The 50,929-nt window shown below is 47.1% G+C and carries 39 protein-coding genes and 4 pseudogenes (1 of these 43 running past the window's edge); 25 read left to right on the forward strand and 18 right to left on the reverse strand.

The window, feature by feature from the left end:
- Positions 1–1,067: the beginning of a prolyl oligopeptidase family serine peptidase gene (locus EOO49_RS12310; RefSeq protein WP_290846094.1), read on the reverse strand. The gene continues 1,366 nt to the left of window position 1, outside the view; 1,067 of the gene's 2,433 nt are visible here — the first part of the coding sequence; it begins with the start codon at positions 1,065–1,067; its stop codon lies beyond the left edge, outside the window.
- A 179-nt stretch (positions 1,068–1,246) separates the two neighbouring features.
- Between EOO49_RS12310 and EOO49_RS12315 the strand changes: the two genes are divergently transcribed.
- From EOO49_RS12315 to EOO49_RS12325, 3 genes are read left to right on the forward strand one after another with little or no spacing between them, the layout of a single operon-like run.
- Complete coding sequence (locus EOO49_RS12315; RefSeq protein WP_290846096.1) at positions 1,247–2,254, forward strand: 3-oxoacyl-ACP synthase III family protein; 1,008 nt, start codon at positions 1,247–1,249, stop codon at positions 2,252–2,254.
- Position 2,255: 1 nt separating this feature from the next.
- The gene (locus EOO49_RS12320; RefSeq protein ID WP_290846098.1) at positions 2,256–2,762 is read left to right on the forward strand and encodes a L,D-transpeptidase family protein; all 507 of its coding nucleotides are present in this window, start codon (positions 2,256–2,258) and stop codon (positions 2,760–2,762) included.
- 27 nt (positions 2,763–2,789) lie between these two features.
- On the forward strand, positions 2,790–3,410 hold the full coding sequence (locus EOO49_RS12325) for a hypothetical protein (protein WP_290846100.1): 621 nt from the start codon (positions 2,790–2,792) through the stop codon (positions 3,408–3,410).
- 1,565 nt (positions 3,411–4,975) lie between these two features.
- Here the strand turns inward: EOO49_RS12325 and EOO49_RS12330 are convergent.
- The 3 genes from EOO49_RS12330 to EOO49_RS12340 form a co-directional block, all read right to left on the reverse strand.
- A complete protein-coding gene (locus EOO49_RS12330) occupies positions 4,976–5,944 on the reverse strand; it encodes an electron transfer flavoprotein subunit alpha/FixB family protein (RefSeq protein WP_290846102.1) in 969 nt (322 codons plus the stop codon).
- Positions 5,945–6,031: 87 nt separating this feature from the next.
- Positions 6,032–6,778 (reverse strand): electron transfer flavoprotein subunit beta/FixA family protein, encoded by a 747-nt coding sequence (locus EOO49_RS12335; protein WP_290846104.1) that lies wholly within the window; start codon positions 6,776–6,778, stop codon positions 6,032–6,034.
- A 445-nt stretch (positions 6,779–7,223) separates the two neighbouring features.
- Positions 7,224–11,819, reverse strand: coding sequence for a T9SS type B sorting domain-containing protein (locus EOO49_RS12340; protein ID WP_290846106.1), 4,596 nt, complete (start codon positions 11,817–11,819; stop codon positions 7,224–7,226).
- Between the two features lie 446 nt (positions 11,820–12,265).
- Here EOO49_RS12340 and argS (EOO49_RS19310) point away from each other — a divergent pair.
- The 6 genes and pseudogenes from argS (EOO49_RS19310) to EOO49_RS12365 all read left to right on the forward strand — a co-directional run.
- A pseudogene (gene argS, locus EOO49_RS19310) lies at positions 12,266–12,910 on the forward strand (arginine--tRNA ligase); the annotation flags it as partial.
- Positions 12,911–13,039: 129 nt separating this feature from the next.
- Positions 13,040–14,209: pseudogene (gene argS, locus EOO49_RS19315) on the forward strand (arginine--tRNA ligase); the annotation flags it as partial.
- A gap of 52 nt (positions 14,210–14,261) precedes the next feature.
- Positions 14,262–15,746 (forward strand): hypothetical protein, encoded by a 1,485-nt coding sequence (locus EOO49_RS12350; protein ID WP_290846110.1) that lies wholly within the window; start codon positions 14,262–14,264, stop codon positions 15,744–15,746.
- Positions 15,736–17,160 (forward strand): GDSL-type esterase/lipase family protein, encoded by a 1,425-nt coding sequence (locus EOO49_RS12355; RefSeq protein ID WP_290846112.1) that lies wholly within the window; start codon positions 15,736–15,738, stop codon positions 17,158–17,160. The genes EOO49_RS12350 and EOO49_RS12355 overlap by 11 nt, the downstream gene beginning before the upstream one ends.
- Positions 17,157–18,653, forward strand: a complete 1,497-nt coding sequence (locus tag EOO49_RS12360) for an MBOAT family protein (protein ID WP_290846114.1) — start codon at positions 17,157–17,159, stop codon at positions 18,651–18,653. Before EOO49_RS12355 ends, EOO49_RS12360 begins: the two co-directional genes overlap by 4 nt.
- Positions 18,654–18,866: 213 nt before the next feature.
- Positions 18,867–19,334: a hypothetical protein gene (locus EOO49_RS12365; RefSeq protein ID WP_290846116.1), complete on the forward strand. Its 468-nt coding sequence runs from the start codon at positions 18,867–18,869 to the stop codon at positions 19,332–19,334.
- A 396-nt stretch (positions 19,335–19,730) separates the two neighbouring features.
- Here the strand turns inward: EOO49_RS12365 and EOO49_RS12370 are convergent, their stop codons facing one another.
- From EOO49_RS12370 to EOO49_RS12380, 3 genes are read right to left on the reverse strand one after another with little or no spacing between them, the layout of a single operon-like run.
- Positions 19,731–22,037, reverse strand: a complete 2,307-nt coding sequence (locus EOO49_RS12370) for a TonB-dependent siderophore receptor (protein ID WP_290846118.1) — start codon at positions 22,035–22,037, stop codon at positions 19,731–19,733.
- Entirely contained in the window at positions 22,030–22,953 is a 924-nt protein-coding gene (locus EOO49_RS12375; RefSeq protein ID WP_290846120.1) for a FecR family protein, read from the reverse strand. The genes EOO49_RS12370 and EOO49_RS12375 overlap by 8 nt, the downstream gene beginning before the upstream one ends.
- A gap of 2 nt (positions 22,954–22,955) precedes the next feature.
- Positions 22,956–23,474: a sigma-70 family RNA polymerase sigma factor gene (locus tag EOO49_RS12380; protein ID WP_290846122.1), complete on the reverse strand. Its 519-nt coding sequence runs from the start codon at positions 23,472–23,474 to the stop codon at positions 22,956–22,958.
- A gap of 142 nt (positions 23,475–23,616) precedes the next feature.
- Between EOO49_RS12380 and EOO49_RS12385 the strand changes: the two genes are divergently transcribed.
- Positions 23,617–24,945 carry a LamG domain-containing protein gene (locus EOO49_RS12385; RefSeq protein ID WP_290846123.1) on the forward strand — a complete coding sequence of 443 codons (1,329 nt, stop codon included), beginning with the start codon at positions 23,617–23,619 and terminating at the stop codon, positions 24,943–24,945.
- A gap of 24 nt (positions 24,946–24,969) precedes the next feature.
- Here the strand turns inward: EOO49_RS12385 and EOO49_RS12390 are convergent, their stop codons facing one another.
- Positions 24,970–25,137 (reverse strand): hypothetical protein, encoded by a 168-nt coding sequence (locus EOO49_RS12390; protein ID WP_290846125.1) that lies wholly within the window; start codon positions 25,135–25,137, stop codon positions 24,970–24,972.
- A 372-nt stretch (positions 25,138–25,509) separates the two neighbouring features.
- Here EOO49_RS12390 and EOO49_RS12395 point away from each other — a divergent pair, with 372 nt between their 5' ends.
- From EOO49_RS12395 to EOO49_RS12415, 5 genes are all read left to right on the forward strand, one after another.
- A complete protein-coding gene (locus EOO49_RS12395) occupies positions 25,510–25,707 on the forward strand; it encodes a hypothetical protein (RefSeq protein WP_290846126.1) in 198 nt (65 codons plus the stop codon).
- A 920-nt stretch (positions 25,708–26,627) separates the two neighbouring features.
- On the forward strand, positions 26,628–27,968 hold the full coding sequence (gene ffh / locus EOO49_RS12400) for a signal recognition particle protein (RefSeq protein WP_290846128.1): 1,341 nt from the start codon (positions 26,628–26,630) through the stop codon (positions 27,966–27,968).
- Positions 27,969–28,076: 108 nt separating this feature from the next.
- A complete protein-coding gene (locus EOO49_RS12405) occupies positions 28,077–28,961 on the forward strand; it encodes a tetrahydrofolate dehydrogenase/cyclohydrolase catalytic domain-containing protein (RefSeq protein WP_290846130.1) in 885 nt (294 codons plus the stop codon).
- A 113-nt stretch (positions 28,962–29,074) separates the two neighbouring features.
- Positions 29,075–29,665: an HD family hydrolase gene (locus EOO49_RS12410; RefSeq protein WP_290846132.1), complete on the forward strand. Its 591-nt coding sequence runs from the start codon at positions 29,075–29,077 to the stop codon at positions 29,663–29,665.
- Positions 29,666–30,304: 639 nt separating this feature from the next.
- The gene (locus EOO49_RS12415) at positions 30,305–31,231 is read left to right on the forward strand and encodes a magnesium transporter CorA family protein (protein ID WP_290846134.1); all 927 of its coding nucleotides are present in this window, start codon (positions 30,305–30,307) and stop codon (positions 31,229–31,231) included.
- On the opposite strand, the gene EOO49_RS12420 is transcribed toward EOO49_RS12415, so the two are convergent.
- The 3 genes and pseudogenes from EOO49_RS12420 to EOO49_RS12430 form a co-directional block, all read right to left on the reverse strand.
- Positions 31,232–31,789 (reverse strand): hypothetical protein, encoded by a 558-nt coding sequence (locus EOO49_RS12420; RefSeq protein WP_290846136.1) that lies wholly within the window; start codon positions 31,787–31,789, stop codon positions 31,232–31,234.
- A gap of 10 nt (positions 31,790–31,799) precedes the next feature.
- On the reverse strand, positions 31,800–32,252 hold the full coding sequence (locus EOO49_RS12425) for a hypothetical protein (protein WP_290846138.1): 453 nt from the start codon (positions 32,250–32,252) through the stop codon (positions 31,800–31,802).
- A 628-nt stretch (positions 32,253–32,880) separates the two neighbouring features.
- Positions 32,881–33,624: pseudogene (locus EOO49_RS12430) on the reverse strand (pseudouridine synthase); the annotation flags it as partial.
- An 81-nt stretch (positions 33,625–33,705) separates the two neighbouring features.
- Here EOO49_RS12430 and EOO49_RS12435 point away from each other — a divergent pair.
- The 4 genes from EOO49_RS12435 to EOO49_RS12450 all read left to right on the forward strand — a co-directional run bounded on the left by EOO49_RS12435 (position 33,706) and on the right by EOO49_RS12450 (position 39,671).
- Complete coding sequence (locus tag EOO49_RS12435) at positions 33,706–35,298, forward strand: S8/S53 family peptidase (protein WP_290846140.1); 1,593 nt, start codon at positions 33,706–33,708, stop codon at positions 35,296–35,298.
- 217 nt (positions 35,299–35,515) lie between these two features.
- Positions 35,516–36,385 carry a lipoyl synthase gene (lipA, locus tag EOO49_RS12440; protein WP_290846142.1) on the forward strand — a complete coding sequence of 290 codons (870 nt, stop codon included), beginning with the start codon at positions 35,516–35,518 and terminating at the stop codon, positions 36,383–36,385.
- A gap of 89 nt (positions 36,386–36,474) precedes the next feature.
- A complete protein-coding gene (gene gap, locus EOO49_RS12445; RefSeq protein WP_290846144.1) occupies positions 36,475–37,470 on the forward strand; it encodes a type I glyceraldehyde-3-phosphate dehydrogenase in 996 nt (331 codons plus the stop codon).
- 41 nt (positions 37,471–37,511) lie between these two features.
- Entirely contained in the window at positions 37,512–39,671 is a 2,160-nt protein-coding gene (locus EOO49_RS12450) for an ATP-binding protein (RefSeq protein WP_290846146.1), read from the forward strand.
- 138 nt (positions 39,672–39,809) lie between these two features.
- On the opposite strand, the gene EOO49_RS12455 is transcribed toward EOO49_RS12450, so the two are convergent.
- Positions 39,810–40,625 (reverse strand): purine-nucleoside phosphorylase, encoded by an 816-nt coding sequence (locus EOO49_RS12455; protein ID WP_290846148.1) that lies wholly within the window; start codon positions 40,623–40,625, stop codon positions 39,810–39,812.
- A complete protein-coding gene (lpxK, locus tag EOO49_RS12460; protein WP_290846150.1) occupies positions 40,597–41,616 on the reverse strand; it encodes a tetraacyldisaccharide 4'-kinase in 1,020 nt (339 codons plus the stop codon). Before lpxK ends, EOO49_RS12455 begins: the two co-directional genes overlap by 29 nt.
- 52 nt (positions 41,617–41,668) lie before the next feature.
- On the opposite strand from lpxK, the gene EOO49_RS12465 reads away from it, so the two are divergent.
- From EOO49_RS12465 to EOO49_RS12480, 4 genes are read left to right on the forward strand one after another with little or no spacing between them, the layout of a single operon-like run.
- Positions 41,669–42,235, forward strand: coding sequence for a hypothetical protein (locus tag EOO49_RS12465; RefSeq protein ID WP_290846152.1), 567 nt, complete (start codon positions 41,669–41,671; stop codon positions 42,233–42,235).
- Complete coding sequence (locus EOO49_RS12470; protein ID WP_290846154.1) at positions 42,235–43,329, forward strand: Nif3-like dinuclear metal center hexameric protein; 1,095 nt, start codon at positions 42,235–42,237, stop codon at positions 43,327–43,329. Before EOO49_RS12465 ends, EOO49_RS12470 begins: the two co-directional genes overlap by 1 nt.
- Positions 43,330–43,333: 4 nt before the next feature.
- Complete coding sequence (locus EOO49_RS12475; RefSeq protein WP_290846156.1) at positions 43,334–44,122, forward strand: hypothetical protein; 789 nt, start codon at positions 43,334–43,336, stop codon at positions 44,120–44,122.
- A gap of 56 nt (positions 44,123–44,178) precedes the next feature.
- Positions 44,179–45,021, forward strand: coding sequence for an alpha/beta hydrolase (locus EOO49_RS12480; protein ID WP_290846159.1), 843 nt, complete (start codon positions 44,179–44,181; stop codon positions 45,019–45,021).
- Between the two features lie 27 nt (positions 45,022–45,048).
- Here EOO49_RS12480 and EOO49_RS12485 read toward each other — a convergent pair whose 3' ends face one another.
- Positions 45,049–46,293 (reverse strand): MFS transporter, encoded by a 1,245-nt coding sequence (locus EOO49_RS12485; protein WP_290846161.1) that lies wholly within the window; start codon positions 46,291–46,293, stop codon positions 45,049–45,051.
- Between the two features lie 200 nt (positions 46,294–46,493).
- Between EOO49_RS12485 and EOO49_RS12490 the strand changes: the two are divergent.
- Positions 46,494–46,694 (forward strand): annotated as a pseudogene (locus EOO49_RS12490) (zinc ribbon domain-containing protein YjdM); the annotation flags it as partial.
- A 76-nt stretch (positions 46,695–46,770) separates the two neighbouring features.
- On the opposite strand, the gene EOO49_RS12495 reads toward EOO49_RS12490, so the two are convergent.
- Positions 46,771–47,595, reverse strand: a complete 825-nt coding sequence (locus EOO49_RS12495; RefSeq protein WP_290846164.1) for an energy transducer TonB — start codon at positions 47,593–47,595, stop codon at positions 46,771–46,773.
- 375 nt (positions 47,596–47,970) lie between these two features.
- Here EOO49_RS12495 and EOO49_RS12500 point away from each other — a divergent pair, with 375 nt between their 5' ends.
- On the forward strand, positions 47,971–48,717 hold the full coding sequence (locus tag EOO49_RS12500) for a hypothetical protein (protein ID WP_290846166.1): 747 nt from the start codon (positions 47,971–47,973) through the stop codon (positions 48,715–48,717).
- Between the two features lie 78 nt (positions 48,718–48,795).
- Here the strand turns inward: EOO49_RS12500 and EOO49_RS12505 are convergent, their stop codons facing one another.
- From EOO49_RS12505 to EOO49_RS12515, 3 genes are all read right to left on the reverse strand, one after another.
- Entirely contained in the window at positions 48,796–49,353 is a 558-nt protein-coding gene (locus tag EOO49_RS12505) for a sigma-70 family RNA polymerase sigma factor (protein WP_290846168.1), read from the reverse strand.
- The gene (locus EOO49_RS12510) at positions 49,344–50,447 is read right to left on the reverse strand and encodes a glycosyltransferase (RefSeq protein WP_290846170.1); all 1,104 of its coding nucleotides are present in this window, start codon (positions 50,445–50,447) and stop codon (positions 49,344–49,346) included. The genes EOO49_RS12505 and EOO49_RS12510 overlap by 10 nt, the downstream gene beginning before the upstream one ends.
- A 268-nt stretch (positions 50,448–50,715) precedes the next feature.
- The coding region (locus EOO49_RS12515) for a hypothetical protein (RefSeq protein WP_290846172.1) at positions 50,716–50,929 on the reverse strand (214 nt) is incomplete at its 5' end.

Consider the following 50,929-nt stretch of genomic DNA (forward strand, 5'->3'; position numbering starts at 1 on the left):
ACAAAAATCTCGTCCCGAAAATCAACTTTATTCGCCGGATTTCCCTGGTCCAAAGCCACGACATAATACAAACTCGCAGGTTTGTCGCTTCTCCAGCCCATATTTCGCTTGCCTTTGCGCACGGCCATAAAACCTTTGGGCATCGTTTCGGTAAGCGGAATTTCGTTCACGACCTTGATTTCGTTTCCGGACAAATCGTAAATCGTGGTTTTCATTGGGAAACGGCCAAGCGGCACGATGTACGAAAACGGTTTTTGCACTGTCGTCAGCATGAGCAAAGTTCCGTCTGGCGAAAAACTTTCATATGCGTAAATGTCTTTCGGTTTGTACAAAGTGGCCTTTCCGGAAAGGTCGACGGTGTAAAGTTCAGATGTCACGACCGTCTCGAAATTCTTCTCGTCCTGCACATTTTTGAGCATGTCCGGATACGTTCTGTTTTGGGAAACCTGACCGTCGGTTTGGGACGTGATCGGGCCTGTCGGAAGGTCTTTTTTGGAGTCGATCAACTTCGGACGGTCTTTCGGCAAGATTTTCACCAAAAGGCGTTTTCCATCTCCATACCAGGAAAACGGACTTCCCAAAGCTGCATTCACGTTGGCTTCGGTGAGTTTTGTCGCATTCGCGGATGCGATGTCGATAACCCAAAGTTCCACTCCGGTAGCGGTCGTATTCGCAAACGCGATCTTGGTTTCATCGGGCGACCAATAAATGTTGGAAATCTTCGGATTTTGCGGCAATCCCGAAATCTGGACCTCGTTTTTGTCCTTGAGCTTGCGCAATTTGAGGTTGATTACAAAAGTCGTCGTACTGCCGATATTCGTCACCGGATTGATGCGAAGCCCGGCCAGACGCAGTTCGTCCTGATTCAGATCGTCGAGCGTTTTGTAAGTGTCGCGGTACGAAAGTAGCATGTACTGCATTTTCGAATCCATTTGTACGGATGGCGCGCGCTCATAATCGGCGAGATCCAGAATTTCTTTCGGAGGTTTTTGGTAAGCAAGGTTTTCCTGAGCCGACAAAGTAACGGAAACGAGAGCCAGCAAAGCGATACAAAGGTTTTTAATCATGATGTTGTGGTTTTGGAAGCGTAAGTTACAAATTGTGTTTCGGTAAATAAGTGGCAAAAATGGGCGCGTTGTTACCGAAACGGTAAAAATTTTCGGCTTAGACGCAAAACTGTTATCTTGTACGCTGAAATTGCCGATTGTTCAAAATCGGAGATCGAATTTTATCAAAAAGACAAAATATGTACAATTCCAAAATATCAGGCCTCGGTTTTTATGTTCCCGAAAACGTGGTCACCAACGACGATCTCTCCAAAATTATGGACACGAACGACGCGTGGATCCAGGAAAGAACCGGAATCCAGCAACGCCGACACATCATAAAAGGAGAAGACACGACAACTTCTATGGGCGTGAAAGCCGCAAGAATCGCCATGGAACGCGCCAATGTTTCGCCAGAGGAAGTCGACTTCGTGGTTTTCGCGACGCTTTCCCCTGACTATTATTTTCCGGGTCCGGGCGTTTTGGTGCAAAAGGAACTAGGACTCAGGACCGTCGGCGCTCTCGACGTGAGAAACCAATGTTCGGGCTTCGTCTACGCGATTTCGGTCGCCGATCAATATATCAAAACCGGAATGTACAAGAACGTTTTGGTGATCGGTTCCGAAGTGCATTCGCTAGGTTTGGACATGACAGACCGCGGACGTGCGGTTTCAGTGATTTTCGGTGACGGAGCGGGCGCAGCGATTTTGACGCGCGAAGAAGATCTGACCAAAGGAATTTTGTCGACACATTTGCATTCCGAAGGCGAACACGCTCTTGAACTGACCGTAACAGCGCCGGGAATGGGCGGACGTTGGGTTACCGATATCTTGTCGGACAACAATCCCGAGGACGAAAGTTACCTGCCGCACATGAACGGACAATTCGTGTTCAAGAACGCGGTGGTGCGCTTTTCCGAAGTGATCATGGAAGGTTTGCAAAAGAACAATTTACAGGTTGCCGACATCAATATGCTCATTCCACATCAGGCGAATTTGCGCATTTCCCAGTTCATCCAACAGAAATTCCAGCTTTCGGACGATCAGGTTTTCAACAACATCCAAAAGTATGGAAATACGACCGCGGCCTCGGTTCCGATCGCTTTGACCGAAGCTTGGGAAGCCGGAAAAATCAACGAAGGCGATTTGGTCGTTCTGGCGGCTTTCGGATCAGGTTTCACTTGGGCAAGCGCCGTTATCCGCTGGTAAAATGATCTGGATTTTGCTGCTGATTTCCATCGGAATCGTTTCGGGCTACTACTTTTGGCCCGATGCGAAACTTCCGAAGCACGCCAGAATCGACAAGATTGTCGTCTATAAATCAGTGCGGAAAATGCAGGTTTTTGAACACGCGAAATTTTTGAAAACCTACAAAATCGCGTTGGGCAAGAATCCCGTCGGGCACAAGCAGCAAGAAGGCGACAACAAAACGCCCGAAGGTTTTTACGTTATCGAAAGCCGAAACGCGAACAGCCAATTCCACAAGAATCTAGGAATCTCGTATCCGAATGCATCCGATAAGAAATACGCGATCTCGATCGGGAAGCCCGCAGGCGGCGACATAAAAATCCACGGACTTCGCAACGGGAAAGGCAGGCGCGGCAAATTCCATCGCTGGAAAAACTGGACCGCCGGATGCATCGCGGTTACAAATCCTGAAATGGACGAACTCTTCGACCGCGTAACCGACAATTGCCAAATCGAGATCCGAGCCTAATTTTTTATCTTTCCGAAAACTCCCAAGATGGGCAAGCACACCAAACTCGGCAAGAAACAGCGGTCGCGCGAAAATGCCAAAGACAAACGGCGTGAACGATTGCTGGGTTGGCTGTTCGGCACGATTCTCGTGATAAGCTTCGCCTACCGTGCCATTTTTCAGCCGACCGTAATCAACGACGGCAACCGAATCCTGTATTTCAACGGCATTCCAATGACTTTGGGAGCGATTTTTTTGATTTATTTGTGTCTCGGATGGCTCAGGGAACTCGCACTTTCCAGAGACAAACCGCACCAAAAACTCATCGGCTACATTATCCTGGTTCCTTGCGGGATCGTTTTCTTATATCTAATGGTCGCGATGCCGTTCGACATTGTCTTTTATGAAGTGAACCGATACGTGGCCAACCAAAACAAGCCCGAAATCAGGCAGTGCCAAGTGACGTATTTCCACAAAAAAAAGGGGTCGAGAGATAGTAATTTCATTGAATTCCAGTTTGATGGAAAGATTGAATATTTTCGTACCGATCGGGAAACGGTACTGTCTTTCGCTGAGGAAAATCCTAACGAGTACTTGCTCGAGATCGAGGTTCGTACAGGGATTCTTGGAACTTTTCAAGTGGAGTCTTGGGATGTGGTGAAGAAATAATTTTTTTTTGAGCTTTTTCCGGCTGACTGGCACTAGCTTTTTTGCAAAAGCCGGTTTTTCTATGTCTTGAAACGAGCTTCCGTTGGTCGCTGTTTCAAGTCAAGAAAAATTCGGTTTTTTCTGCAAAAGGCTAGTTGCCGTCATCCGGGCTATCTTCTTTTAACCGCGAAATCTTTTTTCTTTATAATTTCCTGTGTAACCGGAAGCTTTCCTCACTTTGTCAAAAGAACGAGCTGCGCTCGTTTGGTGATTTTCGCCGGCTGCGCCGTCGCTTGCTTTGATTTTGATTCGTCGCCTGCCAGCGGGGCTTACTTTTGCCTCGCCGCAAAAGTAACAAAAAGGCTCGCGGCACGACCGATTTTGGCGACCTTTGCCGGACACTTCTGGCGTCGAAAACCCGTGCTTCGAAATATCGAAATCCTTGGGAAGCCGCATTTTCCTGAGACCTAACAAATCTCGGAGATTTGTTAGGTCTGGCCGAAGTTCGGGGAAAAAATCGGGAGTCGATTACAGATTTTCTGTAGAAAATGTTAAGGATTTTGATCCGGATGATTGTGTCGCGCAAAGTCAAAACCCTAGATTCTCAATCAACGCCAACCAATTTCGCGTCAATGATATAGCTGTTTTTTCTATGTATACAATAGGAACTTTATATCTTCTAAAATCCGTGCTTCGAAATATCGAAATCCTTGGGAAGCCGCATTTTTCTAAGACCTAACAAATCTCGGAGATTTGTTAGGTCTGGCCGAAGTTCGGGGAAAAAACTGGGATTTGATTACAGATTTTCTGTAGAAAATGTTAAGGTTTTTGATCCAAATGGTTGTTTTGCGCAAACGTAAAAACCGAGATTCTCGATCAAAGCCAACCGACTGTTTCCGTCAAAGACACACCTGTTTTTCGCTACGGAGCCGTTTTTAGCGCTGCGAAGCAAGCTAAAAAGCAAATATACACTTCAAATTAGTCCGCGGCCTAAGCACAAAACGCGGGCACCTGACGTCTTGAAATTTGGGAAAAAAGAGGCGTCAGCGGCACAGCGCATTGTTCGCCTCTTTTCCAAATTTCAAGGCTGTCAGGTCGCGTTTTTGGTTCAGCCGCAAGGCCTTTTTGCTACTTTTGCGGCCAAGCAAACCGAGGGACGAGGTTCACTGAATCCTTTAAAAAACAATAAAAATCAATGAAGTAAAAGTAGTCCCGCGGAAGGCGACGAACAACAACATCCGGCAGCGAAGCTGCCGCAAACACCAAAAAAAGCGCAGCTTTTTTATTTAGGTTTCGAAAGTGAGATAAGTTCCGGTTTCACAGAAAAAAATAAAGAAAAAAGATTTTGTGATAAAAGAAAATAGCCCGGATAACGGCAACTAGCCTTTCGCAGAAAAAACCAAATTTTTCTTAGGTTGCGACAGCGACCGCAGGAAGCTCGTTGCAGCCTCTAGAAAACTGGTTTTTGCAAAAAAGCTAGTGCCAGGTTAGCCGGAAAAAGCTCCAAAAAAGAGCGCGAAACCTCGCAAAAAAAAACGGCCCCGAAATACCTCGAGACCGCTCCAATGCCAGTTTGGGTTAGTAAACTATGCATTATTTGCTTTGAATTCCTTGATTTTTTCAGTGAGTTTCGGAACGATTTCGAAAGCGTCACCAACAACTCCGTAGTCTGCGACCTTGAAGAAAGGCGCGTCGGCGTCGGCGTTGATGACCAGTTTGACTTTCGAGGCGTTGATTCCCGCGATGTGCTGGATCGCTCCAGAAATTCCCACGGCGACATAAAGGTTTGTCGCGACAGGTTTTCCGGTTTGGCCAACGTGCTCGCTGTGAGGACGCCATCCCAAATCGGAAACGGGTTTCGAGCAAGCCGTAGCCGCGCCCAAAGCCGAAGCGAGGTCTTCGATCAAGCCCCAATTTTCAGGACCTTTCAAACCGCGTCCGCCCGAGACGACAACTTCTGCGTCGGCGATCGTGAGTTTCCCGGCCGTTTTGTCAACTGAATCTGTTTTGATATTGAAATCGGCATCGTTCAACGAAGGCGCGAAATCTTCTTCAGAAGCCGAACCCGCATTTTCGAAAATACCGTAAGAGTTCTTGGCAAGACCCAAAACTTTCACGTCCGTAGCGATTTCGGTCACTGTGAAAGCCTTGTTCGAGAAAGCGTTTCTCTTGACCTGGAAAGGCGAGGTGCTGATCGGCAACCCGACGACATTCGAGGCGTAACCCGCGTTGAGTCCGACGGCTACGAGAGGCGCCAGATACAAACTGTCGGTTGTCGAGGAAAGCAAAACCAGTTTTGTTCCTTCTTTTTGTGCTGCCTGTTTGATCACGTCGGCGTAAGCTTTTGCGTTGAAAGCGCCCAATTTTTCAGAGGTCACTTTCAGCACTTTGTCCACTCCGTATTTCGACAGTTCCGAAACGTTTGAAGCGTTCATGGTAACGGCCGTCACTGTCGTGCCAAGCGATTCCGCCACTTTTTTTCCGTACGAAGCCAGCTCGAAAGCCACTTTTTTGAATTTCCCTTCAGAAGATTCTGCGTATATTAAGATTGACATTTTTAGTCGATTGTTTGTTAAACTATTTTTTGTTTCAAACCAAATCCGGATTCCAAAAACGACTGGGATTTGGAATTTGGATTTTCCCTATATGACCTTGGCTTCGTTGTGCAAAGCGCTGACCAACTCGTCAAGATTGTTCACGGTAAACAACTTTACCGGACCTTTTGCCGCCGGTTTTTCGAACTTCACGGCTTTGGTGTTTTGGTCGGCGGCAACGGGTTCCAAAACCTGAAGCGCTTTCGTACGAGCCGTCATGATGCCGCGCATGTTCGGGATTCTCAGGTCTTTTTCTTCGACAAGACCTTTTTGTCCGCCAACGATCAGCGGGAGCGAAGTTGACAAAGTCTCTTTTCCGCCGTCGATCTCGCGCGTCGCTTTTACGTCTGTTCCGTCAACGGTCAAGCCGATGCACGAGTTCACGAAGTTCGATCCCGTCAAGGCTGCAAGCATTCCCGGAACCATTCCGCCGTTGTAATCGAGCGATTCCTTTCCGCAGATGACCAGATCGTAACCGCCATTCTTGACGACTTCGGCCAATTGTTTCGCTACGAAAAATCCGTCAGACGGATTCGCGTTCACACGGATGGCTTCGTTTGCGCCAATCGCGAGTGCTTTTCTCAAGGTCGCTTCGGTTTCGGGACCGCCAATATTGACGACCGTTACGTTGGCACCTTGTTGTTCCTGGAACCAAACGGCGCGCGTGAGCCCGAATTCGTCATTCGGGTTGATTACGAACTGAACGCCATTGGTGTCAAATTCGGTATCTCCGTTGGTAAAGTTGATTTTTGAAGTAGTATCAGGCACGTGGCTGATGCAGACTAATATTTTCATTTTTATGATGAAGTTTTAGGAATTTTCGTCGCCGAAGGTAAGGAAGTTTTTTCAAAAATGTACTATGCATGCATAATAAATTTGCGTATTATATCGATTTCGCTGTGCGATTTTGCTATTTGGAGTGTTTTGTTCTTCATGGCTTCGGATTGCGAAATCGTCAGCTTTGGATCATTACAGAAAAAACAAACCCCGGGTGCATTACGCCCGAGGTTCTGACTAAACAAAATAAATTCTTTAACTCAATTCCTAATTTATTCTGCGGACGACGTGCGCCCCAACGTTTAGTGTATCGCTGAAAAGTGGCGTTTTAGAACATTGAAATTTTAGAGATGAAATCCGAAATAAGACTAAGTGCGGATCCCATTGTTACATCGGACGCAAAAAAAAAGAGGTTCCGTGCTCAGCGAAACCTCTTGAAACCTAATATGAGAAACTATAAAAACTATCTTTTCATAGAGAAGTGGGCGCGGAATTCCTTTTCCTGTCCGCGTTCCTGATACGAAACGGTAAACCAGTAGTCTGTCGATGGCATGAGTTTTCCGTTGTACATTCCGTCCCAACCTGTGCCGTTCGGCATGATTTGCGTGATGAGTTTTCCGTATCGGTCGAAAATATTGATCTTCGATTGCAGTTGGTCGCTCAAGTCCTTGATGTTCCAGGTGTCGTTGAAACCGTCTCCGTTTGGCGTGAAAAACTTCGGATAATTCACCACCAAAGCACTTGTCTCGGCCGTGCCGCAACCATTTTTGTCGCGAACAGTCACGATGTGCGTCCCTGAGGAAACGTTCTCAAAGACGTTGCTGTCCTGCCATCCGCCCCCGTCAAGCGAATACTCGTAATTCCCGGTTCCGGCGGCGTTCACCGTAATCGACATATTGTCGCTGAAATCCGGACTTGTCTCATAAGTCACGACCGCGGGTTCAGATCCTATTACGCTCACCGTCACAGGCATCGAAACGCAACCCGTCGCATTGCTTATCGCGATCACGGTGTAATCTCCGGGAACGATCGCGGTATAAGTGCTTCCGGTTCCGACGGTTGCTCCAAGTTCGTCCATCCATTGGAAAGTGTGGCTCGATGCGCTCAATCCGCTATGGATGATATAAGGATTCAACAAAGTCTGTGTTTCCGAATCAAAACAAACGATACCGCCTTGAGGAGTCGGTTCCGGCAACACATTGATGTGGAGCGAAATCGAACGTACGTTGAAGCAGTTCGCCGTCAAATTGTTCATGACGCGGGCGTAAACCGTAGTTTGGGTCGAAGTCGTGACAGGATTTGTTCCTGCGTTCGCGTTCGATAGTGATTCGTAATAAGTCACCGCAAATTCAGTTCCCGTCTGGCTTCCCAAAACCGTTGCGTTCAGTGTGCTTAAGTCAAAGGCGAAAATTCCGTCGTTGGTTCCGTCTTCGTCGCAAGTCGTGGCGATAGCGGCCGGAACTGCGTGTGCAATTGGCTCGGGAACGATCGTCACCTCGAATGAAGTTTCGTCAGTACAACTCGGGCTGAAAGGCGCGTGTGCAAAAATGTAGATCGTCTTGGTCTGGCTGATTTGTGTTCCGGCGTTCAAATGTGTTCCGGTGCCGTTCGGTCCGGTGTAGTATTTTCCAACGGTCAAGGCCGGAAGCGTAAAACTGTCGCAGGTTGTCACATCTGCCAGATCATCCACATTGAAAATCGTTACCTGGAACGAAACTTCATCGGTACAATTTGGTGTCGTGCCCGTTTCGGCATACACATACAAAATCTGGTTTTGCGTCAGAACGTCTCCGGCGTGCAGCAACGTTCCCGTTTTTCCAGGTCCGGTGTAGTAATCGCCCAGCGTCAAAGCCGGAAGTTGGTAAGAATTGCAGGTGTTCACGTTTGGAACCGCTGCCAATTGAGGCGACTGGTTGATCGTGATCATGAAAGCGTTCTCGTCAGTACAGTTGATGCGTTCGCCCGATTCCGTGTAGATGAACAAAGTCGTCGATTGCGTGATAAGATCTCCGGCGTGAAGCGAGTCATTTTCGCCGTTGTTGGCGTGTCCGCCCGGATTTTTGTAATAGTTTCCGATGGTAAGCGCAGGCAGGACATAACTGTCGCAGGCCGTAACGGCAGCCGGATTGTCGGCCTCGATCGAATAAATCGTGATCTGGAAACTGTTTTCTGCCGTACAGAAAGGCGCGACAGTGCTTTGTTCGAAAATGTAGATTACCTGAGATGTCGTGATGACCGTTCCCGCAGGCAAAATTTGTCCTGTTCCGTTTGGTCCGGTGTAATATTTTCCAATAGACAAAGCCGTGAGTTCATAAGAATTACAGACGTCGATATTGGAGCGCGAATCGATTGCAGGCGCCGGATTGATAGTCACCGTGAAATTGCTCTGGTTGGCGCAAGTCGGATTGAGTCTTTTGAAGATGTAGATCAGTTGGCTCGTGCCGATGAAATCTCCTGCGAAAAGTGGCGTGCCCGATCCATTTGGTCCCGTAAAATATTCTCCGTTCGTGAGCGCTGGCAAGACGAATCCGCCGCAAACTGTCTGGTTCGGGAACGAATCGACGGCCGGTTGCGAAATATCGCATGTAAACGAGCGGTTAGGATCGCAATCGCTTCCGCCCGGAACGTAAATGTAAACCGTTTGTGAAGAATTGATGAGCGTTCCCGCAGGCAGGACTGTTCCTGTTCCTCCAGGTCCGGTGTAATAATTCCCGACAGCGAGTGCAGGCAAGGCATAACCATTGCACTGTGTTACGTTAGCCGGCACAGTCACTCCGATGAAAACCGTAAAACTGGCTTCGGAAGTACAGCTGAAACTCGCGTTCCCGGTTTGGTGGAAAACGTAGAAAGTCGTGGTCGCGGTAACTTGTGTTCCGGCAGGAACCGGCGCGCCTTGTCCGTTCGGTTGCGTAAAATACTGACCTGTCGTAAGCGCTGGCAAAATGTAAGATGTACAGTCGTAAACGTTCGCGAATGTCCCAACGCTTTGCGAATCGACGATAGTCACGTCGAAATCAGTATCGATGACGCAAAACGGCTCTTCTTCGGTTTGGAAGAAATAGTAAAGCGTAGTTGATTCGGTGATTTGCGTGCCGGCAGGAATTGCGCCGCCTTGGCCGCCTGGTTGGTAGTAGTAATGTCCGTAAGTTGGCGTTCCTACGACATAGCTTCCGCAATACGTTCCGTCAGAAGGCGACATCGTAAGCGGATTGAGGACCGTCACCTGGAACTGGGTTCCGTAACCACAGTTCGGCGGACCGCCAGGCTGGTTGTATATGTACATCGTCGTGGTCTGAGTAATCGTGTCGCCCGCAAACATTGGCGTTCCAAATCCGTTCGGAGCCGTGAAATAGTTTCCGTTCGTAAGTGCAGGCAAAGTATAACTGTCGCACACCAAAACGTCTTCCATCAAATCGGCAGGCGGCAAAGGATTTACCGTTACCTGAAAAGAAGCCGTGGTGTAACAAGTCGTGTCAGATACATTCTGCACCCGGATGTAAACCGTCTGGTTGTTGTACATGATCGCAAATTGCGGATAAGGACTCGCTCCGGAGTTCGCATCGGCTTGACTGGCGTGATAAGTCACGAGGTTCAGCGCAGGCGATTGTCCGTTGAGCACGCCACTTGTCAATCCCGAAAGGTTGAAATAAGCGAAATGCTGTGTCGGTGACAATTCACAAGCGACTGGATTTTGCGGAATCGTGATTGCCGGTCCATTGGTAACTGCCAATTGGAAGAACTTCACCGTAAAACAGCCGTTCGCCGGATTGTTCACGCGGACATAGACGTTGTGGTTGCCCGGACTAGAATAAGTCGTAGGCAAAGGACTTTGGTTGTTGTTGGCGTTGTCGAGCGTTGCGTGGTAAGACAAAGTCGTTCCAGCTGGCATTCCGGCCATCATCAAAGGTGTATTCAAAGCGAGGTTCCAAGTGTAGTTGGCCGCGCCTGTGTTGCATTTGTAAAGTGTCGATGGACTCGGAGCCACGAATTCCGGATAGAATTCGATCTTAACCGAATCGGTCGTAGCCTGACATGAATTTGATATAGGCGCATAAGTCACGCTGTAAGTCGCAGGCGAAGTCACGTTGAGCGACGGACCGTTTTGTCCCGGAAGGACCGCTCCGTCTTTTTTCCAGATGAAAGTGTACTGGCTGGCGTTCAATCCTGTATTCAGGACATAAGTTTGTCCAAAGCAGATCGCGGTGTGGTTGGCGACGGTCAAATCGAGGCCAAGCACTTGTTGTCCGATGTTGAAACTGTCCGATGCGATGAAAATAGCCGAATCCGATTCCGGGTCGGTACGGTCGGCGATGACCAACTTGATGTGATAAGGCGTGTTCGGAACCAAAGTCGAGCTCGCGTTCATCAAAACCGTCTGTCCGTTGAAGTTCGTCGCCGAACCCGCAGCGGCCGATCCGCCGTTGAAACTCCCGAAATACTGGGAATTCGCCGACGGACAGGACGAGTTGTACAAAAAGTCGCGGATCGTCACAACCGAGATAGGCGAAGTCGTATTGGGAACGACGGCCAGGTTGGTCGTGACACCTGTGTTCATGTTCGTCAGTAGGAAGGCGAATGCGTCAGAGAACTGGCATTGGAAATTGCCGTATTCTTCTGAAGCGAACACAAAATCAAAATTGAACTGGGGCGAAATAGGGGTAAAATCAAATTCAAGAAGTGTGGCGTTTACCGAATTCATCGAGATTCCGGCCTGTGCCAAAGTGGCTTCAAGCGCAGGATCTCCGGGCCAGTTTGCGGCGCCGTCATTCAGTAGGCTCGTATTTGGGCCAGACGCGTGAAGCACGTTTCCGGTGCTCAGGATCACGCCCGCCTGCATAGGGAAATTCGGGTTTGAGTTCTGGAAGTAGCCGATACCGTTCGTAGACCCAAAATTGGTTCCGGTACTCCAGGTGATGTTGTTGGCTTCCACGCAAGGCGAGTTGATCAGCACATTGTTCACGAGCTGCGGCACGCTGTACGCATTCGTGTTCACAGTGATCGTCTGTGCGAAAACTGGAAGCGAAAAGACAACAGTTAAAATGAGTAAGAATTTTTTCATGACATAAAGCATTAGGGACGCTTTTTCCTTTCGTTTGTTTTGACGTGACAAATATGTGATAAAACATCGATTAAAAGCAATTAAAGTCGATGAAATACATAAAATAATTATTTTAACGGGATAAATTCTTACAAGTAGGATTTCTACGGACGTTTTTTGACCGAAATTGCCGAAGTCGCTGAAACCGTGTACTTAGCCTATTATTTTATTTTACCGACACAAAGCCGTAATTCACCGAAAAACATCCGAAAACGTTTTCACCGACGCATTTTTTCCTACACATTCCAATCCTGCCGACGCCGTGTTTTTCATCGTTTTCAGGTCAACTCATCGGATATTTCACCAAAAAGCTCACAAATCTTCGGCAAGCGCCACAACTGTTCACGCGCGGGTATTTCTGCAAGAATTATTTATCTATCTTTGCACGCCTAAAAAAATGAGTTAAAATGACACCACAGAAAATCCTTTTGCCAGCCGTGCAGAAAGCCGTAAGCGAGCTGTACCAAGTTGCCGTCGAACACTTTGAGTTCCAGGCTACGCGACGCGATTTCGAAGGTGACATCACGCTCGTGGTTTTCCCGCTTTTGAAGCACATCAAGGGAAATCCGGCGCAAATTGGCAATGCGATCGGGGAATATCTCCAGAACAATGTCGCCCAAGTCAAGGCGTTCAACGTCGTCCAGGGCTTTCTCAACCTCGTGATCGCCGACGATTTTTACACCGATTTTTTCGCACGGGTAAAAGACGATCCCAAGTTCGGATTCGTTGACGCTTCCGCAGATGGAAAAGCCGTCATGGTCGAATATTCGTCGCCTAACACGAACAAGCCGCTTCACCTCGGACACGTCAGAAACAACTTGCTTGGCTATTCCGTGGCCGAAATTCTGAAAGCCGCCGGACACAAAGTCTACAAAACCCAGATCATCAACGACCGAGGCATCCACATCTGCAAATCGATGGTCGCTTGGCAGAAATTCGGAAACGGTGAAACGCCCGAGACCGCCGGAGTGAAAGGCGATAAGCTCGTCGGGAAATATTACGTTGAATTTGAAAAGGATTTTCAATTAGAATATTCTGCTTGGCTTGAGACGCTAGATGGTAAAAAAGCCTTTCTCAAGGACAAACAAACTTCATTGGCGGAAAAGTTGGTTAATGAAGATGGAGAAGTCCATATTTTAGCCTTGGAGGATATCGATAATATAGCAAATTATGAAATCGACTTTTCCGATGAAGGCGTCTTTAAACAATTTAGATCTAACTATAAAGACACTTATTTCAACCAAGTAAGTAAGTTAGGTGCGGAGGCAAAAGAAATGCTACGCGATTGGGAAGCCGGAAAACCCGAAGTCATCGCGCTTTGGGAAAAGATGAACCAATGGGTTTACACTGGATTCGGCGAGACTTATAAGAAAATGGGCGTCGATTTCGACAAATATTACTACGAATCGAACACCTACCTTTTGGGGAAAGAAGTCGTGCAGTTCGGACTTGAAAAAGGCATTTTCGAGAAAGATCCCGACGGTTCGGTCTGGATCGATCTCACAGACGACGGACTCGATCGCAAAATCGTGCTGCGCTCTGACGGAACGGCGGTTTACATGACGCAAGACATAGGAACGGCGATCCAGAGAACCAAGGATTTCCCGGACGTTGGCGGAATGGTTTACACCGTCGGAAACGAGCAGGATTACCACTTCAAGGTGTTGTTCCTGATCCTCAAAAAACTCGGTTTCGATTGGGCGGACAATTTGTTTCACTTGTCTTACGGAATGGTCGATCTGCCATCCGGAAAGATGAAAAGCCGCGAAGGAACGGTGGTCGACGCCGACGATTTGATGGACGACATGTCGGCGACAGCCAAGACAATCTCCGAAGAACTCGGCAAACTCGACGGCTATTCGGACGAAGAAAAAGCGCGCCTGTACGACATCATAGGACTTGGCGCCCTGAAATATTACATCCTCAAGGTCGATCCGAAAAAACGCATTTTGTTCAATCCCGAAGAATCGGTCGATTTCGCGGGAAATACCGGCCCGTTCATCCAATACACTTACGCGAGGATCCGTTCGATCCTGAGAAAGGCCGACTTCGATTTTTCTTCGGAAATAAAAGGGTACGACTTGCACGAAAAGGAGAAAGAGCTGTTGAAAATGGTGGCGACTTTCCCGTCGGTTATCCAGGATGCGGCCAACAATCACAGTCCGGCTTTGGTCGCGAATTTCACTTACGATCTCGTCAAGGAATACAATTCGTTCTACCAAACCGTCCCGATTTTGGGCGCTGAGGTCGAGTCTGAAAAAATCTTCCGCACGCAACTTTCCAAAAAGGTCGCGGATATCGTCGAGGCGAGTTTCGGATTGCTTGGGATTTCGGTCCCGGAACGCATGTAACCAATTGATAATGCGTAATTAATAATGAATAGTTAATAATTAATAATTGGTTGTGGAGAATCCCAAATCCTATTTTTTCTCGTCGTTTCTGATCGTACTGCTTTCGGCGGTTTTCTTTTTGGGGATAAAGAGAGTGCTTCCGAACAAGATTTTTTCCGACAAAGCCGGAACGACCAAAAACGTGCTGATCGATTCGATGCTGATCGACGCCTTCGAGGCCGAAAAGAAACAAGCGGTCCTTGATTCGGCCAACGGAATCGACGGAAAAGCCGAAGCCGGGGAAGGCATGCCAAACCAGCCCGTGGTCTATTATCCGACAGACGGCATCCAATTTCCCGAGGAAACGTTCGAGAAATACAAAGGCGACCAATACCTGATTCCGTTTTACGAGAAATTGTACCAACTTGAAACGACTGGAAAAGGCAATGTTCGCATCGCTTATTTTGGCGATTCGATGACTGACGGCGACATGATCGTTCAGGATTTCCGAACCAATATGCAGGAACAATTCGGTGGGCGAGGCGTCGGATTCGTTTCGATCACATCAGAATCTGCGGCTTCGCGAAATTCCATCAAGCACGAATATGGCGGCAACTGGAAAATGCAGTCGTACCTGAACACGAAATGGCCAAAGCGTTCGTTCGGCGTGAACGGACACGTGTTTTTCGCCAATGATACGACCAAGACCGAATGGGTGAAATTCTCGTCGGGCAAAGGAAAATTCAATCAGGAATTGGACAATCCGACAGTTTTCTTCGGAAGTTCGAACAATAAAAAAGGGATCGTCTACTATATTTCTGGCAAGGACACGATCCGCAAGAAAATGAGCACAGGCGCGACTTTGAACACGATCCAACTCGCTAACGGATCGATGAAAAGCATAAAAGTCAATTTCGCCAAAGCCGATTCGATTCCGGTTTACGGACTCAATTTCGACGACGGAAAAGGCGTGCATGTCGACAATTTCTCGCAAAGAGGAAATTCGGGAATCCCGATTTCGAAGTTCAATCCGGGTTTGATGAACGCTTTCCAGGAAAAACTCGGCTACGACCTGATCATTTTGCATTACGGGACAAACGTGTTGAACTACGGAACGCTCGACTACAAATGGTACGAGCGCGCCATGACCAGAACGGTCGAGAAAATCCACGAATGTTTTCCCGGCGCGGCTGTCCTGATCATTTCAACTGCCGACAAATCGACGAAATATGAAATGGAAATGAAGACAGATTCTGCCGTCGTTCCGCTTTCGAAAGCCCAAAAACGCTATGCCTTGAACACACATTCGGGCTTCGTCAACCTGTTTGAGTTGATGGGCGGAAAAAATTCCATGGTCAAATGGGTCGAAGAAGAACCGCAATTGGCCGGAAAAGACTACACGCACCCGAATTTTAAAGGCGCAAAACGTTTCGCTACGTTAATCTACGGACAAATGAAAAGCGGTTACGACCAATACAAAAGACTCAAAGCGAGCAAGAAACCGTCGGCGGCGGTCGATACTTTAAACAGAAAAAATGACTCTCTCGATGCGCGCTAGTTTATTGATTATCATTTCGTTGTTCTCGATTTCGGCTTTTGCGCAAGTCAAAGATTCTGTCAAGGTCGAAACCGATTCGGCTTTAGTGGAACTCGACACGACCGAAGTCCCGATTCCCGATAACCATTTCGAGAATACGAACGCGATCACGACATTTTACCGCAAGTTGGCCGATCTCGAAACCAATAAAAAGCGCAAAATCAACATCGTCATGATAGGCGATTCGCACATTCAGGCCGATTTGTTTTCGCACCGCACGCGACTCGACCTGCAAGCGGCTTTCGGCAACGGCGGACGCGGTTTCGTGTTCCCGCACAGGCTGGCCGGCACGAACGGCTCGTCTGACTACAAATTCACTTCGAACGCGAACTGGAAAGGCTGGCGCAACATCAATTCGGTGAATCCCGATTATCCGATCGGTCTCAGCGGAATCGGTCTGATCACGAATGCCAAGGATTTCGCGATCGAGTTCGATGCCAAAACACCTGATAACGAATTCAACCTGATTCGCGTAATCACACCGCAAAATCGTCCGTTGTTCGACGTGGCCACGGCCAAGAAAACGATCGTGATGGAATCTGAAATTCCGAAGAAAATCACGCACAAGATCAAAAACGGCGAGGTTTTGGGCTCGATCGCCGACAAATACAACGTGTCGATTTCGGCTATCAAGAAAGCCAACGGCATGAAGAACGACAGGATTCGCGCGGGAAAAACGCTCAAGATTCCGACAAACGAGAAACAGCCCAAGAAAATCTATCGCTCCGAGTTTATTCCGTTGCAAATGCAGGAAGACGAGGTTTCCCACTATTACAGATCTGAAAATCCGCTTGGCGAAATTTATCTGATTCCATCTGAAGGCGCGTTCGACGTGGCTTTGAGTGGTGTCGTGATCGAGAATAACCTGCCAGGAATCGTCTTTCATTCGATTGGCGTGAACGGCGCGAAATTCTCCGATTACAGCAAATATCCCGCGTTTTTTGAGGAATTGAGAACGCTTGCGCCAGATTTGGTGATCTTGACACTTGGCACGAACGAATCTTTCGACAAGATGTCCGGAGACGACTACATCGGCCAAATGGACAAATTCATCGCGAGCGTCAAAAAGAGCAATCCAACTGCCGACATCTTGGTTTTGACGCCACCGCCATCTTTGTTCAGAAGACGTTATCCGAATACGTTCGCGGCCGATTATGCCCAAAAAATCATAAATGGCGCGAACTCCAAAAATTACGCAGTCTGGGATTTGTATTCCCAACTTGGCGGACTTTACGGCGTCGGAAGAAACGCGAAAAAAGGAATTATCGGCGGCGACCGCGTGCATTATACGCACGAAGGTTATGCGAAAATGGGAAGTTTGTTTTCCGAAGCGATCCTAAAAGGGTTCAAGGATTTTAAAAAGGCGGCGAAATGATGAGTCTGATGGAAATCCAGCAATGGTTTTTGGACAACTGGGAAAGTTGGTTCCTGTTCAACAAAAAAGAACCGATTTTGTTCAACACGCCTTTATTTTTGGGCATGTTCCTTATTTTTTATCCGATTTACACGCTGACGTTGAAGTCGAAAACACATGCGTTGCGCAACCTTTACGTGTTCGCTTTCTCACTGTTTTTCTACTACAAATCGAGTGGCGTTTACTTTTGTTTGCTACTGATTTCGGGCGTTACGGATTACAATCTCGCGAAATTGCTCTATCAGGAAACCCAACAGGCTTACCGCAAATTCTATCTGGTTTTGTCGGTCGTGCTCAACTTGGCTTTTCTTGGCTATTTCAAGTACACGAATTTCCTGATCGACAACTATAACGGCATTTTTAGCGGAAACATCGCTTTCCACGACATTATTTTGCCGGTCGGAATCTCGTTCTACACTTTCCAGTCGATGAGTTACATTATCGACATTTATCGAAAGGAATTGCAACCGACCAAGAACATCCTCGACTACATGTTTTTCGTGTCGTTCTTTCCGCAATTGGTCGCCGGCCCGATTGTTCGCGCCTCTGAATTCCTGCCTCAGATCTACAAGAAAATCACGCTTTCGAGAGAAGAAGTCAATTATGCTTTGTTCTTGATAATTGGCGGATTGCTCAAGAAGACCGTCATTTCCGATTACATTTCCATCAACTTCGTCGACCGCGTTTTCGACCAACCGAACCTTTACACGCCGTTCGAAAACCTCATGGCGTCTTACGGCTACACGATCCAGATTTACTGCGACTTTTCGGGTTATTCCGATATGGCGATCGGGATCGCGATGTTGATGGGTTTCAGGCTTTCGACCAACTTCCGAACACCTTACAAATCAGCTTCCGTAACCGAATTCTGGCGACGTTGGCACATCTCGCTCTCGACGTGGCTTCGCGATTACCTGTACATTTCCCTTGGCGGAAACCGGAAAGGCAAATTCCGCACGTATCTGAACCTTTTCCTGACGATGCTACTCGGCGGACTTTGGCACGGAGCGTCGTGGAAGTTCGTGATTTGGGGCTGTCTCCACGGACTGGCACTCGTCGTTGAACGCCTTTTCAAAGGCCGACTGAACCTTCCTAAGAACTTTTTCGTACACGCGATCCAAGTCGTCCTCACGTTCCATTTCGTGGTTTTCTGTTGGATTTTCTTCCGCGCCAAAGATTTCGCGACGGCTTTCGAGGTGATCAAGAACATCGGTCTGGTACGCTTCAATCCAAACGACTGGCTTACGATATTGTCGGGTTACAGAAATGTTTTTATCGTGATGGCGATCGGTTATCTGTGGCATTTCCTTCCTTCTCGATGGATCGACTTCCTCAAATCGGCTTTCGACAAAATGCCGATTATAGGAAAAGCTTTTGTGCTCGCGCTCACTTATTGGGTCGTTTACGCGACGGCCACAAGCGGTCCGCAGCCGTTCATTTACTTCCAGTTCTAAAAAAATTCCGAATACATATAGAAGAGCTTTCAAGTTGGAAGCTCTTTTTTATTTGACTGAATTTGAATGGATTATGCAGATTTCTCGACTGTTTGAGCCTGTTGTCGCATTTCGCAACAATCCCTAAAATTTTGCCAAAACGTCACTTCGGATACACTTTTACTTTGAAAACGCCCGTTGTTTAGACAGGATTAACCTAAAAAACACAACACAATGAAAAAAGGAATCTTTTCCATGCTTGCGGCGGCTTTGGTATTCGCGAGTTGCTCGGACGACGACAGCGGAAACAACAGCAACGGAACGATCACGGCCCAAGCACTGACTAACACGGTAACAAACGGAAGCTGGCGCGTCACGCAATTCACCGAAGACGGCATCGACGAAACGTCAGATTTCACGGGTTACAATTTCACATTCAACCCGAACAACACCGTTACTGCCACGAACGGTACGAACGAATACCAAGGCGTTTGGACAGTAACAGCTGACGACGACGACGATGATGACAATCCGAACAACAATCCTGATTTCAATTTGGCTTTCGGTTCGCCCGACAGTTTTTCTGAACTCACCGAAGATTGGGATCCGATTGAACGCACGGGCAACAAAGTGCGTTTGCGTCACACAAGCGGAGGCGACGGCAGCACCGATTACCTCACTTTTGAACGAAATACCAATTGATTTTGGAATGCTCTCTGAATGAAAAACCAGTCTTGAAGGCTGGTTTTTTTATGTCCGACGCTAATCTCAAGTGATTGTGAATTATGTCGTTGGTCGATTTATTAACAGTTAATTCTTATAATTTTCTTAATCATTTTTGCGAACGGATTTTTAAGTCGCATCTTTGATTCAGTTAGTTAAGTAAATTTCATTACAGGAAGCCTTTCGGAAACGGAGGGCTTTTTTGTTTCGTTACTCAGACCGTTTTCATATTTGATTTTTAGTGGAATCTGCGGGACTAGATTTTAAAGGCCACGAATACACGAATTTTTGTCATTCGTGTATTCGTGGCCAAATAAGCCGGAAAGAAAACCAAGAATATTTGTTACAGATTTCAGATGATGGGCAATCCAAAAATCAAAAAGTCACCTTCAAACTCAAGTTAGGAGTGCGCCCCAAAGAATAAGTATTGACACGCTCGACGGAATTCGAATCATTCAAGCGATAATACCGATTGATGATATTCCTATTGTCGAACAAGTTCAAAACCGAAACACCCAAATTCAACTGCGCTTTTCGCGACAACTTCCAAAAGTAGCTCGCCGAAAAATTCGCCTGGAAGTAATCGCTCAAATTCCCGTTGTTGGGATCGTTGTACCCAATTTCCCCGTAATTCGGGATCGACTGGCCAACCAAAGGCGTCGTCTGCGGTTTTCCCGTGTACCAACGCGCGCCAAGAGAAGCTTTCAGCCGATTTCCCTCATAACTGAAAGCGCCCGTAAAAGCGTGAACGATTTCGAAATTGTTGGGGAAATTCTGAGGATTGAGTCCGTCGAAAGTATATTCGTTTCGGTTGAAACTGTAAGCGACCCAAGTTCGGAAGTAACTCGCGAAAGACTTTTGGACGAGCAATTCGGCTCCCAAAACCTCATAATTTCCGTTTACGCGCACGAATTCCAATTGGTTCTGGAACGATTGGCTCGCACTCGGGATTCCTTTCACCTCTTTATAGAAAGCGTCCAAAGTCAAAAGCCAGCCTGATTTGGCGTAAGTCGCGCCGACGGAAGTCTGCAAGCTTTCCTGGATTGGAATGTCGCGGTCATTCGAAGCTGTCCAACGACGTTTTTCGAGTCCGAGGAAATCCTGTTGCAAATCGATGATTTGCGAGGAAGTCTGGCTTTTGGTCTCGAGAAGTGCTTCCAACCGGAACGCGTCTGAGACTTTATAGCTCGATTGCAAGCGCGGTTCGATGCGGATTTTGCCGAACCTGTCGAAATAATTGAATCGGAATCCGGGCTGGATCGCGAATTTCCCGTCAAGCGATTTCCATCCGATCTGCCCGACCAAAGCGTGATTCCTCAAAACCGTCTTGGCCTTGCGGTCGTATTCCGGATTGTTGATGTTGTCGTAGTTCGAAATCCCGGTTTCGTTATATTGGTAACCATTTTCCAAGGTCAGATTTTCGGATAATTTATGGATGTTCCGAAGTTTCAAACCCGTATCGAGAACCTTGTTTTGCTGATCCAATTGTTGATTGTTCGCAACCGATCTGTTCGTGGCTTCAAGGTCGTAACTCGAAAAATAAGCCGAAACCGAAGTCTCGTTCCTGTCGTTCCAGCGTGTATTCCAATCAACCGACGCTCCAAAATTGCGCTGGTCGAGACTGCTGTTCTTGGAAGTGATCGCGCCCGAATCGTCCATCGTCTGCGTGACATCCAACGCATTGGACATCCCGATTCCCGAAATGGAAAGATGGTTTTTGGTCCCGATTTGCTGGTCGTAGCGCAACGAGAAATCGTAAAAGCGGAAGTTTTTGTCAGCGCTGTATTTTACGGTTTCATTGTTTTGTAGATCAGTGACTTGTGTGTTTTGGAAAATCCTGTCGGAATAATTCTCATACGTGGGCGAATCGAACCAATCGGTAAGCGAGCGCCTGCCCGAAACCGTAATCCCCGATTTTTTCCCGAGCTTGAATTCGGCAAAAACTTCCGAAGAAATCAAGTTCGTGGCAAAACCGGCACGCGTCGAATCGGGCGTTTTGGTTGCGATGTTCACCGTACTCGAAACGCCTTCGCCAAAAAACGACGGCGTCCCATTTTTGTAAATGTCGATTTGTTGCGGCAATTGCGGACTGAAAGCCGAAACGAGTCCGAAAAAATGTCCGGTCTGGAACATTCTGATGCCGTTCCAGTTGAACAAATTCTGGTCGTGCGTTCCACCTCTGACGTTGATGTTCGAGATGGTTTCGTCCACGCTCAAAACGCCCGGAAGTTGTTGCAAAGTCTGCAAGACCTCGGCTTCTATCAAACCCGGAAGGAGCCCGAATTTTTGTGTCGAGATGCGAACCGAAGCATCGGAATTTTTCGTGATGCCGCGTGCCAAATAGTTTTTGATTACAACTTCTTTCAAGGTTTCGGATAGCGTGTCCATCAAAACCGTGGCCGTTTCATAAGGTTTGAGGATCGTGATTCGCGAAGTGTCAGAAAACGAGAAAGTCAGCCCAGTGAGCTGACGGATGTAATCGAGTTTGTTGGACAATATTTCGTTTGGAGGCGGAGGCACGATCTTGAACGGTTCGACATCGGCATCCAGAAAGATAAAACTTACATCGTGCTGTTTTTCAATCGATTGCAGTATGGCGCGCAAGACGACGGGCTTTTCTTTTTGGGCAAAAAGGCCGACGGAAAAAAGCAATAGCAGCAGTGTGGCAAAAATTCTAGTCATCGGCAGACAAAATCACGACGTTGTTTTCTGTTTTGGCCTGCAATTTATAAAGCTTGCAAAGGCTTTCGATTGATTCATCGAGGTTTTTTCCAGAAAAACGTCCGGTTACGGTTTGGTCGATTTTGGTTTTAAGTTCGATATTTATGTTGAAATGACGTTCAAATTCCTGCAAAACTTCTTCAAGCGAAGCCGATTCGAATTTGAGCTCGCCATTCGTCCAAGCCGGTTTTTTGTCTGATAAAGCCGCGATTTTCGGTACTTTTCCGTTCTCGAAAACTAACTGTTGGCCAGGCGTCAGGAATTGTGACTTCCCGTTTGCCGAAACCTTGACTTTTCCTTCGTAACACTCGACTTCGAACCTTTGTTCGCGCGCTTTCACATTGAATTGCGTTCCCACGACAGTCACGGTTCCCAAATTGGTTTTCACGTCGAATTTTTTGCCTTTGGCGACTTTGAAGAACGCTTCGCCTTTGAGCGTCAATTGTCTGTGTTCTTCCCAAGTTGATTCTGAAAATGCGATTTCCGAACCCGAATTGAGTGCAACTTCAGATTGGTCTGGAAGTGTGGCCAATGCCAGTTCTCCATTTGAAGCCAAGACTTTCGACACCTCTGAACTCGGTTTGAGCGCAAAGAACAATCCGACGGAAATCAGCAAAACGGCGGCGACCCGAAACCAATTCTTATTGTACAAAGACACGACTTTGGGTTGTGCAACCTTTTTTTCACCCGAAAGAATTTTCGACAACATTGCGTTTTGGTCAAAATCAGATGTGCGGAAATCCTTGCTCGCTTGGGCAATTTTTTCGAAATCGTCGAACTCTGGCGAATTTTGAAAAGACGCGAGTTCGTTTTCGTTCATTTCCCCGGCGAGCCATTTGGCCAAATCGTGTTTTTCGTCTGTTTCCCTATTTTCCATTTTCATATCGATTTGATTTCGCGTCGCAACGAAACGAGTGCTCCGCTGATTCGCTTTTCTACGGCTTTCACCGAAATTTCGAGGATTTCCGCAATCTCGTGGTATTTTTTCCCGTCGATCCGATTCATCAGAAACGCGGTTCTCTGGGCTTCGCTCAAGTTTCCGATGGCATTTTGCAACTTGTTCCGGAATTCTTCTTCCTCATAGACAAACTCCGGGCTTTCGGTTGTCACGGCTCTTACCGACGTAGTTTGTGCATAGGCCAAAACCACTTTTTTATGCGCGATTTTGTTTAATGCGGCGTTGTTTGCGACCGTGTACAAATACGACTTGGCTTTTTCTTGAGGCACGTCGGCGCAGTTTTCCCACAATTTCGCGAACGCGTCCTGAGTTACGTCCTGCGCTTTTTCGTCGTCCCCGAATTTGTAGACGATGTAATTGCGCAACGATTTGGCGTGTTGCCTGAAAATCTTCGAGAAAAGGCTTTCCTCGCAAACGCCGTGAATCGAACAATTGTCCATATAAGATTGAATTCGATAGCTAAAACAGGTCAAAAAGAATTTACCCTACCTTAGCGAAAAAGATTTTTCAGGCTAAATTTAATCATTTGAAGTAGGGTTTTTTTACTTCAGATTGTTTTTAATTCCAACCAACAGAATTGCGATGAAAAAATTTGTCACCTATTTTATTGTTGCGCTGGCCGTCGGGCTTGGCTTTTTGGTTTCTTGTCAGGACGAGGAAAACGAGAGCCGACAAAGTGCCGGTTTGCTTAACAAGACTTCGGCTTTGTCCCAACGACTGCAGAATCTTACGGCCAACAACACCTCGATCGACAACGTGCTCGACACTACCGATTGTTTCAGCGTGAAATTGCCTGTACAGATTCTCATAAACGGCGAAAGTTTTACGGTCGACAGCACTGAAGATTACGCAACCGTCGCGGCACTTTTGCAACAGACACCAACGGGCACTTTCGCGGAATTCGTTTACCCGATTACCGTCATTACGCGTTCTTACGAGGAAATCGTCGTCAACAATGCATCGCAATTGCCTGGTGCCGTTGCCGATTGCGCGGGTTTTGAAACCATTGGGTGTTTGTCTGTGAGTTATCCGATATCGGTCACGACTTATGACACGGGATCTCAAAATCCGTCCACGCAGACGCTTGACAACAATCAGGAATTTTTTCTGCTTATACAAAATCTGAGCGATTCGGAATTTTACGAAATCCAATATCCGATAACCGTTTTAGGAGTTGGCGGAGCGCCGATTTCCATCGCGTCAAACGACGAATTCGACCTTGCGATGACAGCCGCGGTGGCCAATTGCGCGTGTGCCAATCCGGATATTCTGATAGACAGCCTGATTTTTTATATGCCGATTGCCAATGAGATCGCTGACCTCACCGGATTCTCGACGCCGGCCGCAAATGGCGGAATCGGTTTCGTGCCGGATAGGATCGGAGAAGCATCCGGAGCTTTGCAATTCGTCGACGGAACGCCCGACAACCAAATTGTCATAAACGGAAATGATCAGAACGACATGCTGCAAAACAACGCGTTCACCGTGAGTATGTGGTTCAACCGAACGCAGGACAATTTTGTTCAGACGCCCGAAACATTCTTTCAGGCGAATCAATTCAGCATCGCTTTCGACGGACAGAGTATAGATATTAAAAGCCCAACAGTAATCGTAAACGGAGCTGTAATCACAGACCAAAGTTGGTTCGATCAAGGCCTCGGCGGATCGTTGAACGTCTGGCATCACCTTGTCCTGACTTACGACGGGCAAAACCTGCTTCTGTATAGGGATGCGAACCTTGTTGGTCAGTTGCAGTTCTTTTTTCAGCCGGGCACGATGCCACCAAGTGCGATAGGCGGAAACTTCCCTGGCGGAATCATCGATCAGGTGCGGGTTTACAAAAAAGCGCTGAATGCTACCGAAGTCGGGACATTGTTCGAAATCGCGAACGACAACAATACTTGTTTATAAAAAAATCGGTCGTTACGGCCGATTTCAGTTTTTCACGTCATGGGCGCTCGTCGACATGACTTTTCCCGTTCCGTTGGTTGCTCCGTTGGTTCCGGTTCTATCGCTTGCCGAACCTTTGAATCCGCTGCAGGCGACAAAAAGCGACGTCGCTCCAAGTAGCACTGCTGTTCTGAGTGTGTTTCTCGTTTTCATGGTAGTCAGATTTTGAGTTCCTCTAAAATTACCTTGGAGACCAGCGATTTGTCGTACAGGTTTTGTTCGGAAACTTGTACGATTCAAACCTCGGTTGCGCTAATGCCGAAATTCCTCAGTTTGGATTTGAAATTGGTGTTTTGGAATTTGCAATCACAACCTACGTTTAACAAAAATTACAGATTTTCTGTACTTGACGTATTTCTGGAACTCCTAACTTTGCATTCTAAGGGGAAAGGGCGAGTGTTGTCCCTACGAAAACGGCGGAAATCCGCATTACAGAAAATCTGTAAATTTTGTTAAAAGTTTCTCTGGTTTGGTTCCGGATTTCCCATACGGTGATATCACAGAGAATCGCCAAAATTTTATTGGATGGAAATCGCTGTCGCCGTCTTATGCCAACTGAACGAAGCGAAACCTTGCCAAAGTCTCCAGTCCAGTTTGGGAATTTCGATTTTTTTTATGGCGTTGCGCCGGATCAAAATTCCAGCCCATTTCAAACCCGTGCCGGCGCCGGGCTTCCGGACTTTATCTTTACGGGCTCGCTGCGCCGCCCTTGAAAAAGGATAACGCCTCAAATCCCTAACGCGATCCTCGAAAGCGTCTAAAATTCAGCTATGAAAGATATTGTTTGCCTAAATGCTCCTTTTGATTCGTAAATCAAGCGTTGAGACGGTTCGTGAATCCGTGGTTCATCTTTTGCCACGAATTCACGAATTTTCGTTCGCCGTCAATCGTACCGCGAACATCGTCAGTTTTTTGGTCACGGATGCATGAATTCGTTTTGTTCCGCAATAATTCTTATGCACTTCACCAATTTCGAACTACTTATTCACAAGTTTTTAAGGAATACACAATCTAAAGTATTAATATTCTTTGGGTTACCTGGTTTTAAATTTGAAACTTTAAAATTACGTTTGGAGTTTTCAATCACAACCTACGTTTAACAAAAATTACAGATTTTCTGTATTCACCGTATTTCGGGAACTCCGAACTTTGCATTCTAAGGGGAAAGGGCGAGTGTTATCCCTACGAAAAAGCGGAAAATCCGCGTTACAGAAAATCTGTAAAAAATGTTAAATCTTTTCATGACATTTTCGAGTGCGTACGCTATGCGCGATCAATATCTGGCATGGCTATTTCGCCATCACGATTTGCCTCGACATTTTCGAACTAGCTGACTTGGGCGAAGCTTTGCGAAAGTTTCAATCCAGATTTGGAAACTGGGTTTCGATTTACATCAGAAATGCGCCACGGAAAGAAATTTCCATATGCTTTGGAACTAGCGCAAAAGTTTTCGAACACGAACCATTCGAAAAAAATGTGTTTCGACAATTTGCTTCGCTTTCAGCAAATAGCCGCGCGACAGCGAACCCAAAAAGCGATTTACCTCAAAAAATTCCCAGCCTACTGGCGCCCGAAATCATATCCCAAAACCAATTGCCTCTTTCGCTAATTCACACTATATTTGCGACTTCATTTCTACGATTATGTTCGATAATTTATCAGAAAAGCTCGACAAGGCTTTCCATATACTCAAAGGGCACGGCAAGATTACCGAAATCAACGTGGCCGAAACATTGAAAGAAGTACGTCGCGCCCTTTTGGATGCCGATGTGAATTTCAAGATCGCCAAAGATTTCACCTCCCGCGTGAAAGACAAAGCAATCGGGGCGAACGTGCTTACGACACTTCAGCCAGGTCAGTTGATGGTAAAACTCGTGAAGGACGAATTGACCGAATTGATGGGCGGAGACGTCGCCGGAATCAATCTTTCGGGAAATCCGACGGTGATTTTGATGTCGGGACTTCAAGGTTCGGGGAAGACGACTTTCTCGGGCAAGCTTGCTAATTACCTCAAGACGAAAAAGAACAAGAAACCACTTTTGGTCGCGGGCGACGTTTATCGTCCGGCGGCGATAGATCAGTTGCATGTTGTTGGTGGACAGATCGGCGTCGAGGTTTTCTCGGAAAGGGAAAACAAGAATCCGGTAGAGATTGCCCTAAACGGAATCAAGTACGCGAAAGCCAACGGTTTCAACGTGGTCATCATCGATACGGCGGGTCGTTTGGCGGTCGACGAGGAAATGATGAACGAGATCGAGAACGTTCACAAAGCGGTGAATCCGCAGGAAACATTGTTCGTGGTCGACTCGATGACAGGACAGGACGCGGTCAATACGGCCAAAGCGTTCAACGACAGGTTGAATTTCGACGGGGTAATCCTCACGAAACTCGACGGTGATACGCGAGGTGGTGCGGCTTTGTCGATCAAATCGGTAGTAAACAAACCAATCAAGTTCGTCGGGACAGGCGAGAAGATGGAAGCGCTCGACGTGTTCTATCCAGATCGTATGGCCGACCGGATTCTCGGAATGGGAGACGTCGTTTCGCTTGTGGAACGCGCCCAAGAGCAGTTCGACGAAGAAGAGGCGCGCAAGTTGCAAAAGAAGATCGCGAAGAACGAATTCGGGTTCGACGACTTTTTACAGCAAATTCAGCAAGTCAAGAAAATGGGGAATATGAAGGATTTGGTCGGAATGATTCCGGGCGCATCCAAAGCCATGAAAGACGTGGAAATCGAGGACGATGCGTTCAAGCACATCGAGGCGATAATCCTGTCGATGACTCCGAAAGAAAGAAAAAAACCGGCACTCATAGACGTCAAGCGCAAGAACCGAATCGCCAAAGGCTCGGGCACGAAAATCGAGCAGGTCAACCAACTCATGAAGCAGTTCGACCAAATGAGCAAAATGATGAAAATGATGCAAGGTCCGGGCGGAAAACAGCTCATGAAAATGATGGGCGGCGGAATGCCAGGAATGAAATAAAAAGGGAAGATGCGTGTGAACGCGTCTTTTTTTTTTGGACTGTCGGAAACGGCTCCAAGCCAACAACCACAATACTAAAAATCTCAAAACTAAATACTAAATACAACAATGCAACTTTTAGACGGAAAGAAAACCTCAGAAGACATCAAGATCGAGATTGCGGCCGAAGTGGCCCAAATGAAAGCCAATGGAGAGAAAGTGCCTCACTTGGCGGCAGTCATTGTCGGAAATGACGGCGCGAGCCTGACTTATGTCGGAAGTAAGGTCAAGGCTTGCGAGCGGGTCGGTTTCGAATCGACTTTGGTCAAGATGCCAAGTACGACTTCCGAAGTGGAACTTCTCAAGAAAATCAAACAACTCAACGAAGACGACAACATCGACGGTTTTATCGTGCAGTTGCCGTTACCTCCGCAAATCGACACCCAAAAAGTGATCATGGCGATCGATCCTACAAAAGATGTCGATGGATTCCATCCGGAGAATTTCGGGAAAATGGCGCTCGATATGTCGACTTTTATTCCGGCGACGCCATTCGGGATTCTCGAACTTTTGGAGCGTTACGGAGTGGAGACACAAGGAAAACACACGGTTGTCATCGGCCGCAGCCATATCGTTGGTCGTCCGATGAGTATTTTGATGGGAAGAAAAGGCTTTCCCGGCAATTCTACCGTGACCTTGACGCACAGTTACACCAAAAATATCGCCCAGATTACGACTCAGGCCGACATAATCATTTCGGCATTGGGCGTACCGAATTACCTAAAAGCCGAAATGGTGAAAGACGATGTGGTGATCGTAGACGTGGGAATCACGCGTGTCGCCGACGAATCGTCCGAAAAAGGATATCGCATTACCGGCGACGTCGATTTCGAAAACGTTTCCAAAAAGGCTTCCTTTATTACGCCTGTTCCAGGTGGTGTTGGTCCTATGACAATCGCCATGTTGTTAAAAAACACGCTTTTGGCTCGAGAACGCAGAAGAGATAAGGAGTAGAGAATTTATTTTTACAAGTGAGAAGTTAAGAATAATTAAGGTCAGAAAAGTCTTGATTCTTTTTGACTTCTTGCTGTTTCAACCAGTTTCGTTTTTTCAAACAAATGTCGTCAATGGAAAGACTGCTTCAACAGATCGCTTTCATCAAAGAAATCGACAAACTCAAATACATTTTGCGCAAGACCAAGTTGCTGAACAGCGACAGATGCGAGAACGATGCTGAACACAGTTGGCATTTGGCGATGATGACGATCGTGCTCGCCGAACATTCCAACCAAGAAATCGATGTTGTGAAAGTGCTGAAGATGGTGCTGCTACACGATATTGTGGAGATTGATGCGGGCGATACTTTCATTTACGACTCGGTCAAGAGCCACACGAACACTGATGAGGAACAGCTCGCGGCCGAAAGGATTTTCGGGCTCTTGCCAACCGAGCAGGCGCAGGAATTCATAGCGATTTGGAAGGAGTTTGAAGCCAGCCAAACCAACGAGGCCAAATTCGCCCGGACAATGGACAGACTGGAGCCATTGCTGCAAAATACTTCCAACAACGGCGGAACGTGGTCCGAATTCGACGTTCCTTACGAGAAAGTTTACCAGAAGAAGAAAGTGATTGCTGAAGGTTCGCAGACAATTTGGGAGTTCGCCGAGCGGTTGCTCAAGGAAAGTGTCGAGAAAGGAATCCTCAAGAAAACGACTTGATGTTTTTCAGATTTCCAACGTCAAAAATACCACCACCACCCGCCCTAAATTTAGTTCGGTAATGGGATGTCGCGATACAGAAAATCTGTAAAAAATCCTAAATGTAGGTGTTGGCGTTTCTTAGAACTTCTGTCCGTTTCTCAGTCTGATTTTGAATGTCCTTTGCATCAAAAGTGCAAGATTCCGTTACCACCAAACAAACGCGCCAAACTTCTCCCAAATCGCCAAAAGCATCCGCACGCAGCCCATTCCAAAAGCCCGCAACCGCAACCGCCTAAACTGACAAATTCCTCTCCAAAATCCGCGAAAGCGACATCTTTCAAATTCATTCTGTAGGCCAATTCCATAGCGGCAATAATCAAAGCCACGAATTCACGAATAACCATGAAATTCTCAAATTCGCAGTTAAACGAACGTTTGCTACCCATTCAAAAGATTCGTCCATCAGCAATAAAACCAGCGCCGCACGACGGCAAAACCCAATCCCAAAAAAAGCCTAAAGAAAAAATCCAAACCGAAATAAAAAACTACTTTTGCACCGCAAAACACAAGAAAATCCTTAAATGGACGACCATCCCAAATTGTTGAATCTCACCTGAATCCGCACCTTGCGCGGCTTCGGGATAAAGCCGTGCAAAAATGAAAACCTTTTACCAAAACCAAAACGGACTTGTGGCCGTAAGCGAGTGGCAACCAAATTGCTGGGTAAACGTCGAATCGCCTGACAAACTGGACAAAAAATTCCTGCTCGAAGATTTGGGCATTCCCGAATCCTTTTACAACGACATCAAAGACATTGACGAACGCCCGCGCATTGAGGTCGAGAACGGTTGGTGGCTTATCATCATGCGCATTCCGCTCAAGAGCGACGATGTGAAATTGCCGTTTTACACGATTCCGGTCGGGATTGTTTTCAAGGACGACGTTCGCGTGACGATCGCTTTCCGTCAGACCGAAATGCTCGACGATTTCGTGAACTATTCGGCGAGAAAGAAAATTGACATGCACGACAATTTCGATTTTGTGCTCAAGTTGCTGCTTTCGTCGTCGGTTTGGTATCTGAAATACCTCAAACAAGTCAACCAAAAGATCAAACTGGCTGAAGACAACCTCGAAAAATCGATAAAAAACGAGGAATTGCAGGCGCTTTTGCAAATCGAGAAATGTCTGGTGTATTTCATGACCTCGCTCAAAGGCAACGACATTTTGCTGCATCGGCTCAAGAACATCCGAAGCCAAAGGGAAAATTACGACGCCGAATTGCTCGAAGACGTCGAGATCGAACTGCGCCAAGCCCAGGAAACGACCAACATTTACTCCGATATCCTTACGGGAACGATGGACGCGTACGCCTCGGTGATTTCCAACAACATGAACAACATCATGAAACAGATGACGTCGATCTCGATCATTTTGATGATTCCGACGGTAATCGCGAGTTTCTACGGAATGAACGTGCCGAATTCACTTCAGGAAAATCCGTTCGGACTTTGGATCATAGTAGGGATTTCGCTGATTTTCTCGACGTTCGGAGTCTTGCTTTTCAGACGAAGAAGATGGTTTTGATCAATTGTTGTTGAAGCCGCCGATAAGCACGACCGATTTCCTTTTCCAAACGCCCAAATCCTTCTCGCAATAGTAGTAATTGTTGAGCGTGACGCCGTGTGCGCCCATGTACCAAACGTAAATCAAGGCCTTGGTTCGCATGGCGTCAAAAAGCGGAAGCGAGTAAAGGTAAACGCCGGTTTTGTTCTTTTCGTAAAAAGCGTCGATCTCGAGATTTCGGTAGCTCACGAAGCCTTTTGCTTTGATCTGCGGCGCTTGCCACAAGACGATAGGAGCAAAACTTTTCTTCCAGGTCTCGAGATTTCCGCCGACATATTTGGCAATCGTGTCGACGCGCTTTTGGAAATTGCGTTTTTCCATGTCGAAGACGTTTTCCGATTTTGGAGCCGTCAGGTATTCGTTCCAGAATCCGTTGACTTCGCGGCACATGAAAATCGCGGGTTTTCCCTCGGCGGCGTTGAGATCGTTGACGAGTTTGAAAGTTTCGGAAACCGAAGCGGATTCTTTTTGGGCGAACAAGCCTGAAGTGACAAAAAGGAAGACAAAAAAGAATCTCATGAAAATAGGGCTAGTCGTAAAGGTATTGCAAATCGACCCAAAGTTTGCCCGAATTCGCGTCAAACAGCATGTGATAAGCGGTTGTTTCGGTTTTTCCTTTGCGGACATAAAACTGAGGCGCATCCAGACTCGCGATCGCACCGTCGAAATCGAAGAAATTTTTGGGAGCCAGATCGACTTTTTCGTACCCGAACTTTTTCGAATAGCCAGAAACGTCAAACTTCTCTTTGTCCAAAGTAAAAATCGTGGTTTTTCGCTTTCGCGCCGGATTGTAATCGCATTCCGAGTCAAGAACCGGCGGAATGTCGACCGCGGCGCGCATCTCGATATGATCGATGTTCGCCCAATCGCAATCGCGGCTGTCGGCAACAGTCGTCACAAAAGTTTTCACGCCCAAAAAGGCAAGGCTGACCACTGAAATAAGTATGGCAAGCGTAAGCAGAAGTAGTTTTTTCGTGTTCATTTTATTCGGTTGGTTCCAGTTTTAACGCAAAACCAAGCCCGAAATTGTATTATGAATCGCCTTCTTTCCTGTAACGCGGATCGTCTTTTTTGATGATTTCGATCGAACGTTTCGGCCCAGGTTTGAAACTGTCCGGACGTTGCGCGTCGTCATTCCTGTTGAAATCGCGTTTCGGAGCGTCGGAATTTCTGGAACTTCTATCAGAATCGTCGCGTCGGAAATCGCGTTTTTCAAAGTCGCGTTTCGGAGCATCGGAATTTCTGGAACTTCTGTCGGAATCGTCTCGTTTGAAATCGCGTTTCTGGAAATCTCTCTTTGGAGCGTCGGAATTCGAACGATTCGTATCAGACTCGTCGCGTCGGAAATCGCGTTTTTCAAAGTCGCGTTTCGGAGCATCGGAATTTCTCGAACTTCTGTCGGAATCGTCGCGTTTGAAATCGCGTTTCTGGAAATCTCGCTTCGGAGCGTCGGAATTTGAGCGGTTAGTATCCGAATCATCGCGACGGAAATCGCGTTTTTCAAAATCGCGTTTCGGTTTGTCCGAAGCGTTTCTGCCAGCGGAATTTCTGTCGGATGAATCGCGTCTCTGGAAATCGCGTTTCTGGAATTCTTTCGGACGTTCCCCAAACTCGTTCTTGGCGAAACTCGCATCTTCGGTTTTGCTCGAAGGCGCAATCAAAAGCTGCAGTTGGTCGACTTCTTCTTTGGTCAGTTCGCGGTGGCGACCAACAGGCAAATCCAAAGTGATATTGATGATTCGCGTTCTTTTCAGTTTCACCACTTCGTAGCCCAAATATTCGCACATGCGGCGGATCTGTCGGTTCAGGCCTTGCGTCAGAATGATCCGGAAAGAATCCTTGCCCGTTTTTTCGACGAAACATTCGCGTGTCACCGTGTCGAGAATCGGGACACCTTTGCTCATTTTTTCGATAAACCTGTCGCTCACGGGCTGGTCGACGACGACCTCGTATTCCTTTTCGTGGTTGTTTCTCGCACGCAGGATTTTGTTGACGATTTCTCCGTCGTCGGTCAGGAAAATGAGGCCTTCGGAAGCTTTGTCAAGTCGGCCGATAGGAAAAATGCGCCTTGGAAAATTCACATAGTCGACGATGTTTTCCTTCACGTCCAAATTGGTCGTACACTCGATTCCCGGCGGTTTGTTCAGCGCCAGATACACGAAATCTCCGGTTTTCTCGACAATAAGTTTTCCGTCGATGCGAATTTCGTCCGCGCCCGAGACTTTCATCCCGAGTTCGGCCACATTCCCGTTAACGGTCACGCGTCCGGCTTCGATTATCGCATCGGCTTCACGTCTGGAACAATAGCCGGTTTCTCCTATGAATTTATTGAGGCGTTTGAGTTCATTTTCCATGGCGCAAAGGTAAGCTTTCGGCCGTTATTTCGGTTCCTGCTTTCACATATTGTTGTAGATTTGAACCATAACTTATTGGCTATGAATCGAATTTTACTGGTTTGTTTCGCGTTTAGTTTCGCTTTTTCGGTTGCCCAAAATCGAAAAGGCCAATTCAGGATCAAGGATCAGGATTTCAAACATTCGCTTATCGTCGCTTTCGCGGATGCGGATTTCGACGTCGACGAACTTCAGTCGCAGTACCAATTTTCGCTCGGGAAAGCATTTCCGATGTCCGAAGAAAAAAAGACCGAACTCGCCCGAACTTCGACAGATTCGGGAAAAGCGCTGGAGCTTATCGGGAACATCTACAAAGTCGATCTCCAAAATCCGACCGATGCAATTTTGCTCGAATTGGCGGCAAAACTGGAAATGTCGAATCGCGTTCGTTATTGTGAAATTTTGTCGTCAAGACCCGTTCCGCCTCCAGCCGACATCGCGCCAACAACGCCGAATTACTTCGCCAACCAGACTTACATTCAGGCGAATCCTGGCGTGAACATGCAAGCAGCGTGGAATTTGGGAATCGTCGGCAATGGGATCAAAGTGCGCGACGTAGAATACGGATTCAACAAGAACCACGAGGAATTCGTTGATAACCCGAGCATTTTCATGCAATCCGGCGTTGCTTTAAATCCGGAAGTTTCCCAGGATTATTCCGAACATGGAACAGCGGTTTTTGGCATAATCGCAGCCGACAACGGAACGTATGGCGTAACGGGAATGGCGCACGGAGTATCCGAAATGATACAGTTTCCAGAGTGGACGCAAAGTTTCGGCTACAGTCCGGCAACGGCCGTGCTGAACGCGATTTCGGCTTCGTCCCAAGGCGATGTGATTCTATTGGAAATGCAGGAATATGGCGTCAACGACCAGTTCGTGCCTTCCGAATATCTGCAATCGATCTGGGATTTGACCAATGCGGCGACCAATTCGGGAATTTTGATCGTCGCGGCCGCCGGAAACGGAAACGCCAATCTCGATTCAGCGAATTACGCTGCTTACATGAACCGCGGTGACAGCGGCGCGATCATAGTTGGCGCCGGAACCGCGAATCTGCAACACGACAGGATTTCGTACAGCACTTTCGGAAATCGCGTGAACCTTCAGGCTTGGGGAAGCAATGTGCGTTCGTCGGGTTACGGTACTTTTTCGCAGATCGGAGGCGACTTCAACCAGCGCTATTGCACTTTTACGGGAACAAGTTCGGCCACGCCAATCGTCGCTTCGTGTGCGATCGCGTTGCAAAGCCATTACCGCAATTTGACCGGAAACTATCTCGCTCCGACGGTTTTGCGCCAAATTTTGATCAATACGGGAATCGCCCAAGGCTCGGGCGGACACATCGGCCCGATCCCGAATATGGTCGCGGCACTTACGGCTGTGAACGATCTCGCGGTGCAGAAATCAGAAAATCTCGTTTTTGCTTTGTATCCGAATCCGGCTGATGCGAAAGTTGCGATTTCGGGCATTTTTTCCGATGCTATGAAAGTTGAGATTCTGAATACTTTCGGGCAAACCGTTTTGAAATCCGGCTCCGTGGATTTGGACGTTTCCGATTTGCAGTCTGGCGTTTATTTCGTCCGGATTTCCGATGGCGCGAAAATCGGCGTGAAGCGGTTGGTGAAACTCTAGAAAATTCCTTACCTAATCTGCAAGGTTTGTTCAAACCTTTAGGTTTTTCAAAAAATACGATCTGTCGTGTCGGAGTTATTGTTCGCCACTCTGATAGTAAACAAGAGAATCCAAAATGCAGACCTGCAACGTTTTGAAAACCTTGCAGGTCGAAGGCAACACTAACATCGTATTAACAAACTTTCTGCGTAAATTTGCGATCTAAAACCAAGACGACATGAATACCGTTCTCGAATCTGCCGCGCCTCAGGCCAAACCAAAATGGCTCAAGGTAAAATTGCCGATCGGTCAAAAATACACCGAACTGCGCGGACTCGTCGACAAATACAAACTCAACACGATCTGTACCTCAGGAAGTTGTCCCAATATGGGCGAATGTTGGGGCGAAGGCACGGCGACGTTCATGATTTTAGGAAACGTCTGTACGCGTTCGTGCGGATTTTGCGGCGTGAAAACCGGTCGTCCGGAAACGGTAGATTGGGACGAACCCGAGAAAGTGGCGCGTTCGATAAAACTCATGAAAATCAAGCATGCGGTCGTGACTTCGGTAGATCGCGACGACTTGAAAGACATGGGTTCGATCATTTGGTATGAAACCGTTAAAGCCATCCGAAGAATGAATCCGGAAACGACTTTGGAAACTTTGATTCCTGATTTCCAGATGAACGAGCGCAACATCGACAGGATCGTGGCGGCCGATCCCGAAGTGGTTTCACACAATATGGAAACCGTGCGAAGATTGACGCGCGAAGTTCGCATCCAGGCCAAGTACGACAGAAGTCTCGAAGTTTTGAAATACCTCAAGGAAAAAGGCATCCGACGCACAAAATCAGGCATCATGCTTGGTTTGGGCGAAACCGAGGAAGAAGTGATCCAGACGATGCGCGACCTTAGGGACGCGAATGTTGATGTGGTCACGATAGGGCAATATCTGCAACCTTCCAAAAAACACTTGCCGGTAAAAGAATTCATCACGCCGGAACAATTCAAAAAATACGAGGAAATCGGTAAGGAAATGGGTTTCAGGCATGTGGAAAGCGGCGCTTTGGTTCGAAGTTCTTATCACGCGCAAAAGCATATCCTTTAATTGAATTCTCGATTTTCGGCTTTTCGGATCGTCGGAGTTTGAGACAATCTGCCAATCCGCAAATCTGACAATCCATCAATCCATCGCCATTGAAAACTCGAATTGCCATCAACGGTTTCGGCCGTATCGGAAGAAATCTTTTCCGTTTGCTTTTGAACCATCCGAACATCGAGGTCGTCGCGATAAACGACATCGCCGACAATCGCACGATGGCGCACCTGACGAAATACGATTCGATTCACGGGATTTTGCAACACGAGGTTTCGTTTGATCCTGATGGGATTCTTGTCGATGAACAGCATTTTGCGTTCGTACACGAAAAAGACGTCAAGAACATCGATTGGACGAAATTCGATGTTGATATCGTGGTCGAATCGACCGGAAAATTCAAGACTTTCGACGAAATCAACCAGCATATCCTTTCGGGTGCGAAAAAGGTCATTTTGTCCGCGCCAAGCGAAGTCGACCAGATCAAGACAGTGGTTTTGGGCGTGAATGAAGCGATTCTCGACGGATCGGAAACCATCATCTCGAACGCGAGTTGCACGACCAACAACGCGGCCCCGATGATCAGGATAATCGACGAACTCTGCGGAATCGAGCACGCTTATATCACTACAGTGCATTCGTACACGACAGACCAAAGCCTGCACGACCAACCTCACAAGGATCTGCGTCGGGCGAGAGGCGCTTCCCAATCGATTGTTCCTACAACGACAGGCGCGGCGAAAGCGTTGACCAAGATTTTTCCCGAAATGGAAGGAAAGATCGGCGGCGGCGGAATCCGTGTTCCGGTCCCGGACGGCTCGCTCACTGACATTACCTGTTATGTGAAAAAGGAAGTTTCCATTGAAGAAATCAACGCGGCTTTCAAGAACGCGGCTTCGGGCGAATTGGCGGGGATTTTGGCTTATACCGAGGATCCGATCGTTTCCGTGGACATTCTCGGCAACCAAAACTCTTGTCTTTTCGACTCACAACTCACGTCCGTTATAGGAAAGATGGTAAAGGTCGTGGGTTGGTATGACAATGAAATCGGATATTCCGCGCGTCTTGTCGACCTTATTTCCCTAATTCGGAAATAATTATCTAAATTTAGCCTCCCTAAACCGAACAGATAGGACTAATGAGGAGATTGCTGATTTTAGTGCTCTTGGTGAGTGCGTGCGTCCATTCCCAAAAAAAACCGGCCGACAGTTCGGAGTACTATCTCGAACTCGCCCAGTTCAACAAGCGCATCAACAATTACCGGAATTCTCTCGACAACACCCAGAAAGCGATCGATTACGCAAAGCGGTCCAAAGATATTCAGGCCGAAGCCAGCGCGTCCTTGTCACTCGCGAATCTGTACATAGAAATCAAGAAATTCAACGATGGGATCGAGGTTCTGAACCGGGCGATTGCTTTGTTCAACACTTTGAAACCGTCCGCCGAACAAGCTTACGCTTACTACAATCTCGGGCTTTGCTACATGGAAAAGGAAAATTATTCCCAGGCAGAGACGGCTTTCGGCAAAGCGCAAACGATCTATCAAGCGCTCAAAATTCCGGATGCGATCGAGCTTTTGAATCTTCAGAAAGGGATTTTGTACCGTACGAAGGGCAAAAACAACCAAGCAGCCGAAATTTTCAGCCGGATCGTTTCCCAACAGGACAAGGACGACGCGTACAAGATCAAGGCCGAAGCGCTGTATCATTTGGGTGAAATCGAACTTGGCAGAAACCGCAACAATCTCGCGCTGAATTACCTGAACCGCTCGCTGTCATTGAACGAGCAATACAAGAATTACGAGTTGAAGGCGCGGCTTTACATCGCTTTGAGTCAGGCGTATGAGAAAATTTCCGACATCAAGACCTCGCATTTTTACCTCAAAAAACACCTTGCCCTAAAAGACAGCATCGCCGGCATTAGCGCGGCCAAACTCGGGGCCGAAGATTACAGCAAATTCAAGGACGACGAGCGTTTGAAGACGATCGAACAACTCGACAAGGAAAACAAGGTGCAGGAAAAAAACGGCAAATTCGCCAAACTGATCTCGATCCTGGCCATTGCGCTGATCTCGATTCTCTCGCTTTTGAGCTTGTCGCTCTACAAGAACAATATCATCCGGAATCAGTCGAACGTTTTGCTGAAAGAGACAAACAAGGAACTTCAGATTGCCAAAGACCGGGCGGAGAAAGCGTCCAAAGCCAGAGCCGAATTCCTGTCGACCGTAAGTCACGAGTTGCGCACGCCTTTGAACGCCATCAACGGGATCACGCACTTGCTTTTGCATGAGAATCCGAAGAAATCGCAGCTGAATTACCTGACGTCGCTTCAGTTTTCTGGCAATTATCTGCTGACTTTCATCAACGAGATTCTCGAATTCAACCGCATCGAATCGAGCAATGTCGTGGCCGAACACATCAATTTCAACCTCAAGTTGCTTCTTGAGAACATCCAGAATTCGCTCAAGGAACTTGCCGCGGCAAACAGCAACAAATACACGATCGAGATCGACGGACGCATTCCCGATATCTTGATCGGCGATCCTACGAAGTTGTCCCAGATTTTCATGAACCTGATAAACAACGCTCTCAAGTTCACCCAAAACGGTCAGGTGAAGGTCGTTGCGCAGTTGATGTCGGAAGAAGAGGAAATCGCGAAAGTCCACTTCAAGATCATCGATACCGGAATCGGGATTCCCGAAGACAAACAAGAAGCGATTTTCGACAGTTTTTCCCAAGGTTCGATCGAAATCAACCGAAAATACGGCGGAACCGGCCTTGGCCTTAACATCGTGAAAAAACTGATCGATATTTTGGGAGGCGAAATCTTCCTGCAAAGCAAAATCGGGCAAGGCTCTACATTTTCATTCGACCTGGATTTCAAGGTAAGTTCAGGCCAATTGGTCGAACAGGACGAGGATTACGACGAAAATGTGTTCGTGAACAAGAAAGTGCTGCTCATCGAAGACAACAAGATCAACCAGATGATCACGGCGAAAATGCTTGAGAAAAAGCAGATGTTGGTAGAAATCATCGACAATGGCGAAGATGCGATCGAGGCCGTGAAAAACAATTATTACGATTTGGTTTTGATGGATGTGCACTTGCCCGGAATCAACGGGACGATTGCCACGCAAACGATCCGAACGTTCGACCAACACACGAGAATCATTGCGCTTACGGCAATTTCTCTCAACGAAAACCGCGAGATGTTGCTTTCCTACGGAATGAATGACGTGGTTACGAAACCTTTCGATCCCAACGTTTTTTATCGCGTCATTGCCCAGACGATCGGGTAATTCGCTGCTTTCGAAGTTTAACAAAAACTACAGAAAATCTGTAATTGGAATATTCCTGAAAGTGCTAACTTTTCCAGAGCGCGCAAAGGAATTCACGGTTAAAGGCTGCCCAAAAACAAGAATCCGTCCATTCAAACTTCAAGAACCTCGCTCTACAAAAGCCCTGATCAACGCCCTGACTTTCGGTTCGGCTTTGGCCGCGGCCTGCAAAACTTCGTTGTGGTTCACTTCGGCGATAGAATCTTCGTGTCCGATATCGGTTATGACAGAGACACCAAAAACGTCCAAATCCATATGGCGCGCCACGATAACTTCGGGAACGGTCGACATTCCGACGCAATCCGCGCCCAGGATTTTGACCATGCGATATTCGGCCAACGTCTCAAAAGTCGGGCCTTGAAGCGCCAAATAAACGCCGTCTTTGACCTCGATTCCCAAATCTGCGGCAATTGTTTTGGCATTTGCGATCAACTTTCTCGAATAAGGTTCGCCCATATTCAGGAAGCGCGGCCCGAATCTGTCGTCGTTTTTTCCCCTTAGCGGATGTTCGGGCATCATGTTGATATGATCGTGGATCACGACAATGTCGCCAACTTTGTACTGTTCGTTCACGCCGCCCGAAGCATTCGAAACGATCAGGGTTTTCACTCCCAAATACTTCATCACGCGCACCGGAAATGTCGTTTGTTGCATCGAATAGCCTTCGTAAAAATGGAATCTTCCGGCCATCGCGACGACTTTTTTACCGCCGACCGTTCCAAAAACAAGCGCACCTTTATGGCCTTCGACCGTCGAAGTCGGGAAATTCGGGATTTTGCGGTACGGCAAAGTGTATTCGATTTCGATGTCTTCGGTGAATCCGCCAAGGCCGGAACCAAGGATCACGCCGTATTCGGGTGAAATGTCGATTTTGCTTTTGATGAATTCAACGGTTTCCTGAACTTTTTCCCACATAGTCTAAAATGGTTTGGTCGAACGAATCGCGATTGGAAATGAAAGTCGATTTGATCGGAAGAAAATAAAGGTTTGAAAGTCCGCTTTTTTGAAGCCGGACGTAATCTTTTTCGGTGGTCACGATTGGTTTTCCATCGGCTTTTTCCGAAATTTTGGAAAGGTCGGAAGCCGAAAAATGATGGTGATCGGGAAATTCCAGAATGTCGTCGTTTTGCGATTTCAGATGGCCGAAAAACGGTTTCGGTTTGGCGATTCCGGCAATCAGCAGTTTGGGTTGCTTCCGGATTTGGTCTGTAGGAAGATTTCCTTGATCCGAAAAAACGAAATCGTCATAATCGATAAAGCTGAAAAACAACTGTTGGTGAGGTTTCAGACGCATTTTTAGTAGGATCGCGTCTTGGTCTTTTTCTGACAAATCCTTCGGACACTTCGTCACGATGATCACATCGGCACGTTTGGCGCCGCGTCGGCTTTCGCGCAGATTTCCCGTCGGAAGCACGAAATCGTCCAGGTACAGATCGGAAAAAGTCGTCAGTAAAATATAGAATCCGGCCTTGACTTTTCTGTGTTGAAACGCGTCGTCAAGCAAAATCACATCTGGATTCACGTGTTTGATGAGGTTTTGGATGCCATTTGTGCGATCGGCGTCGACCGCGACCGAAACACCGGGAAATTTTTGATGGAATTGAAACGGTTCGTCACCCAAAATTTCCGCATCCGAATTTGCATCGGCCAAAACAAAACCACTCGACTTACGCTTGTAACCGCGGCTCAAAGTCGCCACTTTGTAAGTCGGCGAAAGCAACCGCAACAAGTATTCGATCTGTGGCGATTTTCCGGTTCCGCCTACACTGAGATTTCCGACGGCGACCACGGGAATGTCGAAAGCGGTCGACTTAAACCATCCTTTATCGTAAAAATAATTGCGCAAACCCGTAACCAGTGCGTAAATCGCCGAAAACGGGAACAGTATTTTACGGATCAGCATCATGTACGCAAATATAATTTTTATCTTTGGTAACCGAACGAAATCGCGGGTTGAAATGAATTCCAAAGTTTTTTTTACGCTTGTTCTTGCTTTTTTCGGAGGGTCGGTTTTCGGGCAGTCTGACGCGGCTTCGATTCTGGAAGTCATCGCGAAGAACTATTACAAAAACGAGAAAGTCGTCGTAAAGGGCCGCCAACAACTGCTTTTTACATATTGCGAGAAGGCGAACAACAACGAGGAGATTTTCGAGGCCGTGCAAGGTCTGAAATTGCCTGCATCTGAAGTTAAAAGTATCAGAAATCAGGTCAATACTGACATTCAACCTTCAAGTTGGCTTCCGGAATTGGAAACGATCTACAAGCTCGACCAAACAAAGCTACAACAAAAAATAAACGACTGCCTTTCGGTCGAGCAATATCAGGAAAGGCGCGCCAAACTCAACCTGAACAACCAAAGATTGATGATCGTAAGTAAGCCCGTGTTTTTTGAAAACGGCAAAAAGGCACTCGTCAAAGTCACGTTTTACAGAACGATCGAACACAACAACGGCGCGGTTTTACTGCTCGAAAAAGGCGAAAACGGCTGGACGATCAAAGACTTCCTAAATTCCTGGTCCACTTGATGAAGATAAAAGACATACTTGCCGTTCTCGAGGAAATGGCGCCGTTGGCTTACGCCGAAGATTTTGACAACGTGGGGCTTTTGGTTGGAGACGCAAATGCCGAAGCCACGGGAATTCTCGTGTGTCACGACGCTTTGGAAGCGGTTATAGACGAGGCGATCGCCAAGAATTGCAATCTCGTGGTTTGTTTCCATCCGATTTTATTTTCGGGTCTCAAGAAAATCACGGGCGCGAATTATGTCGAAAGATCGGTTTTGAAAGCGATCAAGAACGACATTGCGATCTACGCGGTTCACACGGCACTCGACAACCACAAAAATGGCGTGAACAAGATTTTCTGCGACGCGTTAGGACTTGTCAATACCAGAATTTTGGTTCCGAAGAAAGACTTTATCTATAAATTGGTGACGTTTGTTCCGACCGAAAATGCCGATGAAGTCCGAAATGCATTATTCGCGTCCGGAGCCGGAAAAATCGGGAATTACGAGAACTGCAGCTTTACTTCGGAAGGCGTCGGAACGTATCAGGGAAATTCCGAAAGCAATCCAAAAATAGGAGCGAAGCACGAGTTCGTGAGAGCCGACGAAACCAAAATCGAGGTCACTTTCGAGAAACACCTGAAGTCGAAAATACTCAAGGCTTTGTTCGAATCACATCCTTATGAAGAAGTCGCGCACGAGATCTATGAGCTCAAAAACGAGCACCAGAACATCGGTTTGGGAATGATAGGCGAGCTTGAAACGGCGAGAACCGAACGCGATTTCATACAATTGGTGCAAGATGCGATGCAGGCCGAGGGAATCCGCCACTCGGAATACGTCGGCAAAAACGTGAAAAAAGTCGCTGTTCTGGGCGGATCGGGAAGTTTTGCGATTTCGGCTGCAAAGCGCGCTGGCGCTGATGCTTTCGTGACATCTGACCTTAAATATCACGATTTTTACCAAGCCGAAAACGAGTTGCTTCTGCTCGACATCGGCCACTTTGAAAGCGAGCGTTTTACAAAAAACTATATGGTTGATTTTCTTAAGGAAAAAATCCCTAATTTTGCAATCATTTTATCCGAAGTTAATACCAATCCAGTTAAGTACTTTTAAAAATATGGCGACATCCGTGAAAGAATTGAGTGTTGAAGACAAGTTGAGAGCATTGTACGATTTGCAGCTCATCGATACGCGTATCGACGAAATCCGCAACGTGCGCGGCGAATTGCCTCTCGAAGTGGAAGACCTCGAGGATGAAGTGGCAGGTTTGAGCACGCGTCTCGACAAATTGAAGAGCGAGCTCGAAACTATCGAGGACAGCATCAAAGCCCGCAAGACGGCAATCGATGACCACAAAGAAGCCATCAAAAAATATTCGAAGCAACAGGAAACTGTGCGCAACAACCGCGAATTCAACGCCTTGACAAAAGAAGTTGAGTTCCAGGAGTTGGAAATCCAGTTGGCTGAAAAGCAGATCAAGGAAATGAAAGCTTCGATCGAGCACAAGAAAGAGGTGATTTCGCAGTCTAAAGAGAGATTGGAAACGAAATCTTCCCACTTGAAGCACAAGAAATCGGAGTTGGAAGACATCATGAACGAAACGGCCAAGGAAGAAGGTTTCCTGGCTGAGAAATCGGCGGAATACAGAAGCCAGATCGAAGATCGTTTGCTTTCGGCTTACGACAGGATTCGCACAAGCGTCCGCAACGGATTGGCTGTGGTTTCGATCGAGCGTGGCGCTTCTGCCGGTTCTTATTTTACGATTCCGCCTCAAACGCAGGTTGAGATCGCATCCCGCAAGAAGATCATCACCGACGAGCATTCAGGCCGTATCTTGATCGACAATGTGCTTTCGGCCGAAGAGCGCGAGAAAATGGACCAACTCTTTTCAGAGTTCAAACACTAAGATTCATGCCCCTTAATTGGGGCTTTTTTATTGCATTGTTTTTTCTGTGAGACGGCATGCGCAAAATAAAATACTTCATACTGACCAAATCGATCGGGTTTTACGTGAACCTGCTGTGTTTTCTTGCTCCGAAAAAGGGCAAGCAGGTCGTGTATTATTTTTTCAGCAAGCCGCGTGACGGGAAACTCTACCACAAGACCTTACCCGAATTGTTGGCCAAAACGCATCGCGAGACGATTTCGTTAAACGGCGATACGATTCAGACTTACACTTGGAAAGGCAACGGAGCGACTGTACTTTTGGCTCACGGTTGGGATTCGAATTCGTGGCGTTGGGAAAAATTCCTGCCGTTTCTTCAAGCTTCCGGGTGCACGATCGTGGCATTGGACGCGCCCGACCACGGTTTGTCACAAGGCAGTTTCAGTTTGCCCAAATATGCTGCTTTTATCAACGCTGTCGCGGATAAGGTAAAACCCGATTACCTCGTCGGACATTCTATTGGCGGATCGGCGAGTTTGTATTTCCAGCATTTGTACCAAAACGAGAAGTTGCGGAAAATGGTCATTTTGGGTTCTCCGGCCGAGTTGAATCCGATAATCGATAATTATGAAAGGCTTTTGGGTCTGACGAAAAAATCGCGCAATCTGCTCAACGATTATTTTGTCGAAAACTTCAAATTCCATCCCGATTCCTATTCCATCAGGATTTTCGGTGAAACCTTGAATCTTAACGGATTGGTCGCTCACGACGAAGCCGATGACGTGGTTTTGTTTACCGAATCGCAGAAGATCGCGACCTTTTGGTCAAAGGTGAAACACATCAAAACGTCCGGTTTGGGACACAGTTTGCACAGCGACGAACTTTACGGGCAGGTCGCCGCCTTTTTATTCGAGGATTGATTTCCGGATTTTATTCCGATTTGGCTTTTATTCGGTGAATTCGAGGTCGCGTCCATGCGTTTCCTGGATCGTCAATGTCGAATAGATCGCGAGTGAAAAAACGATGATCCCGACGAAAAATGCCGAATGCACAACGTCGAATCTCGTTTTGAAAAAGTCGTATCCGAGCAACATGACAGGCAAAAGGCCGCGCACCATGTTTGGCACTGTCGTCGTTGCCGTGCTTCTTATGTTAGTTCCGAATTGTTCAGCGGCGACGGTCACAAAAAGTGCCCAATAACCCGTTCCGAGTCCAAGCCACGCACAAAATCCATAATACCAATTTTCCGATTTCGAACCTCCGAACAACATCAGACAAATTCCGATTGCCGTAAAAACCATCATGTAGAAGATCGCTTTTTTGCGCGAATGCAAAGCGTGGGAAATGAATCCGCTGGCGAAATCACCAATCGAGATTCCGGCGTACGTCCACATGATCGCTCGTCCCGGATCGATTGCGGCAATTCCGAACGAAGGTGCGAATTGGTTGCCCATTGTTGCCAGAATTCCGACGCAAAACCACGTAGGCAATCCGATGGCTATGCATTTGAGATATTTGACAAAACGCCTTCCGTTGGTAAAAAACGACAGGAAATTTCCCTTGGCGATGTGTTCTTTGGTTTTGATGTGTTCGAACATGCCGCTTTCGAGCACGCCGATTCTCAGGAAAAGCAGCAGCAATCCCAATCCGCCTCCGATAAAATAGGCCGTCGTCCAATCTCCGACAAGTTCTACCGAAAAATAGGCCACGACTGCGCCCAAAAGTCCGAACCCGGCGACCATTGACGTCCCTATGGCGCGCAATTCTTTTGGAAGACTTTCAGACACCAAGGTTATTCCGGCGCCTAGTTCGCCTGCAAGTCCGACTCCGGCGATAAATCTCAGGGCGGCGTAAAGAACTGCGATATTGGAAGTCTCTATGTAGGGCAGAAATCCGCAAGCGATGTTGGCCAGCGAATACACGAGAATCGATCCGAAAAGCACGGAGAGACGGCCTTTTTTGTCTCCGAGAATTCCCCAAAGGATTCCGCCCAGCAGCAATCCCGTCATTTGGCAACTCAGGATCATTGTTCCGACTTCATCGGCGTTAAGCCCAAGCGATTCAAGACTTCGGATGCGAACGATCCCGAAAAGCAATAAATCGTAAATATCGACGAAATAGCCAAGGGCGGCGACTATCACGGGAAATCCGAAAAGGTATTTCAGTTTTTCCTGAAAAGTAAAAGTTTGCATTGTCGTTGGTTGATTGGCCAAATGTAGTAAAAGAATGGTTACATCGATTTCGTGCGCAGTCCGGAAAACCTTTCAATGCGATTTCAGATAGGAAGTCACAGACTTCCAAACACATTTCGCGAAGTCACAGACTTCGCAAAACCACCAAAATAAAACTCCAAAAAGCCCTAACTTTGCCCAAAATCAAACCAATGGAAGTAAAAGACAGCAACGGAAACATCCTAAACGACGGCGATTCGGTAACCGTGATAAAAGACCTCAAAGTGAAAGGTTCGAGTGATGTGATCAAACGAGGCACGAAAGTGAGCAACATCCGCTTGACGGACGATCCGGCCGAAATCGACTGCCGCGTCAATAAAACCGCGATGGTCTTGAGAACGGAATTCGTCAAGAAAGTCTGATTCGCCCAAAATTCATGCATAAAAAAAGCAGGCTTACAGGCCTGCTTCTTCGTTAAATCTCATTCGTGTTTTATTGTTATTCGGGTTTGATCACGATTGGAAGCGTGAACAAAGTTCTCACCGCTTTTCCGTTCTTGATGCCAGGTTCCCATTTTTTCTTGAATGTTTTCATCACGCGGATTGCTTCGCGCTCAAGTGTTTGTCCTGGTTTGTTCAGCACTTTGATGTCTGTCATGCTGCCGTCTTTTTCGACCACGAACGATACGATAATCCGGATGCTTACACTCTCGTACATTTCCGGTTTTTCGAATTCGCGGGCGACTTTTTTGTAAAGTTCCTCGATTCCGCCAGGGAATTCCGGTCTTTTGTCGAGTGTCGATATCAAGGCCGGACCTTCGTCAACGGTCGATGTTCCGCCATCATTTCCGTCTGTCGATCCACCGCTGTTGCCGGTATCGGTTCCTGTTCCGGAGTTGTTGCCTTCAGGCTGGGACGGCGCTGACGGTTTTGTATCGTCGTCCGGATTCGTGTTCGTGTCGGTTGGAGGCGCAACTGTTGGATCGTTTCTCCAGTCTGGTTCCGGTTTGTCGGTAGCTGTTGCCGGCTTGCTTTCTATCGGTTCGATCGGTTTTAGGATTGGCGGTTTGATCGTTGCGTCATAAATCGTAATGACATCGTCTGGCATTTTGGGAGGTAAATCTACTGGCGAAGGATGACTGCCGAACGAGCTCAGGAAGAATCCGCCGCCGCCTATCCCGCCTACGAAAAGCAATCCGTAAAGCAGCGCCAACAGCGTCGTTTTTCGGTTTTCAAGACGCAGCTGGTATGCGCCGTATGCTTTGTTTTTTCCCTCGAACACCAAGTCGAGCCAGCGTTTTTCAAAAATACTTGTTTTAGACATAATCAATTCAGTTTAAAAGGTTGCGTAATTATGCTACATTTTCGAAATCGTTTGAGTGTTTGATTTAATAACTGTTAATGGAAAGGAAAAATTGTGTACTTGTTAACTTTTTTAATCCGATTCTTCATTTGTCCGGAAATGTCAGGCGTAACTTTATTCTGACGAATATGGAATAACCAGTCAGGAGTGTGATTACGTGGGAATTCTTCAATAGGACGCGTCGATAATCGGAATTTAATATCGATAAACGACAATCCGTATGCAGTTTAACGTCTTTTGAGGTTAGTTACGGGCAAAATATTCGGGCGAAATACACTCTTTTTACTTTTACATCAGAATTCAAGCAAAAACTGACAATTTTAATTTAGAGGACTCATGAAAAAGTGTACATTCTTGATGGTGATGATGGCGAGTGTCTTTTCGGTCAACTCTTTTGCCCAAGGAAACGGTGCTCCAATCAAAATAGGAATCACACGTCTGGTTTCCGGAACGTTTGCCGGCGGAAGCGACGAGAACATCGTCGGATACCGCGTTGAAGAAAGAATCAACCTGAACTTCGGCGGACGCGTAACGACGTATATCGTATCGAACCTAAGCATGGTAAGTAAAGTAGATTTGGGTCCGAACAACAGCAGAAAAATCACTCCGATCTACGGAAAAGTAAAAGCAAAAGCAACTCCAAAAGTGGCAGAAGCAATCTCGATGATGGCAAAACCTGCCGTTGCGACTGCACCTGCATCGAGTACCAACGAAATCGCGAAAGTGGAAACGCCAATTTCGGCCCTGACGCTTGCTCCGGCTACTTTGACGGTCGCAAAACCGGTCGAAGTCGTGAAGGCGGAACGAAAAGTCACATCGGTAAACATCGACCTGATCGACACTTACGAAAGAACACTTGAAAAAGGATACGAGTCTGTCGACATGCTCAAACGCGTGGCCAACGCCAGATTCTTCGACGGACATTTGGAAGCCGCGGCAAAATGGTACGGACACTACTTCAGATTGGCCAAAGAAGAAATCGAGCCGGTCATGTACTTTCGCTACTCACAATGTCTCAAGGCGACAAACCAAAATGCAAAGGCTGCCGAGATGATGAAAATCTACGAAGCCAAAAGCAAATAAGCAAAACACCACTATTACCAAAGAAGTCGGGCAAAGCAGAAGTGTCCGGCTTTTTTATTGGCATAAACTTGCCAGGCGTTATTTCTTGGTTTTGCCCTGGATGATTTCGGCCAACAATTTCTTGGCGCGCAGCAATTTTACCTTGACATTCGAAAGTGGTTCGGTCAAAGTTTCAGCAATCTCATTATAAGAAAGTTCCTGAAAATACCGAAGTTGGATCACTTCCTGATAAGCCGGTTTGAGCTGTTTGATACATTCCAGTAAGCTCGACAGATTTTGTTCCGTGATCAGTTTGTCCTCGGCCGATGGAGCGGAATCCGCCACATCGTAAGCCAACTCATCGTCTTCGTCCGTTATGTCCAGAAACAATGCTTTTTTTCTTTTTCGGATAAGGTCGATGTGGACATTTTTGGCAATGGCGATGAGCCAAGTGTTGAACTGAAATTCCGGATTATACGCGGAAATTTTGTCGAAGGCCTTCGAAAATGTCTCTATGGTAATGTCTTCGGCATCGGTTTCGTTCTCGGTTCGCTTGAGCATGAAAGCAAAAACCTCGTCCCAGTAACGGTCAAGCAAAAACGTAAACGCCGATTGGTCGCCGTGTTTCGCTTTTTCTATATACTGGTTTATTTCCAATGCACGGGTTTTGAGACGATGTTGGATATAAAGATATTCAATTGGTTGAAGATTAGTGCGATTTCCATGATCGGATAAAAGTACATCACGTCCTTTTCCTTGAGTTTTCCGGCCGACAATCCCAAAATGACCCAAGTGAAAAGGTAGCGGAAACCGATGATCGCCAAAACGTAGATCCACATGAACTGAAACGCCAAAAGCACGATCGGCAGTATGAAGAACGCGATTTGCAGCACGAAAAAGAAGCCGAGCTGAAAACGATCGAACGGTTTGTAGTGCTTCGCAGTCGACACATGGCGGCGCTTTTGGGCGAACCATTCCTTGAACGATTTTTTGGGCTCGGAATACGTGAAACTTTCTGGTGAATAACAGACCGTCGTATTCTTGGAAGTCGCGGCTTGGTTGATGAAAAGATCGTCGTCTCCTGACCTGATCTTGATATGGTCGATGAATCCGTTCACGTTGAAAAACTCGTCTTTTTTATACGCCAGATTTCGTCCGACGCCCATGTAAGGATTGCCAATTTTCGCCCAAGAAAAGTACTGCACGGCGGTCAAAAGCGTCTCAAAACGGATCAGTTTGTTCAAAAATCCCGGAAGTCTTTCGTAAGCGCCATAGCCCAAAACGAAGGTTTTCTGCATGGTGAATCGAGAGGTCATTTCCTTGATCCAATCTTTCGACGCCGGACGGCAATCGGCATCGGTAAACAACAGATATTCTTTTCTGGCGGCCTTGATCCCAAGCGTCAAAGCATATTTTTTATTGCCCCAAAACGCCTCGTTATTCTCGACTTTCACGAGCCTGACATTCGCATATTGTTTCTCGAATTCCTCGAAAAGGTCGAGTGTGCCGTCGCTCGATGCGTCGTCTATCAACACGATTTCGAAATCCGGATATTCCTGTTCGGCCAAAAGCGGCACGAATCTCCGCACGTTCTCTTCCTCGTTTTTTGCACACACAATGACCGAAACCGGAATGCGTTTTGGAGCGTTCGTTTGAGGATTCGAGAATGCGAATTTCCCAAAAACCACCACGTAGTAAAGGAATTGCAGAAAAACTACCGAAGCGAAGACGCAGAAAGTAATGAACAGCATAGGCGGGTGTTTTGAAGCCGCAAATTTAGGTAAAGTTCACCATTTGAAAATAGCGAAAGGTGCTGAAATTATTCACTTTAGTTGTTTTTTTGTTTTGGAGCTTTTTCCGGCTGACTGGCACTAGCTTTTTTGCAAAAACCGGTTTTTCTTGGGTTTAAAACGAGCTTCCTGCGGTCGCTGTTTTAAACTTAGAAAAATTCGGTTTTTTCTGCAAAAGGCTAGTTGCCGTCATCCGGGCTACGATTGTCGCAAGACGATCCTTTTTCTTTTAAGAAATTCTTTTTTCCGGAACTTTTACTCGCTCTCGAAGCCTAGATAAATGAGCTTCGCTCATTTTGCTTCTTTCGGCAGCTGCGCTGCCGAAGGCTTTGATTTTGATTCGTCGCCTGCCAGCGGGGCTTACTTTTGCCTCGCCGCAAAAGTAACAAAAAGGCGCGCGGCACGACCGATTTTGGCGACCTGACAGCCTTGGAAATTCGGGA

Origin of the sequence: Flavobacterium sp., assembly GCF_004295795.1 — a bacterium.
GTDB lineage: Bacteria > Bacteroidota > Bacteroidia > Flavobacteriales > Flavobacteriaceae > Flavobacterium.

Bases quoted from the DNA above. Each gene is read 5' to 3' on its own strand.
- lipA (WP_290846142.1), top strand. From the start codon at position 35,516: ATGAATACCGTTCTCGAATCTGCCGCGCCTCAGGCCAAACCAAAATGG.
- EOO49_RS12500 (WP_290846166.1), top strand. From the start codon at position 47,971: ATGAAAAAGTGTACATTCTTGATGGTGATGATGGCGAGTGTCTTTTCG.
- EOO49_RS12405 (WP_290846130.1), top strand. From the start codon at position 28,077: ATGCAACTTTTAGACGGAAAGAAAACCTCAGAAGACATCAAGATCGAG.
- EOO49_RS12410 (WP_290846132.1), top strand. From the start codon at position 29,075: ATGGAAAGACTGCTTCAACAGATCGCTTTCATCAAAGAAATCGACAAA.
- lpxK (WP_290846150.1), bottom strand. From the start codon at position 41,616: ATGATGCTGATCCGTAAAATACTGTTCCCGTTTTCGGCGATTTACGCA.
- EOO49_RS12435 (WP_290846140.1), top strand. From the start codon at position 33,706: ATGAATCGAATTTTACTGGTTTGTTTCGCGTTTAGTTTCGCTTTTTCG.
- EOO49_RS12385 (WP_290846123.1), top strand. From the start codon at position 23,617: ATGAAAAAATTTGTCACCTATTTTATTGTTGCGCTGGCCGTCGGGCTT.
- EOO49_RS12510 (WP_290846170.1), bottom strand. From the start codon at position 50,447: ATGCTGTTCATTACTTTCTGCGTCTTCGCTTCGGTAGTTTTTCTGCAA.
- EOO49_RS12330 (WP_290846102.1), bottom strand. From the start codon at position 5,944: ATGTCAATCTTAATATACGCAGAATCTTCTGAAGGGAAATTCAAAAAA.
- EOO49_RS12495 (WP_290846164.1), bottom strand. From the start codon at position 47,595: ATGTCTAAAACAAGTATTTTTGAAAAACGCTGGCTCGACTTGGTGTTC.
- ffh (WP_290846128.1), top strand. From the start codon at position 26,628: ATGTTCGATAATTTATCAGAAAAGCTCGACAAGGCTTTCCATATACTC.
- EOO49_RS12370 (WP_290846118.1), bottom strand. From the start codon at position 22,037: ATGACTAGAATTTTTGCCACACTGCTGCTATTGCTTTTTTCCGTCGGC.
- EOO49_RS12455 (WP_290846148.1), bottom strand. From the start codon at position 40,625: ATGTGGGAAAAAGTTCAGGAAACCGTTGAATTCATCAAAAGCAAAATC.
- EOO49_RS12360 (WP_290846114.1), top strand. From the start codon at position 17,157: ATGATGAGTCTGATGGAAATCCAGCAATGGTTTTTGGACAACTGGGAA.
- EOO49_RS12465 (WP_290846152.1), top strand. From the start codon at position 41,669: ATGAATTCCAAAGTTTTTTTTACGCTTGTTCTTGCTTTTTTCGGAGGG.
- EOO49_RS12470 (WP_290846154.1), top strand. From the start codon at position 42,235: ATGAAGATAAAAGACATACTTGCCGTTCTCGAGGAAATGGCGCCGTTG.
- EOO49_RS12355 (WP_290846112.1), top strand. From the start codon at position 15,736: ATGCGCGCTAGTTTATTGATTATCATTTCGTTGTTCTCGATTTCGGCT.
- EOO49_RS12450 (WP_290846146.1), top strand. From the start codon at position 37,512: ATGAGGAGATTGCTGATTTTAGTGCTCTTGGTGAGTGCGTGCGTCCAT.
- EOO49_RS12380 (WP_290846122.1), bottom strand. From the start codon at position 23,474: ATGGACAATTGTTCGATTCACGGCGTTTGCGAGGAAAGCCTTTTCTCG.
- EOO49_RS12320 (WP_290846098.1), top strand. From the start codon at position 2,256: ATGATCTGGATTTTGCTGCTGATTTCCATCGGAATCGTTTCGGGCTAC.
- EOO49_RS12365 (WP_290846116.1), top strand. From the start codon at position 18,867: ATGAAAAAAGGAATCTTTTCCATGCTTGCGGCGGCTTTGGTATTCGCG.
- EOO49_RS12485 (WP_290846161.1), bottom strand. From the start codon at position 46,293: ATGCAAACTTTTACTTTTCAGGAAAAACTGAAATACCTTTTCGGATTT.
- EOO49_RS12325 (WP_290846100.1), top strand. From the start codon at position 2,790: ATGGGCAAGCACACCAAACTCGGCAAGAAACAGCGGTCGCGCGAAAAT.
- EOO49_RS12420 (WP_290846136.1), bottom strand. From the start codon at position 31,789: ATGAGATTCTTTTTTGTCTTCCTTTTTGTCACTTCAGGCTTGTTCGCC.
- EOO49_RS12480 (WP_290846159.1), top strand. From the start codon at position 44,179: ATGCGCAAAATAAAATACTTCATACTGACCAAATCGATCGGGTTTTAC.
- EOO49_RS12390 (WP_290846125.1), bottom strand. From the start codon at position 25,137: ATGAAAACGAGAAACACACTCAGAACAGCAGTGCTACTTGGAGCGACG.
- EOO49_RS12475 (WP_290846156.1), top strand. From the start codon at position 43,334: ATGGCGACATCCGTGAAAGAATTGAGTGTTGAAGACAAGTTGAGAGCA.
- EOO49_RS12415 (WP_290846134.1), top strand. From the start codon at position 30,305: ATGAAAACCTTTTACCAAAACCAAAACGGACTTGTGGCCGTAAGCGAG.
- EOO49_RS12425 (WP_290846138.1), bottom strand. From the start codon at position 32,252: ATGAACACGAAAAAACTACTTCTGCTTACGCTTGCCATACTTATTTCA.
- EOO49_RS12375 (WP_290846120.1), bottom strand. From the start codon at position 22,953: ATGGAAAATAGGGAAACAGACGAAAAACACGATTTGGCCAAATGGCTC.
- EOO49_RS12335 (WP_290846104.1), bottom strand. From the start codon at position 6,778: ATGAAAATATTAGTCTGCATCAGCCACGTGCCTGATACTACTTCAAAA.
- EOO49_RS12340 (WP_290846106.1), bottom strand. From the start codon at position 11,819: ATGAAAAAATTCTTACTCATTTTAACTGTTGTCTTTTCGCTTCCAGTT.
- EOO49_RS12395 (WP_290846126.1), top strand. From the start codon at position 25,510: ATGGAAATCGCTGTCGCCGTCTTATGCCAACTGAACGAAGCGAAACCT.
- EOO49_RS12315 (WP_290846096.1), top strand. From the start codon at position 1,247: ATGTACAATTCCAAAATATCAGGCCTCGGTTTTTATGTTCCCGAAAAC.